The following is a 57671-nucleotide window of genomic DNA, read 5'->3' on the forward strand; positions in this document are numbered from 1 at the left end:
GCCAAATTCGAACCATATACACCGACGTTTTTACCGCTAGCTGCGCCAGAAATCGTTACCAAATCATTTGTCAGAATTGCTGGCGATGCTACTGCAGGACCCTGGGTCTGAACTTGACCGTTGTAAGTCAGTGCAGCAGTGGTTGGCGCAGTAATCGTTACAGCCAACGGAGTAACGGTCAGATTACCGCTGGTGATCGCAGATCCAGAGGTCAATCCAGAGCTGGCAGATACCAAATTACTTGCAGCGTAGGCATAGCTACCCACAACAATGTTTCCGGAGGTGCTGGTGGTTGTGCCGCTTGGTGTGAGATTAAAGCTCACTAAAGCGCTAGTCGCATCACGATATACATAACTTGTGACATTACCAACTGTAGCTGCACTAACAAATGTTAACGCACTGATATTAGAGCCACCAGTGCTGTATGAGGCAACCGGTTGTGCGGGGGTAATGATGTTGCCTGATGTGCTTGTACCGTATGGTGTAGTGGCACCAGCAGTTGTGATCATCAAAGCACCTGGGGCAACAATCGTATACGTTGCAGGAATATAGGTAATTGCGTAGTTGCCGATGCCGCTACCAGTTGCTGCGCTAATTGCAATTGGATAGGTACCAGCGGAAGCATTAACCCCAGTAGTTGATGCCGTAGTGCTAATCGTTGCGCCTGTAACTGTATCGCTACCTAAGAGCCCTACTGCTGGGGCTTGAGTTAAGGTAGCAAGAGCCTGGCTGTAGAAAGAAGACTTATTGACTGCGGTAATTGTTAGAGGGGCTGGAGTGATATTAGCTGGTGCAGTAATTGCAGTTGAGCCAATTGAGTAATTAGCAGCGCTTGCACCAGACAGGGTTGGCGTGTTGAATGTCACGGTAATTCCGTTAGCCACATTTGGGCTAGCAAAAGTAGCAGTCGCGTAGCTAACCGCTACTGAATCGCCCGGGAATAAATTGACCATCGACAATGCGCCGTTTGCAGTATTAGTAGAGGTATAGACCTTGCTATCTGCTACTGCGGTGATGTTCGGGCCTGTGCCGCTACCGAAATTAATGATGTATGGCGTGATGTTGGCAGTAATTGGGGACGCTGTACCAGTGACATAGTAGTTCGACGCAGCGCTACCTGAGAGTGTTACACCACTCATCGCGTTATAGGTGCCACCTGCAATCACTGTCGGGGTGGTATTTGGTGTCACGGTAATGCCGTTAGCCACATTTTTACTAGCAAAGGTAGCGTTGTACGGACCGGATGAGCTTACAGCCACGTTATTTAAGTCCGCCGCCAATACACCCGCTAACGTTTGAGAGGCCGAGCTGATGGTAGCTGCAGTTGTGCCGTCGTACGCCTTATTGTTTGCAGTTAAGCCAGCGTTAATGGTCAAAGGTGCCGGTGTAATGTTAGCCACTAATGTCTGAGGCCCTACTCCCGCCACGTAGTAGTTATTTGCTGCTGCGCCTGTCAAGGTTACGCCGGTCATGGTTGTTACGCCATTCACAACAGAAGTCGCCGGCGTCACTGTCAAACCTGAGCCTACGTTGGACTGGCTAAATGTTGCACCCGTGTATGGGCCGGTAGAACTTACTGATACCACGTCTGTACCCAGCACCCCAGCTAAAGATTGCGTACCCGTTACGGCAATCGTAGCGGCATTGGTTGTGTCGTAGACCTTGTTATTAGCAGTCAAGCCAGCGCTAATGGTTAATGGCGCAGGAGTGATATTGGCTGTTGCAGTAGGCACACTTGCAACTGAATAGTTAGCAGCTGCAGCGCCCGATAAGGTAACCCCACTAAAGCTTACTGTTAGGCCGTTAGCCACGTTAGGGCTTGCGAAAGCTGCGCTTGTATAGGCAACCGATACAGAATCACCAGCAAACAAGTTCGTCATCGCCAGTGCGCCAGAGGCAACAGTCGTAGTGTCATAGACCTTATTGTTCGCGGTAGCTGCGATGCTTGGACCGCCACTACCACTAGAGCCGATGATGAATGGCGTAATGGTTAGATTGTTATTAACATAAGTAAAAGCATAGTTACCCGCATCCGCACCAGTAGTCGACAAATTCGATACATAGACGCCTACATTCTTGCCAGAAGCAATGCCACCAATATTGACTACGTCATTAGTCAAGATGGCGGGGGAAGTCGTTGCCGCTGATTGATTCTGGGTACTACCGTTATACATGCTTGTTGTCGGTGTAGCGGTAACCGTTACAGCCAATGGCGTTACTGTGAAATTACCCGATGGAATAGCTGAAGTTAAGCCGGTAGCAACTGCAGATAGGTTGGAAGCTGCGTAAGCGTAGCTACCAACATTAATATTGTTTGATGTGCTGGTAGTTGTATTGGATGGCGTTAGGTTAAATGTAACCGTGTTTAGCGCGGCATCACGGAATACATAGCTCGTTACATCACCAGTAGTTGATGAGCTTACATAAGTTAAAGAGCTGATATTAGTGCCGCCAGTGGTATATGTGGCTGTTGGCAATGCAGGTGCAAGGATATTTCCCGATGTACCCGTGCCATATGGTGTGGTAACACCAGCAGTGGTAATCACTAAGGCGCCAGGCCCTACGATTGTGTAATTTGCAGGCACATAGTTAATGCTGTAGTTCGATAAACCAGAACCGGTTGCAGCGCTAATCGTAATTGGGTATGTGCCAACAGCAGCATTTGCACCTGTAGAAGTTGCAGTAGTCGTAATCGTTGCGCCAGTTACCGTATCGCTACCTAAGAGCCCTATTGCTGGCGCTTGGGTTAATGTTGCCAAGCCTTGGCTATAGAAAGAGGACTTATCCACCGCAGTAATGGTCAGCAATGCAGGAGTAATGTTTGCAGTCGCTGTTACTGGTGTGGAGCCAATGCTGTAGTTAGCTGCAGATGCACCCGATAAAGTGACGCCATTAAAGGTAACGGTAGCGCCAGTAGCTACATTCGGACTTGCAAATGCAGCGCTGGTGTAACTTACTGATACTGAATCCGTACCAAACAGGTTCACCATACTCAAGCTACCGTTTGCTGCAGTAGTCGAGGTGTAAACCTTGTTATTTGCCACAGCAGCAATATTAGGACCCGAACCACTGCCGAAATTAATGACGTATGGCGTAATGTTGGCAGTAATTGGTGTGCTTAAGCCAGCAACATAGTAGTTGCCTTGCGCGCTACCAGATAGGGTTACGCCAGTCATCGCGTTATAAGTACCGCCAGCAATCGTAGTTGGCGTCGTACTTGCGCTTACTGCTAAGCCTGTACCGACGTTTGATTGGCTAAACGCACCAGTGTATGGGCCAGATGAACTAATAGCGACATTACCAACATCAGATGCCAATACGCCTGCCAAGGTTTGGGTAGCTGAACTAATAGTAGCTGCAGTAGTGCCGTCATAAGCCTTATTGTTAGCAGTTAAGCCAGAGCTAATTGTTAATGGTGCCGGTGTAATGTTCGCTGTTAAGGTTTGTGGCCCTACTCCAGTTACGTAGTAGTTACCTGCTGCAGCACCGCCCAAGGTAACACCAGCCATCGTTGTGTAGCTAGCGCCATTGATAACTGATGAAGTAGTTGCTGGAGTAACTGTTAAGCCAGATCCAACATTAGATTGGGTAAACGTAGCGCCAGTGTATGGGCCAGTTGATGACACAGTAACCGCATCTGTACCGAGCACGCCGGCTAGAGTTTGATTACCAGTCACCCCAATAGTTGCAGCATTGGTAGTGTCATACACCTTATTGTTAGCAGTTAAACCGCCGCTAATAGTCAAAGGCGCTGGTGTAATAGTCAAAGTACCATTTGTAATAGCGCCAACGGTGTAATCACTTGACGTATTGAGAACGAGGTTACTGGTGTAGGTACCAACATTAGTACCAGTAGCCGTACCAGAGGCTGCAGTTGCCGTGTCAGTACCTTTGAGGCCTGTCACCACAAAACCAGTAGTTTGTGAGGCAGCGTTGTACATCACGGTTGCAGTATTGACCGCAGCAGTAATCACGATTGGCGTAATTTGCAAGCTGCCTTGTACATAAGTTACGACGTAGTCAGACGGACTAGACACGGTGGCCACTAATACATCAGGAACAATGCCTTGGGCTACGTGCGTAGCAGTTGCATAACCAGCAACAGTTGCTGTGTCAGACCCTTTGAGGCCGCTGACAGATGCGCCAGTATTGGTTTGTAATGCACCGTTATAGGCGTATTGATTATTGGTACCAGTAACTAACAATGCCGCTGGATTAATAGTCAATGCTCCATTGTTATAGGTAATGCTGTAGTTGCTAGCAGCAGCGCCAGTCGCTACTAACGCGTCTGCTGTCGTACCAGCATGGGTACCAGTTGCATAACCAGCAATAGTTAAGGTATCACTACCCTGCAATCCTGCAATAGTTGCAGCTGCATTAGTTTGTAATGCGCCATTGTAGGTAAGGTTTGTCAATGCACCATTCACTACCAACGGAGCGGTATTAACAGTCAGCGCACCTGGAACAACAGTCACTGCATAGTTTGAGAATCCACTACCTACTGAACCATTGATTGCATATGGTGTTGAGCTCGCATTAATAGCGCCAACTGCTGGGCCGCTATACACAACACCACCTAAGCCTGCAATAGTTTGACTATTCATCAAAGCGCCGCCAGTAACAGTTACACCGGTAGTCACACCGCCAGTGAGGCTACCCGCTGTAATTTGGGCCGCAGTTACGGCATTGGCGTTGTAGGTTTTGGATACATCAGCAACTGTCAGCGTCAATGGTGCCGGAGTAATCGTCAATGTATTGGTAATTGTGGATACGCCGGAGAACGGGCTGCCTGACTGTGTGTAGTTATTAGTATTGCTTACAGCATTGGTATACGAACCTACATTCCAAGTGGTGCTAGCGCCACTAACTACCGGGGTAACACCAACACTAGTAATGCTTGGTGTAATTGTGATGGAGTAGCTGCCATCGGTCCAAATATTGCCGGAGGAGTTGGTCAGGGTAGTCACCGTTACTGGACCACTACCCGCTGGCGTGGCGTACTGGACCGTTGCGGTTGTTGGTGTTGCTGCTGTGCCATAGGTTGTTGTAGCAGCATTCATCGTAATTACCAGAACACCTGTCGGTGAAATAGTAAATACACCTGGCACATAGCTGATGTTGTAGTTGTTATTACTGCTTACTCCAGCTGCTGTAATAGCGTATGGACCTACTGCTGTTCCAGGTGCACGAGTTACCGTATAAGTTGGCGCAGTATCGCTACCCTGCAATCCTGCAACTGATGCAGTTAGGGCTGGATCAACCTGACCGTAGAACGAACTCGCATTGTTTGCAGTTATCACTAAAGACGCTTTATTAATTGTGAGCGTTGGGGTATTCGAAGTTACGGTGTAGTTACCAGCATCAGTGCCGCTAGCAGCATAACTAGTGCTATAAGTCCCTGCATTTGTGCCAGTACCGCCAGTTGTAGCTACAACCACGTTATCGCCTGCAATTACACCTACAACGGTTGGTGATGTTAACGATTGTGCTGCACCGTTATAGGTCGTTGTTAAATTGCTGCCAGTAATTGTTAATGGTGCCGGCGTGATGTTGGCGGTAGTCGTCGTGTTAGCACCACCAGATAATTGGTAGTTCGCTGATGAACTGCCACCAAGTACTACCCCACTAATATTGACAGTTTTAGCTGTTCCAACATTCTTGTCTACGAAAGTGCCGGATAAGTTAGAGGTGTTTACTGAAACGGTATCACCAGCAAATACACCGCTGTAGGTAATCGTTCCAATGTTCAAGGTGGCTGCAGTTGTGGCGTTATAGACCTTGTTGTTAGCGGTAATGCCGCTGATCGTAATGGTTGCTGGAGTTATAGTAATCGATCCATTGGTTACACCGATTGTGTAGTCACTTGAATTGCTAAGGCCAACAGTTAAGGCATCAGCATAAGTACCTACATTTTTACCGGCGCCATAAGAACCACCAATAGTGGCTGTATCGCTAGCTTTTAGTCCAGTAACAGTTGCTACAGAATTCGTTTGAGTAGTCGCGTTATAGACCTGGGTGGTATTAGCGCCAACAACAGAGAGTGCTACTGGAGTAATCGTGATTGAGCCAGGCGCGTAAGTGAAGGCATAGTTTCCTGCTGCACTACCCGATACCGAGAATACGTCTGGCACTGTACCTTGGGATACGTGGGTCGCAGCAGCGCTTCCTGCAATAGTTACATTGGCGGTATCACCACTCAAAATACCGGTGGTTGTGTAGGTATTGGTTTGTAGAAGCCCGGTATATGGATTAACCGTAGTTGCGCCGGTAATGGAAGCGGCCAATTTACCGATAATGAGTGAACCATTGGTTTTGGTCAGGGTGTAGTTGCTAAGTTGAGTGATCCCTTTTGCGCTCACAGCCAATGTATCTGCATATGTAGCGGCATTGGTACCAGATGCAACACCTGTCACATTAATGCCATTGCTCGTTAAGAGGTCTTGTCCCACTAAGCCCACCACTGCTGGTGCAGTATTGGCTTGTAGTGAGCCGTTATAGCTTACGTTTGTTGTTACGCCCGTTACGCTCAATGGCGCTGGGGTAATCGTGAGTGAGCCTTGTGCTGAAACACTAATGTTGTAGTTACTAAGTGACCCGCCGTTCGTTACGCCTGTAACGGTTGGATTGCTTCCTGAGGTAGTAATCGTATTAGCATAAGTTCCAACATTTAATCCAGATGCCAGGCCATTAGTGCTAAATACTAGGGCTTGGCTATTCTGCATACCAGTTACGGTAAATCCAGTAGATGGATTGAATGTTTGAGCTGCCCCGTTGTACATCACGGTCTGACCGGATGCGGAAACGTTCGCTGGTGTAATCACTACGTTAGCAGGGGTAACGGTGAGATTTCCTGGGCTGTAAGTGATGGCATAGTTAGTTGCGCCAAAGCCGCCAGTACCTGTTGCACTGCTTGCAACGATTCCACCGGTATAAGTAAGCGCATTAGTAGTGCCAGGAACAGTTGCGGAGCTGTTGTACTGCAATGTCACCCCAGAAATTGTGTCGCCATTCGGCAAGCTTGACAGGCTGCTGGTGTAAGCCGTTGTTCCTAATGCTAGCGCTGTTCCATATACAGTGCTTTGGGAATTGGCAGTAAGGGATACAGCCAATTTATTAACCACCAAGTTGGCTGGCGTATAGGTAATGTTGTAGTTGGTAGAGTTAAAGCCGCCGGTACCAGTCGCTGCGCTTGTAGTAATCGCAGCGTTATAAGTAGCTGCCCCAGTGGAACCGGGTACGGTTGTGGAATTCGTAGTGCCATTGTAGTAATTGACGGCGACGCTTGTTAATGTGTCGCTTGCACCCAAACCAGAGCCGCCTATTGTGTAGCCTGTTGTTTGATTTTGTGAAACTGTAACCGGCGTGCCATATGTGGTGGTGATACCAACGGCAGCAATCGTAATTGGCCGAGGTTGAACTGTCATTAGCGCAGAAACATAGTTCAGCGTGTAAGCAACAGTGCCGGTAATCACTGCTGCAGATGGGGTGATTTGGTAACTACTACCTACTGGCGCTGTTGCTATTCCACCCAAGCTAGTTAAAGACAGTCCAGTTAAAGCATCTCCATTGGGTAAGCCAGCGATGGAATAGCTTGTTCCGCCAATAGTTACCACTCCCAAGCCATTACTGTTATAGGTTACGCCGTTAGTAGTTGTACTATTACCGTAAATTTTGGTGTCAGCAAGTGCGGTGATGGTGACGATTGCATTTACAGAAGATGTAAGGGTTCCGCCCACATAAGTAATTGCATAATTCGCAGCACCACGTGATCCAGAAACCGGGGCAAATACCGCAGCGCTTGGGGTGATGCTATTGACGTTTGGAGGAGCATAAACTCCAGACGCCAAGGTTGTCGGAACCGTGGTTAAACCATTGGATGTTAAGGTTGAACTCGTAATGGAATCCCCTAAAGTTACTCCATCAACTGTAGTTATGAGACCGGTGCTAGTGAAAGCGGTGGTTCCCAAAGGCAAGGCTGTTCCTGCCTGCACAGCCTGATTCGATGCGGTAATAGTCAGAGGTGCAGGTGTAATAACCAGGCCAACATTGCCAAAACTTTGGCTATTGATAGTCACGCCAGAACTTACGCTAATGCCGTGTGTGCTTGTGATGTTGTAGGTGTAGCTTGTGCTATCGGTATTAACCTGCTCACCCGCAAGCGTGCCATAACTTGTGCGTGGAGTTGGGGGCAATGCCTGCAAAGAGTTAACAAAAGCGTCCAATGGAACGACAAAGTTCACGCTATTAACAGTGATCAGCGCACATCCATCTGTACTTGCACAGGTAATCGCCGAAGAACCTGTTCCTACTACCGTACCATTAGACACCCAGCCTGAATTATTAGTCGTTTTTGTATAAAGGGCCTGTAATTGATAGTCAAGACTGCCTGGAGTAGTAAGGTTACCCGCAGTAGCTAATGGGTCGTTTGTTCCATAAACCTTAGTCACGTTGCCTGATAACGTGGCTGTGTAACTTGGTGAAATACGGAACTGAATTACTGGGCCAGTATTTGTAGAAGTAATTGCACCAGTATTCCAGCTAGTACCGCCTGTACCACCTGCTACGTTTGCAGTATTAATGCCGCCTAATGTAAAGATAGGCAATGATGTAGCTGCAACGTTACCAGCGGCATAAGCCTGGCTAAACAATGTATTGCTGAATGTGAAATCACCCAAGCTAGGAGAAAGCAATCCTAAGGAGGCTTGTGTGGAAGTTGTTCCGGCGGTAACTCCAGGCGAACCGGCATACAAATAGACGTTACCGTTTGGCGACGTGATGTTGTTTCCACTTAAGGCTGTTATTTGACCGCAATCAGCCGCACTGCAAACCGATGAAACAGTGCCGACTGGCAAATAAGCACCCGCCTCAATGACTACTGGTCCTGTTCCATTGTTAATAATCTTTGGTGGCGTGACGTTACCGTTATTGGACGTAGCGATGAATACGCCAGCATTAGAATTTTGGGTATACAGGGTTCCAGCAACAGTTACGATATCGGCTGTGGTTCCAATTGCACTTAATTCCAACGCTCCCGCTGTTGATGCATTCGTGATTGTGACTGCATCGCTATAACGACCTTGGTAGGCAACAATATTAGTATTACCACCGGTTGAATTATTGGTAATTGTTACAGCACCTGAAATACCGATGGCATTGCCCTTCACAGCACTCGTTGGCGTAGCATTAGTAGTCACTACAAATTGTGGCGTAATGCCCACAATGTTTATCGCATCAGTTCCAGCCGCAAAGGTTCCGCTTGATGTAATTGCGAGAGGTGCTACGGCGTTAATCGAAACAGCATCAAACGTCTGATTAGCCGAGGATGATGAAGCACCCACTACACCTCGAAGATAGATACCGTAATTAGCGGTTAAGCTTCCGCAAGCTACTGTGGTTGCGCAGGTGATAGCAATACCGTTTGCTGCAGTCGTGCCATATTGCCATGCATTTGAGGCATTAATGCCGCCCTGCACTCCTGCAAGGTAGGTATTGTCAAAAGTAATTGAGCCAGGAACATTAAGCGCACTATTCACAATTATTGGAGCACCGCTAGCGATGTTGTTGTAATTGATGTGGCTTGTTGAAGTGCCTAGGAAGGTTACTGCACCTGCATTAATAGTGGATAACTTATTGCCATTGGTGGTGTTATAGCTAATGACGGAATCGATACCGCTAGTATTTTGAGCAATCGAAATGTTTCCAGCCTGGCTGATCTGATTGTTCGAGATGAAATAGATACTGCCGCCATTGGCATTATCAGTAATAGCACCAGTTTGGGTAATGCCAGTGTTTCCACCCGCTGCAGTGTCATTTCCTGTAATGGTGATATCTCCAGCGGCATTGGTAATCGTGCCAGTAAGATTGACAACAGTTGTAGCAGTTGTACCAGTACCTCTAATGATTACTCCATTTGCAGATGAAATGGCTGCAGTCACTGTCATTGGTGCGCCAGTGGTTGAAGTGCCAACCAAAGTCACTGAACCTGCCGTAGAGGTAATCGGGGACGACATATAGTTGGCTGTTCCGCTATTGGGAGTATTTCCAGTAATAGAAATATTACCAACGGCCGTGATTGAGCCATTAGTTGCGAGGCCACTGTAGTCGACTCCGTATGAACCAGCAACTAAGGATGTTCCGGCTATTGAAATCGTTGTTGTGGAATTTAGCGTAACAGCCGGTAGCAATGTCACACCAGTGGCAGCGGCTAAATTGGAAATGCCATTTAAGGTGATACCTGTAGCTCCGCCAAAGGAACCGCTAGCTAAACTACCAGTAACCTTAACACCGTTTCCAGTTGATGTTGCGTAAGTTGTTCCATTTGCAGCGGTAATGAATCCGCTCGCAGGAGTACAACTAGCCCCTGTGCAGCCATAGGTATTGTCTAACAAAATATAACCAGGAACTGTTGTTGCGCCAATTGTTAATGCAGAGCCGCTTGATTTTTCTATGTAATTAATTGCAGAGCTGCTAGTTCCAGCGCCAATGGTTAAGGCACCAGTTGAAATCGTAGATAGTTGATTTCCGCTGGTAGTGTTGTAAGTAATATAGCTAGCGGTACCGCTGGTATTGGGAGCTACCGTTACCGCACCACTTTGACTAATCGCATTGTTAGAGGTGAAAGTGATATTTCCACCGCTAGCATTATCAGTAATAGCACCGGTTTGAGTAATGCCTGTATTTCCACCAGCAGCAGTATCGTTGCCAGTCACAGAAATATTATTGGAGTTACACGCAACCCCTGCCGAACAGGCATTAATTGTCATTGCACCCAAGGAAACCACGGTTGCTGCTGTAGTACCGGTACCTGTAACAGTAATAGAGTTACCAGTAATGAGTGCGGTATCCGATACAGCCATAGCAGTAGTTGAAATTCCGGTGATACTTACAGGTCCAGCTGCAGAGGTAATGGTTGCCGTATCTGATACACCCCCACCAGTTGCAGCGCCATTAGGCCCGCCAAAAATAGTGACGCCTGCGTAACCGTTGATAACTCCAGTAATTGATGCCCCATAGTTAGCAGCGCTTGAGGTAGTTCCCGTGACTGAAACGGTTCCATTGTTAGAAGTAATGGCTGCAGATAAATTAAGTGCTGCAGCAAGACCTGCATCAGTTTTAGACGTGCTAATTACCACGTTGGCATCTGCAGTAATAGTGCCAGCAATATATGCAGCGCTATAACCAAGTGCAAACCCTTGAGCGTAAATATTAATATTGCCACCAACACCACCAACAGTAGTTGCCCTCAATGTATTGAAGGATGATGTGTAGCCATTGATACCTAAAGCACCTTTAATAGGGGTGGCTGATGTGCCGAAGTTAATGTTACTACCATAAGCATTGGCTGATACTTCTGCAGATACAGCATTATTCATAAAAAATCCGCTACAGCACGACGCGCTAGTAACAGCTAACACATTAATGTCGCCACCTACCAAAGTAGGACCAGTACCGGAATTAATGGTGACATTACCCATAAAAGCTAAACCATGTCCTACGCCATTACTAAATCCACTAATATTGATTTGGTTGCCTGCGCTTACCTGCGAGCCAGAAATAGTGATAGCAGCCAGAGTAACCGCACCACTATTCATACCTGAAATTTGACTCGCGCTTGCTCCATTAATCGTAATGGAACTTCCCGCACTCAACGAACCAGTCACATAGACACCAGTTGAAGCATTTGATGTACTAATGGTAGACATGTTTAAATATCCGCTCGCTGGAGTACAACTAGCCCCTGTGCAGCCATAGGTATTGTCAGCCGTTATTGATCCCGAAACAGTTGTAGCACTAACAGTTATATACCCACCACTTGCTAAAGCACTGAAATTGACTGGATTGCTTGCAGGAGAAGAGCTAGCTGTGTATGTGAGAACTCCAGCTACGATAGAAGCATTCTGATTCCCTGATGTTACGTCATATGTTACTGCCTGAGCATGGCCGGTATTATTCGCGGCCAGAGTAACGGCCCCAGACTGAGATACATCTCCATTGGATTTAAATAAGATATCTCCGCCGCTTGATTGGACTGCAAGCGCACCTGTTGAAGTAATTCCAGGATTACCGATATTGGCCGTGTTTTTATTTCCGATTACTGAAATTGCATTGACCCCAGCCGTTGGAAATGAGGCAGCACTAGTAACGGTTAAACCATTTGCGCCTAATGCAACGGCAGCATTAGAGGCGCTGGCATTAATGCCGTTGATAGTAATGCCCCGCCCTGATGTCTGCGCACCTGTTAAGGAAATACCAATAGATGCAGTGGTATTAACTGTTGTAGCAGATGAAGCGGTTAGTGGTGTTGAACAGGTATAACTTGCATTTGATGCGCAAGTATTGTCCAGCAAGATTGTTCCAGACACGGTTACAGCTGGGATAGTTAATGCAGAACCATTAGACAGAATCTGATAGTTGACCGGACTTATGGCGCCGGTCGCGTTAAAGGTAAATATGCCAGCTGTAATCTGACTATTTAAATTACCAGTACGAGTGTCATAAGTTAAGGTTTGTACGTGATTTGTAGTGTTTGCTGTTGCAAAGCTGACCGCAGATGTTGCTGTAATGTCACCATTGGTCTTAAATGTGACATCACCACCATTAGAGTTATTAGTGATGGCACCACCAGTCACCACAATGCCACCCGCAAGACCGGTTGTAGCAACTGTTGAGGTGATATTTAACGCATCACCAACCGTAGCGTAAGTTCCCGCAGTAATTGTCACACCGCCAGTAACGCTAACACCCTTACCTGTTGCATTTGTATTGCTTGCGGTAATGTCAACCTGAGGAGCGGTTACGGACCCAGTAAGATTTACCGCAAAGAATCCAGCCTCATTGTCAGTACTATTAATGGTAATAGCACCACTAGTTGTTGAAATTGCTGCAGTGGAATAAACACCCGTTCCATTAAGGTTGTTGTTGTTTATGGTAATACCAGTCGCCGCAGCAATTGGAGCAAGTATCTGAAGTCCGCTTCCACTGCCGGTACTGTTGTTGCTTATATTTACGCTACCGGTATATGAAGTTAAAGTTGTACCAGCGCTAAGGTAAATACCACCCACGGCTAGTCCTGTAGAAGAACTAGTATTGGTTATATTGATATTGCCAGCCGCATTAATTGGTCCAGCCCCGTAAGCGGAAATTACATAACTGTACTGATTGGTACCTGCAGATTTTGCTTGAATATTAACGAAGCCGCCAATATTTAAGGTGGCGCCACTACTCTCATAGGCACCATTGATTCCTCCGGATACGGCAGCGTAACCGGCACCAATAAAGTTGCCACCTGTTGAAGTAGCGCTTACTACTCCAGCATTTGTGGTGGTGTTGATGTTTGCTTGGACATAAATGTTTTGTAGATAGCCAACATTGACTGTGCCCATTGTGATGGTTTGATTAACTAAATTAATAGTACCGCCCGTACCGTCCATGATGACATATCCACCCATCGTCGTTATGGGGGCAGTATTTAAAACGGTACCTTGATATTGAAGATTGGTAGTGTTAGTCGTCCAATAAGATTGCATGACCACATTTATTGGGCCGCTGCTTGCTGTGATTGCACCACTAACGAGTGATTGACCGCCAGCCAGGAATTGCAAATTAACCGTACCTGCGCCTGAAGAAGTAATTCCGCCTGAAGAGGTAATGCTTGACCCTTGAGTTAAATGGTTATCCAAAATCAAGGTATCTGTGATGCCTGTAGCTGGCGCAAACGCCCAAGCGCCAGTCTGAGTAATTGCGCCTGTTGCTAGTACCGTAACGTTAACTGGCTCGCTGATTGAGGCGACCTGAGAAGTAATGGCTCCAATCGTTATTTGACTATTTAAATTGCCTGATGTGGTGTCATAGGTAATTGTCTGTGCATGGTTCGTTGTATTGGCAGTAGCAAAGCTGACCGCAGATGTTGCTGTAATGTCACCATTGGTCTTAAATGTGACATCACCACCATTAGAGTTATTAGTGATGGCACCACCAGTCACCACAATGCCACCCGCAAGACCGGTTGTAGCAACTGTTGAGGTGATATTTAACGCATCACCAACCGTAGCGTAAGTTCCCGCAGTAATTGTCACACCGCCAGTAACGCTAACACCCTTACCTGTTGCATTTGTATTGCTTGCGGTAATGTCAACCTGAGGAGCGGTTACGGACCCAGTAAGATTTACCGCAAAGAATCCAGCCTCATTGTCAGTACTATTAATGGTAATAGCACCACTAGTTGTTGAAATTGCTGCAGTGGAATAAACACCCGTTCCATTAAGGTTGTTGTTGTTTATGGTAATACCAGTCGCCGCAGCAATTGGAGCAAGTATCTGAAGTCCGCTTCCACTGCCGGTACTGTTGTTGCTTATATTTACGCTACCGGTATATGAAGTTAAAGTTGTACCAGCGCTAAGGTAAATACCACCCACGGCTAGTCCTGTAGAAGAACTAGTATTGGTTATATTGATATTGCCAGCCGCATTAATTGGTCCAGCCCCGTAAGCGGAAATTACATAACTGTACTGATTGGTACCTGCAGATTTTGCTTGAATATTAACGAAGCCGCCAATATTTAAGGTGGCGGCATTACTCTCATAGGCACCAATGCCTCCTCCGGATACGGCACTGTAACCGGCACCAATAAAGTTGCCACCTGTTGAAGTAGCGCTTACTACTCCAGCATTTGTGGTGGTGTTGATGCTTGCTTGGGGATAAATGTCTTGTAGATAGCCAACATTGACTGTGCCCATTGTGATGGTTTGATTAACTAAATTAATAGTACCGCCCGTACCGTCCATGATGACATATCCACCCCTCGTCGTTATGGGGGCAGTATTTAAAACGGTAGCTCCTGAGGCCACATTGCTAGTGTTAGTCTTCCAATAAGATTGCATGACCACATTTATTGGGCCGCTGCTTGCTGTAATTGCACCACTAACGAGTGATTGACCGCCAGCAAGGAATTGCAAATTAACCGTACCTGCCCCTGAAGAAGTAATTCCGCCTGAAGAGGTAATGCTTGACCCTTGAGTTAAATGGTTATCCAAAATCAAGGTGCCTGTGATGCCTGTAGCTGGCGCAAATGCTAAAGCACCAGTCTGAGTAATTGCGCCTGTTGCTACTACGTTGACCGTATTGCCGGCATTAATGGCCGCAACAATATCCGCCGTGCTGATATTTGACGTACCAGTGGCTGCAAGTGCGTTAGCCAGTGTGCCGCCCGTTGAAGCAGTAGCGGTAATAGTGACGGTGGTTGGGTCAAGCAGCCACTCATTTGATACAACCGCTGTATTTTGAGTGCCCAACAAATCACCAGAGGTCTCTACGCGGTTTGCGGTCAATGTGGAGTTAGAAATTGCAACTAAGCTAGCTACTGCGCCTTGACTATAGCTTGGACGGCCAATAGCAATGTCGCCATTGATGGCTGCTAGAGATGAATTGTTGATTTGGATCTGGTCACCGAAGACGACGATAGTGCCGTTTGGTGCATTGATGCCAGTTTGGCTATCAAGATTGATGTTGCTGCTAGTGATACTGTTGTTTGAATCTACTGCCGCTGCTACTGCTGTGTTCACGAAATTTGTGAGTGCTGGAGGTGCAGTTGCTGGTGGCGCAAGGATAGTGCCATTACCCAAATTATTTACTTGGCCCAAATTGATGACGCCACCCTGGCTTAATCCTTCTGAACTAATTAATGCACCAATTAAATCTGTTTGGGTTTTACCAACAATGGCGATATTGCCGCCGTTAGTTACTTTACCGATTGAATCGACAATACCGTTAATCGTTGTTGTGCCGGCTGTTGAAACAATCGTGACTGCTCCCCCATTAATACCATTTGCTGAGATATAACTATTGCTGCCGATATTGATATCACCAGTTGCCAGAATATTAATTAAACCGCCGTTACTTGTATAAGTATTGCTATCTGCATTTAAACCATTTTGACCATTGCGACGATTATTCGCAGTAGTCGTATTTGCAGAATTTAAATTGCTTGAATTTGTATTATTCGAATTATTACTATTACTGCCATTGGAATTAATATTACCGAGAATATTAATAATGGCACCAGCTAAATAAATATTGGAATTATTTCCACCGTTAGTATTAATAGAACCATTTACATTAATAGCCTGGGCTACTGCATATACTTGTCCAGCAGTAATGTTGCTATTAATGTCAATCTGGCCGCCAGTTGCGATCAAGTTCAATGAGGTTGCTGTATTGCTTGAATAGATATCGGCACCAGCCATGATACGAATCAACGCGGATTGACTGGCCGTGCATGATCCAAACGCGCAGGCGTTACCCGTTGCATCCAATGTCACGCTGGTGCTATTCAAGGCATTGCTGATAGCGGATGCTGCTGCGCTATCAATAATTAAGGCTTGCGGATCTATTGTCCACATGCCAGTTTTGCCATTTGGGGCAGATGTATCTATGATTGAGCTTGCTGCAATGGAGACGTTGCCCTTAGAGCTAGTCTCGATGAAGCCACCATTACCGCCTTGTGCCCCACCCTTTGCGAAGAGGTTTCCAGCAATTAAGGTCTTGATTTGAGACCAAATATTGATGGTTCCACCGTTACCGTTTTGGGTAGCAGATGCATCTACAGTTGCGTTAGTTTGTACGGAAACTGTGTTTGCTAAGGAATTGTTTTGTATAGCGTCTTGAACTGATTGATTGTTTGCGTTGTTTACGCCAACATTAATAGTTCCGCCGGCTGCTGCACCAGTGGCAGTGGTTTTTGAACCGCTTGCTAAAGTAATGTTATTACCTTTAAGGCTAATATTGCCACCCGTTGCTTGTGCAGAATTGGCTTCAATCACACCACTTTGCTCGATTGTGTCGGCAGTTAATGAGATTTTTCCACCAGAAGTATTAATATCGGATGCAGAAATAGTGCCGGTATTTTTAATGAGTGAGCCCATTAAATTCTGTGCAGCATTTGCGCCAATAATTACTTGACCACTACCTGCATTAATTAATAATTTATTTGAAATTAATGCATTTACTACTGAAGCATCAACTGAAACACTGACAAATTGACTGCCAGAAAATTTCAAAGTCACTTTTTGACCAGCAACTAATGCAATCGCATTATTACCACTCATTGTTGCAGTAATAACGCCGGTATTAACTACTTGTGGCGCCATTAATGCAATATAACTATTAATATTATTGCCAGTAATATGGCCTTTATTAATAATTTTGCCAGTAGTGCCACCCTCATATACCTGGGTATTATTTCCTGACATAAATTCTGTTGCAGAGATGTTCATGGTGGTTGCCACCATGCCACCCACATTCACCTCAGCACCCTTACCGAACACCACGCCATTGTTATTTACAAAAATCACCTGACCGTTGGCATTGACTGCGCCATTGATCATCGATTTTGAAGCACTATTGACGTAATTGAGGGTTGATGCAGAGGAATTGGGTTGATTGAAGTTCACCGTTGCTTGTGAACCTACATCAAAACTATTCCAATTAATCACAGCACGTTGACTGGATTGATTGATATTCATAGTGTTACCCGCCTGGGAGATGGCTGCTGTACCAGCAACAACTTTCCCGCCTGTTGGCAACGCATTAGCGGCGGGAGGGGCAGCTAGCGCCTGTCCAGCCAGACCAGCAATAGCTAAAGCCGCTAATAACTTAGCGGCTTTGAACTGTGATTCACAGCTCTTTCTATGCGATGGTTGCGTAATTTTAGGTATCAAACTTGGTATTTCACTTAAGTGCTAGAGAATTTAACGAAATTTCTCTAATAAAAAAATCCCTCGATCGTGGGAGTTTGTAAATATTTTTGCAATTTCTTATACATTCTTAAAAAAAGATTGTGCCCTTGATCCAACCTTGTACCGATCTGTACATGTTGTCTGTATTTAACTGTTGGCCACTTTGTGTATAGAGCGGATTGTTGCCTACGCGCCATGCCAATGAACCAGAAAGTTGAACTTTTTCGTACTGATACTTTGCTGACAAACCTGTTGCGTATAAAGAATAGGTATTGTTAGCGTTGGTCTGCCCTTGCCAGTTGTTATAAGTGCTTACATATTGCTGAACTAGTCCAGCATCAAAAAAAACACCAACTTGCAAGTCTTGAATCAAGTTATGGTTAATTTCTACAGAAGCAATTGCTCCTTGTGCACCACCTCCCTGGGCTACAGGGTAAGCACGTACACCATAAGGGCCACCCATATAGATCTGCTCGGCACTATTGAGGTTCTTATTAGCCAATTGACCGTAGATAGAAGCCACTAAATTGGTTTTATCAATCGGCAGTGGCTGTGTAATCGAGCCATTAAAGCCCAGCTTTGCAAAAGTACCTTTTGTTGCGGCACCCTGTGCGTCGTTATTAGCTTGATTGGAGTTATTAATACTTAAAGAGCCCAAGGTAGCTGTAGCGCCCCAGCTTGCATAAGCTTGACCAATAAAGTTAGTGCCGTTGATGCCAAGACTTAAATCATTGAGCTGATAGTTACTGCTCTCGATACCGTTAGTTTGGTTGTTGTAGTTCTTATTTTCAAAGTTGATGATCACATTCTTAGTGGAACTTGCAGTGCGCTCTAGCGCATAGATTGAGTAAATTCCGTAGGTTTGTGCTGTACCTTGTGAAATCGTTGTTGAGTAACTTGATAAGCTTTTGTAATCCAAGGCGCTAACGCCTGCAGATACTCTCCAGCCATCATAACCCACTGGCAAACCGTATCTAAGCTGCCCATAGACAGAGCCTTGTGAGCCAATCACATCTAAAGTGGCTTGGTCGCCATTACCACTAGGGTTGTTCAAGCTTAAGCTAGCCGTTGCTTGTGCAGGCCCTGTATTGGCTGCGCCATAGTTTGATAGATCTACCCTACCTGCAAATAAACCCGTATCTTTGGCATTGACCAAGATATTCGTTGTCTCTTCCTCGTCACCCTCCGCTAACTCTCCGCTAACTTCATTACCTGGCGTTTCATTGAGGATGGCTAAACTTCGCTCCAAACCCTTCAGGTCAATAAGGTTGCCAGGCTCGTTGCTGTTGGTAATGAACTTTTGAATAACTTCAGACTTGAGGCGACTTGGTGATTCTTTATTGAGTTCAATAATGACATTGCCTACCTTGCCTTCAATAATCTTGATGGTGATAACGCCATTAACAACGTCTTGAGGTGGGATGACGGCTTGGGCCATTCTTCCCATCTGAGCGTAAAGATTAGTTAATGCATCTCCAGCCTCTTTGATTTGATCCAAAGTTAACTGGCGATTAGTAAAAGGCTTGAGAGCTTCCTGTGCTTGCTCTTGCGTAATCAGCGTAATACCAACCACCTTAAAGGAGCTCACCTCAATTGTTTTGTCACCTGATTTTGGCCTACTTGGTTTTGTGGGCTTCTTAATGAGGTTATCCGGCGCAACATTTTGGCGATCGCGGTCAACTTCACGTTGTAATTGTTGCTGTAATGCACCAGCATCAGGGCCAACTTGTGAATATGCCGAACCACTCAAGACCAAAAAACCTGCCGCTAATGCAATTGCACGACGTGCAGAAGCAGGGGCGCTAAATGGTGAATGCTTTACGGCAGTGCCAGATTGAATGGAATGGCGAATGTGAGGGTGCATCTTGTTATCTCTAATAATTGAGCAGACATTAAAACGCTAAATCTAGAAGCTGAAAATCCCTCGAACGAGAGTTAGCCTTACGGCTAACTGACCGACTTATTTAGCTCGTTTTTTGAAAGCAATGAGCTGGGCTAGCGAGCGCAAGTGCAGTTTACGCTTGACCTGCGCCTTGTACTGCTTGGCTGTGTACAGTGAAATCTGTAGTTTTTCTTGAATTTCTGCATTACTAAACCCTAAAGCAAGCAATTCAAGCACCTCAAGCTCCCGTGGAGCCAAGGCCTTAACGTGCTCCTCAAAAGCTTTTTGCTCAACATAGCTGCGCATATTGTTAGCATCTATATCTAAAGCCTTGATTACCGCATCCAAAAGGGCGTCTCGCTCAAATGGTTTGACTAAAAATTCAATAGCGCCCTGCTTCATTGCTGTAATCGATTGTGCAACAGTGCTTTCGGCGCTAATAAAGATAATTGGCACCTCACGACCACGCTTTATCAACTCCGCCTGTAGTTCTACCCCAGTCATATCCGGCATGCGCATATCAGTAATAACTACTGCTGGCGAAACGTGAAGTGGAATCTTTAAAAACTCTATAGCAGAAGCAAAGGGGTAAACCCGGTATCCAAGAAACTCCAAAAGACTCGTTAAAGTAGCTCGCATCGAAGCATCGTCCTCTATTAAGAAGACATGTTTCAAAACATCATGGATTGCAGCTTTACCGGTCATTGTTACTTGTTGCCCAAAAATTACTCTCTCGGATTATGACAAACATACTGCCCATCAATATCCCTCGATCGCGGGATACGCTAAATCCTCAAATCATCGACTGGGATTGGGGGGGGGAAGACGAGGCTAAAAGTTGCGCCAGCATTTGACCCGCGCTTATAAAAAATATCTCCGCCATGTCTAGTCATGATGTGTTTGCACAACCAAAGGCCCAAGCCCATGCCCGATTCTTTCTGTGAGTCTAGTAACTCAAATAATGAATGCTCTCTTTCAATAGGAACACCCGGACCGTTATCGCTAATATTGATTGTGACTTGTTCGCCCTGAAGATTGATGGCAATAAGGATATGTTTTTTCTCTATATTGTTCTTACTTTTCAGGGACTCAATAGCGTTATTTAAAACATTGAGAATGGCCTGATGAATCTCAATCGAATTAGCATTGATGTAGCACCGCTCTGGCATCTCAATTAATAATTCAATATTCGAGCCTCTGCACTCTGGCTCTACCAATTGGGCTATTGAATAGACGAGCCCAATCAAATCAATTCTCGCTAACGTAATCGCATCACCGGAGAACAGTGCGCGCAGTGAGCGAATGATTTGTCCCGCTTTTCTTGTATCAGCCTCAATAGAATTGACGATATCCTTTTCTAGATCGAGTTTAACTACATTTCTGTCCATTAGGGATTTAAGATGCTGCGCATTTAAAAGAGATGCGCCAAGTGGTTGACTTAACTCGTGCGCTAATGATGCAGCTAAAGCGCCGGTGCTAGCAGTCTTGTTGGACTTCAGTAGATAAGAGACTAATTTTTCGCGCTCAACTAAAAGCTCTTGTATTCTCGTCCGCTCTTTTGATTCGATGTCATACTTATAGGTTGATTCACGCTCTTTTTTCCACAGTCTGCGGTAAAGGTAAGCGTTGATCAATATATAAACTATCACGTTAATCCCATTTGATGTCCATGACATCATGCTGGACAATAGATCAGCGTTTACGATATTTTGTATATTTAAGTGAGGGCTCCGATTAACCGTAATTATTCCGAATGAGTAGGCGGTAACTTGTAAAGCCAAGAAGAAAATTAATATGCCAACAACGTAATCTCTTTTTTTCCGTAGGCAGTATGCAATGGAAAAAAACTCCCAAATCATCAATGGAATTTGTGTGCCTGCCACCGTATTTACGCGAGCAACAAAGCTATTCTCCTTTAGAAAAAAATGAAGGAACACAAAGCAAAATATTACATAGCCAATAGCTAGGATATACATCACCGACCTCTTAATAGGAGCATTCCAACTGCTTAAGAAGAGAGCAAGCAACACAACAGATGCCATGTATAAATAGTTTGCAGGAAGTAAACAAACGGAACCAAAAAACGGAACCAAAAACCAAAAAAAATAAGCAATGCTTCTCAGCAAAACTGTATATCGCCAGAATAGAGAGGATTCTAAGGAGTTATGGAGTTGATTATCAACTTGCACGGTCAAGAATATTCCAAATAGGATTAGTCCGAATATTCCAAACAGCAGTTGATTCATTAATTCCATGGTTACTCTCTATTCATTTTCGGTTTGGATTATTTATGATTATCATCAACATTCTAGATCATCAAATTTACGCCTAGATTCTTTGGGCGTCTCCAGTCGAGGTCTCTGACGGCAAGGTTTAGGTGCGCTTTAAACGCAAAACTAATTGGCGAGAAGACGATTGGCGGCTTAATTGTAAATAACTTGAGTCTCTTAACTGTCAAATAGACCCAACTGATCCCCAATAGATTCAGTGCTCTTCTTGGTTAAAAAGGCGCTAGGATTTTTTGGTTGCAACTCTCCGCCCAAGCTTTGTGCCTGATGAATCATCCACTGAACTCTGCGACTAATTTGGATGCGGTAGGCATTGGGAACATTGATGGCAGATAAGGTTTCCCTAAGTCGAATTGCACTGATGTGCAGCACATAAGCAAGCTCGGTTAACTCAAGATTAGTAGTCAGTAGATTGCGTTTTTTAGTACGTTTATTTGGCATTTTTATCCTTAATTTAGTTGATTTACACCCTTTTTCCATTCTTTTTGGGGTTAGTTTTGTTGGTGCCTTAACTTTGTTTGATTAAGACAACCGCAGAGCCAGCATCAAAACAAGAACATTGCTTTCTCTGCGGTGTGCCTACTTGCGAACAATCGATCCAAGCCCCCAAAAACTAGGGTCAAGATAGACCTTAGGCCCTCGCGCGCGTAACGTTAGTGAAGCATCCTGTCATCGCTCAATAAATCATCAGGTATGTGTTGCTCGACCTCCACTACGTTTTCAAATAAGCAATCGAGTGCCCCATAGGGCTGCATGGCCATTTCCAAGAACTCACGATGAGTCATGTCGTAATCCCAGTGATGTCGCAATACATCATCCGTACTCATCTCTACACATTCAACCAGCTCAAAAAATAATTCATGCTTAATGTCATCTTCATAGGCAAGAAAGGTGGGTTCGCCATAGCTGCGCCAGACTTGTCGCCGAACCAGCTCCAATGCATCCAAGTATCTTCTTCGCATCGACTCATGGCTGTCGCCGTAGTCAAATAGCATTTCAATGATCACCGAGTAATTCTCTTCTGATCCGTAGATGTCTACATCTTCATAACTGCTTACTACTGTTGTCTTTTTGTTCATGTTCTTTACTTTCATATTTGTAAAGGTTTGACCGGTATTTAGGGTTTGTTTGATACTCATAACTTATTCATTAAAAATATTGTTTGAGTAATAAACAAACCGTTTAAACCGTTTAAACCGTATTTTTAGGATTGATTGTTTTTTCTAGGCCGGCGTCCCATTGCTGCTGGTCTAGGTATCCGTAGACAAACAGCGGGATAGGCTGGTCTTCCAAGAGGTTTGCCAACGTCGAAACCACCATCCACAACTGCTTTCTAGATAAGCGTGCCTGGTGTGCGCAGAGCCTGACCCACACGAAGTTATCGCGCTGCTCTTGAACACGATTGCGTATACGCGCCCACAACTCTTTAAGCTGTTGCGTTTCTGCTCGACTTAATTCAATCATTGGATTATTTTTATGATTCATACAATCTCCTTTTTAGTAATTCGCCATGATTTGGCGTTATCCCCATTTGAGCCATGGCACTCAAGCTTCATAGCGGCCACTAGTCTTCCGTTGCGTTTTTTAAGTGCCTTACCCAGCGATTTAGGTGAGGACCAGTTCGGGCCAACTAACTGCTGTAACGCCTCGCGTAAATCCTTTGCCTCAGAATCGGACCAGTCGTTTGTTACTTTGGCGACTACCTGCTTTGCTGTTACCCAATCTGAACCAAAAGCTTTGACCCATCCCTGATAGAGTTGCAGTAGCATTTCCATTTCCGGATCTTCGGCTTGATTTAGTTCAATGGATTTGGCAATGTCTACGTACTGGTTGGGGGCAATCGTTTTTCCAATGTGCATCACCGTTTGCCTCACAAACGTGTCCCACTCTGAAAATGAACCGGTGTCCCCTACCTTCTTGGCGCCACTGTTAAGGTAAAAGCGAATGAGTGTGAGCGCTGCGGAGACCATACGCTGCCGATCAAAGATGCACACGTCCTTTGGATTGAGGTCAAAACTTCTAGCCTGAGGCCTTTCAGTCTGCGGGTCGATGCGGCAAATTAAGACCCGTCGACTCATGTCATTTACCGGCGAGAAATTATTGCCAGTAAAGATCATTAACGTCTTGTTTGGGACCTCAAGCACGGTTTGCGTGTTAAACAAACGCTCCTTGATCATCTGTGAGGTCATCATTCCAGCCAAAGCTGCAGAATCAAATTCACCTACTACGTTATCCCAGATGACCGTTCTGTCGCCGCTGCGTATAGCGGTAAATCCACGCTTTCTGACCTCGTCAACATTCCTGACGTCTACATCTGGCCAAATCGTTGGCTCGCGCCCACTGCCCAAAACCTCAACGCACCCAGCCAGCAAGCTCTTGCCGCTACCCTGCACCGGAGCGTCATATGCAAACCCTGGCGAGGTTGGCAGGCACGGGCGAACCACGACCGTTAGAAGCGCAGCTAGGTGCACCGACCTCGCTAATTCATCCACAAAAGGGAATTGATTGAATGGCTCCATCAACAGGTTAAGGGCCTTGATGGCCTGCATTTCTGTTGGACACTCTGGCACTGGAACTAACGCATCCTGGGTACTCAGTAGCAGCCCCGTGCGCTCGTCGTAGCCCTTGGTTGCCAGAACCGTGCCGTCGGGACGTAACGTTGGCGCCGACACCACTGCTTTCAACGCCTTTAGGTGCCGACCAATTTCTACGATGCTCTTACATAAGGTTGGTGGCGGGTTCTTAAGCTTGTGATCATGCTCAAATTGAATCAGCTTGCCTAGAATGTAGCGAAGGTTCGCCTCCTTGATTGACTTGATCTTCATGTCATCGGTCACCTCAACCAGGACATCACCAAAGTCAAATAGGTTTGGCGCCTTGCGCATCACCTCTAAAGTTGAATCAATCACCTCCGCCTCTTTACCGTCCAAAATCTCAATACGGATAGGTCGGCTAAACAATCTAAAGTTAACGCCGCCATGAGCAAATGAATGAAGATTTGGAAAGGCGCTGCCCAAGAAGAGCTTGCCAACAAAACGCCTGCCATCGTAATTAGGCTCTAGCGGATCTAGGGTCACACAGCCGTTAAAATCCTCTGGACTCTCCAGCAGCTGGGCCACGGTTAGCTCCTGCTCGCCGCTCTTAGTCTTGACCACAACGCGCCAGTCGCCCTGCAGCTCTTTCTGGTCAATTGCCCTATAGACCATATTGTGTATCTGGGCATCCCCAAACTGTGGGTTATTAGTGCGGTAGTCGTGTAGTCGCTTAGACACCCAGGCAGATTTCTTACTGTCGGCAAAGTCCAGCACGGCGTTTCGAGCGCGAGACTTATTTATCTGCAACTGTGACATCAAGGCTGCCGATAAATCCTTAAGGCTTGAGGAGTCTAGCGAATGCTTATGGCCTGAGATAATTTTTGGAGTGCCCCTGCGCTGTTCGATTCCGCCCTGACACTTTGCGCCAGCACAAAAATCAATCCGGTTAGTCTGCCAAACAGACTGATCAAACAGTGGACGCTCCAAAAGCGAACCCGACTCGCTGACCTCGTACCTTCCAACACCTGATAGCCAAAGACGTGCGTTGATAATCTCACCCACACGCTCAATATCTTGAGCATCGTCTACGAGAATATAAAAGCGTATGCCCTTAACCCCTACAAGCTCTTGGTCCTTGTAGTAAAGACAGCTTGAGGTGCTCGGTATCATCAAAATTTGTACGTCAGCTAACTCTGGAACTGCGCCAATAAGCTGAGCAATAATTTCACTCGCACTGTGAGCACGCGCTCCATCCTTGGGCGCGTCATAGTCGAGCATTAAGATGCCTCCGCCATCTGGCCACCCAAATAGTTCTTTTGCCCTGGGGGATTGATGGGCTGGCCTACCACCCTCCTCCCAGGCCTTGGTAGTGACAATCTCAGTAACCTTCTGTGGCGCAGTACCGTAAACCAAGCACTGGTTGTGGAGCAAAGAGTCAAGTAGATCGCCAAACTGCGTAAGGTTCTCCACAGACCTAAGCTCACACTTAGCCTGAACAATATTTGCTGATGTTGATTTTTTGAGATTTGCCTGCTCGTCTAAGGAAAAGACTTTAGATACAACAGACGGTTTTGCGCTGCTCAGCAGCGTGAATGTGTAATGCATTATGAAAACTCCAAAGCGTATTCCAGCCTTAGTGGCTGGGATGTTGTGTCGCGAGCTTATGGATACGTTTTTTGCACACTCTCACCCAAGTTCTTGGGCCGCATGCTTACATTCTGATTGGCCTTATTCCACGGACCGTTCACGGTGTCACACCTAGGCTTACTGCAAAGCCGCAACTTAATAATGCAGTTGGTGGGCGCCCCTGCCCTCTCTCTTAGCCACCGCGCTTATCTCGGTGACCTTGAGCCGTTTTATGTGGAATCTCACCACAAAGCACTGCCTGCTTGCTGGCCCATCTGCACTGAGCCGCCACAACAAAACTGCTTTTTACCTCTTCATACTTTCCACTACATATTGCTGACGTCAATCCGCCCCAAATATGAATATTTATTTTTAGTCGTAGTCCAGATCATCATCGGAGCCGCTGTAAAGGCGATTTTCGTTACCCAGGACGTGGACAGGCAGCTTGCGCTTGTAGCCGTCCTTCGACTGCTTGGCGTTTCCGGCGGCGTTGCCACCCGCCTCGTCCTTGCTCGAGAGGATGCGTTTTTGGACCGACTCGTAGGCCGTAAAGCAAAACAGGCGCGCCTCTTCCTTGTTTTCTTCCGTATCTTCGCACTCATCGATTTTTAGGACATTATTACCAATCCATTCCAAGATTTGATGCTTTGGGGTATTTTTTAAGCGCACCTTAGAGGCGTGGTCAAAGGCGGTCTTGGCAATCCTCAATGCAGGGCTAGCCTTACCACGCTCTCGCAAGTAGTCTGCCCGCTCTTTGATGCTAAGCGCGCTCATCTCACTCTGATTCATTAACCAACACCGTAGTGAGCGCCTTTTGTAATGCTGCGTATTTTCTGGCCAAGGAGTGTCCGTCACCGTAGCCGCGGCTGATGGATGGCTTACCCCAGCCACCAATCGATTCAGCCAGATACTCTGGTGTACCTGCCTGATCGAGCAATGTCTTAACGGTGTGGCGTGCCGAGTAGAGGGTCTTGCTAATGCCCAACGATGCAATGTAACGATTAGTTGCCCCGCTCACGTTATCGCCTAAGACCTCATTGCCGTCACAGTACCGGGGAAAGACCACGCTATCAGTATGGGTCTCTAAATACTGCGCCAGAACTTTGGCTGCAGCAGGAATGAGTGGGACCTTGCGCACACTGTTCTTGGTCTTGAGGGTTCGGCCGCCATACTCCACCACATCAAAGTGAGGGTACTCTTCATCTAGGTAAAGGTCTTCACGACGCAAGCCAGCAGCCTCGGCGGGCCGAACGCCCGTCAAGCAGCAGACCAGAATCAAGACTCTAATCTCGTCACCCTTGCTAATACAGCTAGCGATGAGCTTGCGATATTCGTCTTGGCTAAAGGGTTTACGGGCTACGCTGTCCTTGCCCTTTTTCGGGATGGTGAGGCGCTCAAAATCATTACTAAGATTTAACGACTTCTCCTTAATCACGCTGTTAATGACAGCGCGTATAGTCTTTAGCTCACGCTCAACGGTCGTCGTCTTGACGGTAGTTAGTCGGTGCTTGATGTAGCGACGCGCCATCTCTCGGGTCACATCAGCTAGCGCAATGTCTCCACCGGTGACATCGTAGATATTCTTCCAGCGCTTGAGGGTGTTCTTCTTGAACTTTTCTGATGTGCCGTGCTCGTGATTCTCAAAGTAGACGTCGGTCGCCTGAGACAGGAGGATCGGCATGGGCTTGCTAAGCAGCAGCTGGGCGAGCTCGTCGACCTTGGTCATGGTTCCTGCCTGCTTCTTATCGCGCAGGTAATCCTCAATGTAGTCTAGGTGCGGGTATTCATACATTCCCTCCGGCACCCTAGCTGGCGTGTTTGCCGCGCCCGGTAGTACGCCATGGCTGGCAAGGAGTGCAACCGCCTGCTCTTGAATTTGGGATGGCGTACCGCCCTGGCCGCTCTTGAGCGCCTTAAAGTGCTGGTCGTAGTGATGCGCCAGTCGATTCATCTCCAAAAGCATTTGCGAGTGAATAGATGGCAGCTTGTGGCGCACGATCTTCTTATCACCGTAAAAGCGCTGTAGCGCCCTAGGGATAGAGCGCTGGAAGTAGTGCTGCCCGTTGTTGTTAAAGTAGTATTTGAGTTTCACAGTGATATTCTGCGTGGAAATTAATAGCATGCCAACCTCTACATAAAACTACATAAATTCCGCAGAGAAATGGCTGTTAAACTCTTGATTTATATGGCTACTTGGGAAGTGTCACGTACCCTTCCTGGGCACCAAATACACCTACAAAGACCTATATGGGAACCAAAGCCCTTTTTACAATAGGCAAGCACTCTAAGCGCCCAAAGAAAAACCGCCCTAAGGCGGCTCATTCTTCAATTAGCTAAAACTCTGATCACCAAGTCTGTTTCTTGCCATCAATCCAAGTTTCTTTAACTTTGATATTACGGATTTCATCTACAGCAATTGCGCGAGGATTCTTCTCCAGAATAACTAAATCAGCCTGCTTACCCACTTCCAGACTGCCAATCTTGTCATCGGAGAACATTTCATAAGCCGGATTAATGGTGACTGCACGAATAGCCTGATCCACACTGACACGTTGATTAGGCCCAAGCACCTGACGAGCAGGCTTTTGCCATAAACGACCCGCACCTTCAGAGATGTAATTGAGAGGACCTACGTTAGAAACTGGAGAATCGCTGTGATATGCATAGCGTGCTCCAAGCTTTTGGAAGCTCGCCGATGGATCAATTCGATTAGCTCGCTCTGGCCCAATCAAATGATTATGGAAAGCCTCCCCCCAATAGTCGACATGCCCAATCGTAAATCCTGGGATAGCGCCAATTTTTACCGCCCTGCTTACCTCATCTGGAGTATTCACCGTAAAGTGCTCGATACGCAGACGGCGCTCTTTTGGATTGGGGTTGCCGGCTAATAATCTCTCATAGTTAGATAAGGTTTGATCAATTGCGCGGTCGCCATTAGCATGCACGGCCAATTGCCAGCCTTGATCAAAGTAGATTTTCATTTGCTGATAAAGGTCTTCAGTCTGATAATCCAAATTACCGCGGTTAGCAGTATTTTTTGGATAGACATATGGATCGTTTAAAGCCGCAGTTAAGCCTTGAGTAGATCCATCAGAAATAAACTTGACACCAATAAAGCGTAAACGATCATTACCCTCGTTTGGCTTTAAGCCAGTATATCCAGCGGGGATCGCTGGGCCATATAAATAACCACGTACCCGAATTGGCATGGCGTCATTTGCGAATAAAGATTGGTACAGTTTTACTTCCTGATCTAGCCCCAAGTCAAAACCAACAGTAATCTCTGCAGAGGTAGTCACACCGCTAGATGCAATGTTGTTAACAGTTTTCTTGATAGCATTTACCAAGTCTGCGATAGGTGGCTTAGGCATCTTTGCCATAAACGGCGCATAAGTTGGCGGCTCAATTAGCACACCAGTCAACTTTCCTGCTGCATCTTTGACATATACTCCGCCGCCGCCAGGATTGGGCGTGCTTTCTGTAACGCCAGCCAATTCCAATGCTTTATGGTTTACATAACCAATATGCCCTGATTGATTAATGATAAAAATCGGCACTGTAGTGGATACCTTATCCAAAACATCCGCGTTCAACTCAGTCATAAACGGATCGGTGCGCGATGGATCAACACCAAAACCAAAAAGCCACCCTCCCGGAGGAATGCTACTCAACGCAGCTTTCATCTTTGCGCTCAATGTGCCCAATGAGTCATACGGCAAATTAAAATTGGAGAGGTTTAAGCCCAATACCTCAGTCATGGCTGTGCCAATGATATGAACATGAGGCTCAACAAAACCTGGCATCAAGGTTTGACCCTGAAGATCCACAACCTTAGTTGAGCTAGATTGCCATTCTTTTGTAACGACATCTTTTTTTCCTACAGCAACAATTTTTCCGTTCTGCACTGCCAATGCTTGAGCCTGCTCATTTTTTGGGTTTACCGTAAGAATGGGGCCACCATAAAATATAGTATCTGCATTTCCACCCGCAATAACTGATTGCGCAACTAGGCACATTGCTGCGAGAGCGATTCGATTGATATATCGCATTTTTTACCTTCAGAAAAGTTGGTTTAAGATGATTCTAACAGCGCAAAGTTGACCCTTAGCCACGGACTTCGCAACCCCAAATGATCTTGCCGTAAGTTGGCTTAAATTTACTGTAAGCTTTAATATAGAGGCTATAAACAGAAACCTGCGCCCCTTGATAAACCCATCCAAACCTGCCCTTCTAAAAAGTACCACCCTCAAAGGGAAGAGCATTAGTCTTTTTTCTGCTACTGCCCTCGGTATTGGTGGAATGATGGGTGCCGGGCTGTTCTCTCTGCTGGGTACCGCTAGTGCTCATGCTGGAACGCATATTCCCCTCGCCTTTTTGTTGGGGGCGATTGCCGCTTCTTTTTCGGTCTACTCTTATGCCAAATTAGGCGCCACTTTTCCCAGTAGTGGAGGGGCTGCCACATTCACTGTGATGAGCTTTGGTCCTGGGGTCATTTCTGGCGGCCTGAATATATTCCAATACCTTGCCTATCTCATTGCAGCCGCTCTTTACGCTGCTGGGTTCTCGGAATACGCAAACACTATACTGGGCGGAAATCTAACTTCACTAGAGGTAAAAATAGTTGGCGCCGTTATTGTCATTCTTTGTACCGGCATTAACTTATTGGGCACCAACATAGTTGGCAAGGCAGAAATGTTGGCGATTGGCTTTGTCACACTTGCCCTGCTACTGTTTTCTGTTGAAGGCATTCATGCAGCCGATATTGGCGCATATCAGTTTTCTGGCTGGTCTCTCAATGGCATTGCGATTGCTACCGGTATCTTGTATATCAACTACCAAGGTTTCGGCGTAGTTACCAACTCCTCCAATGCCATGCGAGAACCCCAAAAAGAGCTACCTCTTGCCATGTTCTCAGCGCTGATTTTAGTAACGATTGCTTATGTACTAGTTAGTACCGCAGTGATACTGCTACTTTCACCCGCTCAAATGGCAACTTACAACGGCCACGTATTGGCCGATGCAGCTCAAATCGTATCTGGGAAAGCAGGCTTTGTTGTGATTGGTGCCTCCGCCCTTCTGGCCTGCGCAGCAGCACTCAACGCCACCATCTTTGCAGCTTCGAATATTGCAGCCGATATGGCGCAAAAGAATTCGGTCTCAGAGGCCTTGGGTGACGAAGTCTTAAAAACAGAGCTTCGCGCATTAACTATTTCAGCGCTGCTAGTAATTGCTTTGGTACTAGCATTTCCATTAGACGTTGTTGGAAAAATGGCAAGCCTTGCCTTTTTATTGGTCTACGCTGCCATTACTTATGGGCATATTCGCGTACGCAATCAAACAGGCGCCAAGCTTTGGCCACTCTGGGCGGCAATCATCATTAACTTGAGTTTGTTTGCCACCCTGTTTATCAATGTAATCGAGACTGCGTCAAATAGTGCAATTGCTTTAGTGGCTGCCCTGGTTGGATCTTTTGCGATTGAGGCAACATCTCGCAAATTCCTCCGAAAGAAATTAAAGCCCCATTGAACGGTGCAAAATTTTAGACTTCATCTCCGCCCACAGGCTTTCAAAATCTTCAGTCTTGTCTTCTGAAAGTTGTACGGGATCAAAGAGGCCGCCAAAAATAATCGAGCCCTTCTTAACCAATGTCTTATCAAACTCGCCTAAGGATATAGGCTTATCGTCCATATCCCTAGTGAGCTGGGCTGAGCAGACAATCGCCTCCACATCATCCCGATCAATGACTGCAAACTCAATAAATTGTTGATTCTTTTCAACAATGACCAAGGTCCCGCGGGCATAGCAAACGGCCTCATGTGCTTGGACAATATACGAAAGAAATTGATTCTGCTCATCGTCACTCTTCACGGGGAGGTCATCAATAAAGAATAGGTATTGATCTCCCTCACTATTTACCAAAGTAAATACCTTTGGAACAACACCATGCCCCAAAGCTAAATTACGGTAATAGGAAGAAATTTCTACGGCGAGATTTTCAGAAAATAAGTGCATATTGATTCAGGAAAATATTACTCTTTACGAGTTTTAATAGATTCGATAATTTTATAGAAAGAGTCGGGCTGTACTGAATTCTGACCCTTAAACGGCTGATCGGTTATCACCAACAAAGATATCAGCGCACCCATGGTGATAGGCAAGATCTTCAATCCCAAGAAGAATGAATCTGAGGGCAAGAAGAGAGTATTAATGCCCATCAAGGCAAACATACAGATCAAAATGACTATCCAAAATAAGTCCGGTAAACGGATATTGGCACGTTCGATACGCGCCTCCCTGCTCTCAGCAACCTCTTCAGATTTTTTAATGATATCTGTATACATTGCTGTTTGACGATTGGTTTGGGGTTCAATTGACATCAATTGTCTAGAAATTCCGCGCCACAACATGTGCGTCTTAGAGCTGCCCTCACCCTTTTGCAATAGAGCCCACTCGTCATTCACAATCGAGTTCATATAGTCAAATAGCTCAACACGTATAGGCGCTATAGATGGATCACCAAATCGCGTGAGTAGACGATCTAAGTTATTTATACGTCCAGCCTCTTGAGACACCAGTGTTTGCACCTCGCGAAAATTGCTTTGTGCTTGATTGAGTAAAAAACCAATCAATAATCCGCTAAGCGTGATGATGGATCCAAAAAGACCCAAACCCAATCGGGTGCTATCTTGTGTGGGCGCAAAGATCGGGATGTGTTGCAATGCACGCGGCATCACATCGAGCAAAGTAACAAAAAAGATAATCAGCAATATCAGAATTTGGATATTACTTCTTCTGTATATCCAGTTAAAGAATAGACTTTCTTTGGAAGGAGTATTCATAAGGCCTAGCTACTAATATTTTTTTGTAGAAAATGAAGCGTACGCTCCCAGGCCTGCTGCGCTGCTTCTGCGTTGTACTTTAGTGGAGCCAATCCACGTCCATCAGATTTAGGGTTTGCAAAGGCATGTTTAGTGTCGTAGCGGTGAAATTCATAATCCACGCCCGCTTGTTTTAGCTTTTGCTCTAGCTTGTCGACACCAGCAATTGGAAAGAACTCATCATGCATAGCCCAGTGGCCTAACATCGGCTTGCTAATAGCATCCGCATTGACATACTCCAAAGGAGGATTGCCGTACCAAACTATAGAAGCATCGAGCTCCGGCACATTGCAAGCAGCTAAAATGGTCAGCGCACCGCCCATACAAAATCCTGTTACTGCTACCTTTGCGCTACCAGTAGCTTTTAAGTACTGAACTGCACCCCGAATATCTTGACCAGCCGCATCACCAAAGTTCAGGTCGCCCATTAGGTGCTCAGCTTCATTAGCCTCAATCGCCAACTTGCCACGATATAAATCCGGAACTAATGCACGATACCCTGCTTTAGCAAGGCGATCAGCAACCGCTTTTACCTCATCATCAAGACCCCACCACTCCTGAATAACGACCACGCCAGGAGCAGTTGCTTTATCAACTGGCTCAGCCAAGTAACCCTTTACCGCCTGTCCATCGGGTCTTTTAAATTCAATCATGAGGTCTCCTTATGTTCTTTAGTTCTTACGCTTTTTTCGCATCAGCATGAATATATCCCACAACCCAAAAAGTGAGCAAGCCACAAATGGCAGCCCCATAACCAACTAGGTTGTAATGCTCCATCCTGCCATTAGTTGTAATTGTGACCACTAGGCCCGCTACTACTGACGCTATGCCGGAAGCTAACATCTGAACTGAGCCAATTAAGCTCATAAAGGTTCCCCGAATTTTTGGCTCTACCATTTGGCTCACAATAGCCATGGCCGGAATCATTCGACCAGAAATCAAGACAAAGAAGGCGGTCTGATTAACAAGTACCACCCATAAAGGAACCGGTATTAAATTGGTTGTTACTAAGATCGGTATCAAACTAATGATGGCTAGTATGCGAAATACTTTGACCTTGCCATATTTATCCGCCATGTGTCCAATAAATCTAGAGCTCATCAAAGTCGCCAAACCACCACAAAGATAGATCAGGGAAATGTAGGAATTTTCGATCCCAACGTTAGCGGTGAGATAGAGGGCAATATAAGGAATGACAGTAAAGCCAGTCAACATAATTAGACCCACAAACAGAAAGGCGCGTAGATGACGATGAGCAACAAAGACGTCGTAGATTTGCTGGAAGCGACTACCTTCATGAACGTGATGCAAGTGGCCAGAAATTTTCGGGATATTGCGATATGCCAGATAAAGAATCAGGGTAGATATCAGACCAATAAACATAAATGGCGCACGCCAACCCAGTGAGGTGATATGGTTTGCCAAAAATAAACTTAATGGAACACCTGCAACAGTTGAAACCGAGAAAGCGGCCATGACCGTTCCCAAAGCTTTGCCTCTCCGCTCGAACGGAATGGCATCCGCCACAATAGTTTGCACTAATGATCCCAAGATTCCGCCAAAGGCACCAGCGCATGCGCGAGCAATAAATAACGCATGATAATTTGGCGCAAAGCCACACACCACGGTGGCAATAATGAAGCAGACATACAAACCCAATAACAGCTGTCTGCGCTCAAAGCGATCTATATAGTAGGTTGCAAATACGCCAGCAATTGCTGCAGCAAAAGTATAGGAGGACAGCAACAATCCAAATTGATGCGTATTAATGGAGAGCGCTGTAATGAACTGAGGCCCAAGCGGCATCATGATCATAAAATCGAGGATATGCGTGAATTGAATACCAGCCAAGGCAAGCAAAAAGAATCTCTCTTGCTGAGGGGTGCGAACTAAACTCAAAGTAGACTCAACAGTGCAAATTAGGGGACAAGAGAGCATTATCCTCTCTAGCGCACGGATCTGCTTTGGGGTAGGATGATGGCTATATCGCCAACCAACCTATTCCAGAATGGAAATTATGGCCTTGCCAGTTTTACCAGCCACTACAACAGCCGTCTCGCTTACCTTTGTTTTTATGGACCTCTTTGTTGGGGTAACAGGCTTAATACTGATATTGATATTCCATGGCAGCGGCTTGAATCACATGGTCATGCGTTTTGAGCGCATTACTAAGGCAAATCTAGATCGCAATCAATATGATCGGATCTTTTTTCACTTCTACGTAGCCTTCATTATTATTGCCTTGATTCATATTTGCGAGATCTTCATTTGGGCTGCCATGCTCTTTTGGTTGGATCTAATCCCTAGCGGGGTAAATGCCATTCTGTTTGCTGGCAGCTGCTATACGACTGTGGGCTTTATATCCGACATTCTTCCTTATGGCTGGAAAACGATGGCCTTCTTTATTGCCTTTTCGGGCCTTTTTTCAATTGCCTGGACCACCTCTACAATGATTGGAATGACAGGCATCTACAGACAGGCTTGGAATCTAAAGTATTTAAGACGTTATAAATAACTTTAAATAAAAACCCGAAAAACAGTCATTTTTAGGGTTAATTTATGCTCTTTAAGCGCAAAATTCGCATTTTTCAGAAGTTAAGAAACCACCTTAAGGCTTGATATAGTAACCATAAACACATCGATTTCCACCTCTTGAGGGGTCATGCGTATCGTAAATTATCCCATTCACCACAGCAGTCAGATGCTTTGAGACCTTCACAATTAAGACCCCTGCAGGAAGCTCGCCTAACCTTAGGTGAACCTTGCAGCCAGCACCTATTTCCATCGTAGGCACCCATCGAAAACCCAGACTAATAATGTAGTCATGAAAGACATTGCGATGATTCCCGTTCCTAGGAGATGAACCTTTGACATTAAGCCTTTTAGCAAGGCGGTCATTTTTCAGCTGGGCGTAACTCTCATTTGCCAGTCTTAAATCCTCATAGACCTGCATATAAGGCAGGCTTGCGGCAATCGCAATGGATCTCACAACGCAATCTCCTGCGCCGCCTTTAAAGCCAGCCGCCTCCCTGCCACCATCATTCAATTGAAATGGAAACTGGGAAGATCTAGAGAAGGGGTTTAGAAATCCAAACATTTGACTGTACCCAATAAAAAATGGATTTGCTTTATGGGCAAATCCATTTTGACTTAAAGCGTCGGCTAAATTACTTAGCGTGTGCCTTCTTTACCTCTAGGCGCCATGCATGCAACAAAGGTTCTGTGTAGCCATTAGGCTGCTCAAGTCCTTTGAAAATCAGGTCACTCGCCGCTTTATAGGCATATGAATCTTGGTAGTTAGGCATCATTGGCTGATACAAAGAATCACCAGCATTTTGACCATCAACCACTTTAGCCATACGTTGCAAGCTCTCGTTGACCTGATCAGCAGTCACAATACCATTGAGCAACCAGTTAGCGATGTGCTGGCTAGAGATACGTAAGGTAGCACGATCTTCCATCAAGCCTACGTTATGAATATCAGGAACCTTAGAGCAACCAACACCTTGATCAATCCAGCGAACCACATAACCCAAGATACCTTGGCAGTTGTTATCTAATTCTTGCTGAATCTCTTCCTTAGACCAGTTAGCATTCTCAACCACTGGAATAGTCAACAAGTCGTTAATTAACGCTTCAGCTTCAGCCGCTGTATCGAGCTTTTCCATTTCTTTTTGGAGTTCAGCTACGTTTACTTGATGATAGTGAAGCGCATGTAAGGTTGCTGCCGTTGGTGATGGTACCCAAGCGGTATTTGCACCCGCTTTAGGGTGAACAATCTTCTGCTCAACCATGGCCTTCATCATGTCTGGCATTGCCCACATACCTTTACCAATTTGAGCACGGCCACGCAAGCCACAATCTAATCCTGCAAATACGTTACGACGCTCGTAAGCGGATAACCACTTGCTGGTTTTCATATCACCTTTGCGCATCATTGGACCCGCATACATTGCTGTGTGCATTTCATCACCAGTACGATCTAGAAAGCCAGTATTGATGAAGGCTACGCGCGCACCGGCAGCAGCAATAGCTGCTTTGATATTCGCACTCATACGACGCTCTTCATCCATGATGCCCAGTTTCACCGTATCTGCTGGTAAGCCGAGTAATTTCTCAACACGCCCAAAGAGCTCGCCTGCAAAAGCCACTTCTTCTGGGCTGTGCATTTTTGGCTTGACGATATAAACAGAACCCTTACGAGTATTACCAATGGCTTGGCTTGCTGGACGATTGATGTCGTATAGAGCAATCAATACAGTCACTACTGCATCTAAGATACCTTCGTAGATTTCTTTTCCTTCACCAGTAATGATGGCTGGGTTTGTCATTAAATGACCAACGTTACGAAGGAACAAGAGTGAACGGCCATGCAAAGTTACCACGCCATCTTTTGCATCAACAGCACCGATACCGGCCTTGTACTTACGATCTGGGTTTAGTGAGCGAGTAATCGTCTTGTCGCCCTTCTTCACCTCTTCAACCAAAGTGCCTTTTAAGATACCTAGCCAGTTTTCATAAGCAAGAACCTTGTCGTCACCGTCAACGGCAGCAATCGAGTCTTCCAAATCCAAAATAGTAGAGAGTGCAGCCTCAAGCACAACATCATTAATGCCAGCAGGATCGCTAGCACCAATCGTTTTGGTCTTATTGATTTCAATATCAATATGAACACCGTTATTACGCAACAAGATAGAGCTTGGAGCTGCTGCCTCACCTTGGTAACCAACAAATTGCTTCTCGTCCGCTAAACCTGTTGTAGTGCCGTCTTTTAATTTAACGGACAGCTTATTGCCATCAACAGAGTAAGCAACTGAATCACGGTGTGAGCCTTTAGCCAAAGGCGCAGCCTGATCCAAGAAATTGCGAGCGTATGCAACTACTTTTGCGCCACGAATTGGGTTGTAAGCGCCAGCCTTAGTGGCGCCATCTTCTTCTGAGAGAACATCGGTACCGTAGAGGGCATCGTACAAAGAGCCCCAACGTGCATTAGCAGCATTCAAGGCATAACGCGCATTGAGTACTGGAACGACTAATTGAGGACCCGCTTGCAGAGCCAACTCATCATCTACATTCTTGGTGGTTGCAGTAATTTTTCCTGGCACATCAACTAAGTAGTCGATCTCTTTCAAAAACTTGCGGTACGCAGGCATATCCTTGATTGGGCCTGGATTGGCTTGGTGCCATTTGTCCAAATCCAACTGAATGCGGTCGCGCTTTGCGAGCAAGGCATCATTTTTTGGTGTGAGGTCTTTAACGATCTCATCAAAACCTTTCCAAAAATCGGCACTCTTAATACCGGTACCTGGAAGCACTTTGTCTTCGATGAATCGATATAAGGGAGTTGCCACCTGGAGGCTATTGCAAGTAGTGCGCGCAGTCATGTTGTGAACCTTTGTCTCTAAAGCGAAAGTTAATAAATATGGTTAATTAAATATTTTCCATTAATCCTGGAAAGGATGCTGGAGGAGAATGGTTTCGTCACGCTCTGGGCCTGTAGATACCATTGCAATCGGCTTACCAGCCACTTCCTCGATACGACGGAGGAACTTCTGGGCTTCGGCGGGCAACTTATCCCACTCGCGAATACCGAAAGTTGTACCCTTCCAGCCCGAGAAATCCTCATAAATTGGCTCGCAACGGGCAACTGATTCTGCACCACGCGGCAACACATCCAACTTCTTGCCATCAAGGTTATACCCAACGCACAAGCGAATGGTTTCAAAGCTATCAAGGACATCTAACTTAGTAATACAAAGACCAGATAGGCCGTTGATCTGAATCGAGCGCTTCAATGCAGCAGCATCTAGCCAACCGGTACGGCGTGGGCGGCCAGTGACGGAACCAAACTCTTTACCCACTTCAGCCAAACGCACGCCAATCGGATCTTGTCTTGCTGGATTGTCATGGTCATACAGTTCACTCGGGAATGGGCCAGCGCCAACGCGTGTGCAGTAAGCCTTCGTAATACCTAAAATGTATTGCAAGGAGTCTGGGCCAACGCCTGAACCAGCAGCAGCATTACCTGCTACACAGTTACTGGAGGTTACATAGGGATAGGTGCCGTGATCGATATCGAGCAATGTGCCCTGGGCACCTTCGAACAATAGGTTTTGGCCAGATTGCTCGGCAGCATACAAAGCGCTGGATACATCCACCACCATTGGCTTGAGACGCTCTGCATAAGACATCGCTTCAGCTAAAGTCTTCTCATAGCTGACTGGCTCAGCACCATAGTAATTCGTGAGCATGAAATTGTGATATTCCAAGTTCTCACGCAACTGCTCAGCAAATTTTTCTGGGTAGAACAAGTCTTGCACACGCAAAGCACGGCGAGCTACTTTATCTTCATACGCAGGTCCGATGCCACGACCAGTTGTGCCAATCTTTGCCTCACCGCGCTTTTTCTCGCGAGCATGGTCAATAGCTACGTGATAAGGCAGAATTAAAGTGGTTGCTTCAGAAATTTTGAGACGGGACTGAACATCTAAACCAGCAGCCTCGAGCTCACCGATCTCTTTAAAAAGCGCCTCTGGTGAAAGCACCACGCCATTACCGATATAGCAAATCACATTTTTATGCATGATTCCGGAAGGAATCAAACGCAGAATGGTCTTCTTGTCGCCGATGATTAAGGTATGGCCAGCGTTGTGTCCACCTTGAAAGCGAACCACTGCTTGTGCATGGTCAGTCAACCAATCCACTACCTTACCCTTGCCTTCATCACCCCACTGAGTGCCAATGACAACTACGTTACGACCTTTGGTTTGCTGCTTTGAAGACATAATGAAATCCAAAAAGATAATTACAAAATAAGTTAATTGTTTACTGCTTTATTTGTTCGATGCTTTATTAATTCGCTGCATTAATTCAATTTTTTACTACTTCTTCTTTACTTCCCAAGAGCTGCCTTGCTTCACAAGCTCGCGGTCACATTCATATTCGGCAGATTCTAATTTCAAACCTGTTGGAGCCTGGATAACCACTTCACCAGACTCGCGCAATGTTGCGATGGCTTGACTCAGGGCAGCATCCTCTATCCAAGGAGCAATAATTGCCGTCTTACGCACATTCAATGGTGACAAGTTTGCTAGAGTCAATAGATCTAATGAGAACCCGGTTGCAGGACGAGGACGACCAAAGGCCTGGCCTACATGATCGTAACGACCACCTCTGGCAATGGGCTGAGGCAATTGATCAACATAAGCCGCGAACATCACACCACTGTGATATTGATAGCCACGAAGATCCGCCAAATCAATGCTGAGCTCTAAGTTGACAGATAACTTCGCTGCAGCTAAAACCAAACGCTCCAGGTCTGCCAAAGCTTGGTCAATTGCTACGTGCTTAGGCAAGTCTTTCTTAGCCTTTGCCAATACTTCAGCGCAAGGGCCATTTAACTCGGTCAAGGCCATCAGCGCTTTAGCAACATGCGCAGGTAAACACGCCGCCCACTGACTTAAGCGTGGGCGATCTTTACTTTGCAACAATCCATATAAGGTCTCAATGGTTTCTTTATCTAAGTTCTGGCCATCCAAAATGCCCGTCAGAATGCCGGCGTGCGACAAATCGAGATAGACTTTGTTTAAACCCGCAACTGAAAGCGTTTTGAGCAATAAGGTAATAGCTTCTAGATCAGCTTCCCAAGTCGCACAACCATAAATTTCGGCGCCCAACTGCAACTCTTCACGTGCTGAGCTACCAACTGGGGTGCGAGCGTGCGCAACAGAGCCGGCATAGCAAAGACGAGTAACGCCATCACGATTTAATAGGTGCGCATCAATGCGGGCTACTTGCGGCGTTATATCAGCACGTAGGCCTAAAGTACGGCCAGAGAGTTGATCCACTAATTTAAAGGTCTGCAGATTAAGATCGGAACCAGTACCGGTCAATAGAGAGTCTAAAAACTCCAAAATAGGAGGGACAACTAACTCATAACCATACGATTGATACAGATCCAAAATAGCACGACGCAATGACTCAACTTTGCGAGCCTGCGCAGGCAAAACGTCTGCAATATCTTCAGGAAGTAACCAGCGATTCATGATGTGGACTATTCGCTTTCTTATTTTTTGTGCAGGAACTTAAAGAACTCACCATTCGGCTCAACCACCATAATGTCCTTCTTGTCCTTAAAAGAGCTTCTATAGGCTTCTAGGCTTTGATAGAACTGAGCAAACTGGGGGTCGCGCCCAAACGCCTCTGCATAGAGTGCAGTCGCTTTAGCGTCCCCTGCCCCTTTAATCTTTTGGGCATCGCGATAAGCTTCCGCCAGGATAGTGTCACGTTGACGCTCTGCATTCGCACGAATCTTGTCGGATTCTGCAGCACCCGTGGAGCGGAGCTCATTAGCCACACGCTTACGCTCTGCTTCCATACGGCGATATACAGAATCACTGATTTCTGCCAAGAGGTCAACACGCTTTAAGCGCACATCAACAATCTCTACGCCGATATCAGCAGCATCATCAGCGACTTTTTTACGAATACCCTGCATCACCTCTTCACGCTGATCAGAAATCAATTCACGCACAGTGCGTTTGGTGAACTCTTCATTTAGTGCCGATCGAACCAACTGGGTTAAGCGGTCTTCAGCCAGACGCTCATCACCCTTAAAACTAATAAAGAACTTCCGTGGATCAACAATGCGCCACTTCACATAAGAATCTACTAATAAGTTTTTCTTCTCGGCAGTAATAAAACGCTCTGCTTCTGGATTATCGATTGTCAAAATGCGGCGATCGAAGAAGCGCACGTTTTCAAATGGCGCTGGGAACTTTATTTGTATGCCCGGCCTCTCAATCACACGAACAATCTGTCCAAATGAGAACACCACAGCGAACTGACGTTGATCAACGACAAAAATACTAGAGGACAGAACATAAATCAGCGCAATAAAGCCAATACCTGCAGCGATTAAACGATTGGCATTCATTATCTGGACTCCCGATCACGACTACGGAGACCATCACGTTTATCGGTAGAGTTATTCACAGCTGACGCTGGGGTTGCAGGAGTGGCACTGGAAGTTGGGGCTGGTGTATTTACTCCAGTGGCACCACCAACCGTCACGCTACCAGTTGGAGTGTTGGTACCAGACTGATTTGCCTGTGTATTTGCCGCTTGAGCACTTTCAGCACTCACCTGTGCAACGATCTTATCAAGCGGGAGATATAAAAGACTATTGCTCTTGGTGGTATCAACCAAGATTTTGGTCACGTTGCTATACATCTCACGCATGCTATCGATATACATGCGATCACGCGTTACTTGTGGCGCCTTTGCGTACTCCACCAAAATTTGCTTAAAGCGCGTGGCATCACCCTCTGCAGTAGCAACTACACGAGCCTTGTAGCCCTCAGCCTCCTGAATCAGACGGGCTGCAGTACCTTTGGCGCGCGGAATAATGTCATTAGCGTAAGCCTGGCCTTCACTCTTCAAGCGCTCCTGGTCTTGACCCGCTTTGACTGCATCATCAAACGCTGCTTGAACTTGTTCTGGTGGCTGAACGTTTTGGACGGTTACGCTAGTCACGTAAATGCCCGTTTTGTAGCTATCCAAAATCTTCTGAATTGAGCTGGCTAAATCAATACCAATCTTTTCGCGCCCCTCATACAACACGGTATCCATTTTGCTGCGGGCAACAATCTCACGCACTGCAGTTTCTGCCGCTTGCACAACTGCAGTATCAGGATCACGATTATTAAATAAATAATCCGTAGGATCCTTGAGGCGATATTGCACAGCAAAACGCACATCGATGATGTTTTCATCTTCTGTGAGCATGGAGGAATCTTTTTGATTGGTGGCCTTGATCAACACAGGGCGACCGACCTCTACCGAGCGAACGCCCGAGAGATTGACAGTCTCCTCAGATTGAATCGGCCAAGGCATGTGCCAATTAATACCCGGTTTTGCGGTGTAATCATATTTACCAAAAGTCAGAATAACGCCAGCCTGCCCCTCTTGAATGATGAAAAAGCTACTGCAGACCCATATGAAGAAGACAAGGGCGCCCGCAATGAGGATGCTCGCCTTCGATCCAAATGGATTACTGAAATTAAAGTTAGGTGTATTGATACCGCCATTACCACCTCCGTTGCCGCCATTTCCGCGTTGTGAAGGCGGGGGAATATCAGTACTGTTTGGTTTATTCGTTGGCTTACTAGCAGGGCTGCCCGTTGTACCTGGTGTTTTCTTGCCACCAAAGATGCCGGCAATTCTGTCGTTGAAGTCGCGCCATAGCTCGTCCAAGTCTGGCGGGCCATCTGGCTTAGTTGGCTGATTCGTTGGCTGAGTTTCTACCGGTTTATTGGCTTCTGGATCCGCTTTGGGAGCTTGTTCATTTCCCTGCCCATCTTTGGCATCTTTGGATCCACCGGGATTGTGGCTATTGCCCCAACCTGGATCATTGACCGAAAACAGGTCGAGAAATTTACGCATCATTTGAAAAATAGCTTCGCTTGGCAATCGGATTAAATTCAGAAGTTTCTGGTCGTTCGGGTAAAGGCTCTAAAAACTCATCCGGGGCCAATTGCTTCTTGGCACGGTTGTGCTCGACCCTTATTCTATCAGTCATTTGGGAGCATTCGGCCAAGGCTGAACGGAGTAAATCAAGGCCCAAGCCCGTCTTGGCCGACAGGAAAACCTGGCTCGGAATACCCTCCCCATCCCGCTCTAAAACAGCCCCACGGGTGAAGGTTTGAGGCATCTGGTCGATCTTATTCATAACCTCGATACGAGGGATGTCGTCAGCCCCGATTTCCTCCAAAACCGCCTCAACTTCCGCTTTTTGCTCCCTGGCTACAGGGCTACAAGCATCAATAACATGCAAAATCAGGTCGGCATGGATGGTTTCATCCAAAGTAGCCCTAAAAGCCTCCACTAACTGGTGAGGCAAATCCCGGATAAATCCAACCGTGTCAGAGACAACAATGGAACCAACCCCCTCCAAATGGACCCTTCTAGAGGTGGTATCCAGGGTGGCAAATAACTGGTCAGCAGCATAAGTTCCAGCTTTGGTTAAGGCATTAAATAAGGTCGATTTACCTGCATTGGTATACCCAACCAAGGAGACTGAAAACACATCCCGACGGTTTCGGGAACGTCTTTGGGTTCTTTGCTGACGCTGCAGTTTTTCAAGCTCATTTTCCAAGCGCTTCGCTTTAGTGGCCAATATCCGTCGATCTAACTCCATCTGCGTCTCACCAGGGCCGCCACGCACACCAATACCACCACGTTGACGCTCTAAGTGACTCCAAGCTCTCACTAAGCGTGACATGCGATAGCGAACTTGTGCAAGCTCAACTTGAGTCTTACCAATATGACTTTGCGCTCTTTGACTAAAGATATCCAAAATCAAGCCCGTGCGATCCATCACATGAAAGCCAATGTGACGCTCTAAATTACGTTGCTGAGTTGGGGATAGCGGGTGATTAAAGATGGCAAGCTCTGCGCCTTGCTCCTCCATCACCCTCTTGAGTTCGTTAGCTTTGCCCGAACCGATAAACAAGGCAGGGTCGGTCTTGCCTTTACGTGCAATAACACTGGCTGCAGGGATAGAGCCGGCGCTGTCAGCCAAAAGACTGAGCTCAGCCATGCTATCCGCAAAATCCTCGCGTCCTGTATCCACTCCAACCAGAACGGCGCGTGCCGCATCTACTCCAGTTTTATACAGGGCTAGCTTCTTCCAAACGGAAATCAATCGCACGAGCAGGAACGATCGTGGAGATTGCATGTTTGTAAACCATCTGTGTCACGGTATTGCGCAAGAGGACAACATATTGATCAAAAGATTCAATATTGCCCTGTAACTTAATACCGTTTACAAGATAGATCGAAACAGGAACATGCTCTTTGCGCAAAGCATTGAGAAAAGGATCCTGAAGTAATTGAATTTTGTTGGGGTTGCTATTACTCATACTGCTCCTTAATTATTTTTTGCTTAATTACTTTTTTTGGGAGTCTTGCTTTTTTATTAAATACCAATTCACTACAAACCTTCACTACAAATCATTTATTACAAACTACTCAATCAGCCCTCTATATTGGGCTGATTTTGGAAAAAATCAAGCCCATTTCGAATGATGGATAAAACTCAGCTCAAATTAACGCTTTTTGCCTTTTTTACCCTTATCCGCTTCTACGTAGGGGTTTTTAGCGGTATTCATCTGAATACGCAGAGGCGTACCGCGTAATTTAAAGACATCCCTAAAGCGACCTTCTAAGTATCGCTTGTAGCTATCAGTCACCCCACTCAAGGATGTGCCATGAATGACCACAATTGGAGGATTCATGCCCCCTTGGTGGGCATAACGCAATTTAGGACGGCCCATACCAACGCGTTTAGGCTGTTGATGCTCAATTGCCTCTTGCAAAATACGGGTTAAGCGTGGGGTTGGTAGTTTTGCCATTGCAGCTGCATAAGCAGAATCCACATCCTTAAAGAGCTCCTTAAGGCCTGTACCCTTTTTAGCGGAGATTGGGTGCACATTTGCAAAATCGAGGAAGCGGAGCTTTTGTGCAATCTCTAATCGAGCACGCTCTTTTACATACGCATCCAAGCCATCCCACTTATTCACTGCAACCACTAAGGCGCGACCAGCTTCCACAATAAATCCAGCGATGTGCGCATCTTGTTCAGAAATATCTTGCTGAGCATCTAACATCAAGATCACCACATTACAGTCAGCAATCGCTTGCAATGTTTTAACAACAGAAAACTTTTCAATCGCTTCAAAAACTTTGCCACGGCGACGCAAACCTGCAGTGTCAACCAAGATGTAAGGCTTGCCATTGCGCTCAAACGGAACTTCGATCGCATCACGAGTGGTACCTGGCATATCAAATGCAATGACGCGCTCTTCACCGATTAATTTGTTAATCAATGTTGACTTGCCAACGTTAGGGCGCCCTACTACGGCGATCTTCATTGGACGATTTGGATCGTTAGCCAATTCATCTTCATCTGGCTCTGCAATGCCAAGGGAATCTAATGCGTCATCGATCAAGCCGCGCACACCATCACCATGCGCTGAAGAAATTGGGAACGGCTCGCCTAAACCAAGCTCATGGAAGTCGGCTGTGACAACGCCAGCCTGCATGCCTTCTGTTTTATTAACCGCGAGGATGACTGGTCGGCCAGTCTTACGTAAGAAATCAGCGATGACGCGATCTTGTGGCGCCATACCGAGACGACCGTCAACCAAGAAAATCACAATGTCAGATTCAGCAACAGCTTGCTTAGTTTGCTTTGCCATCTCAGCAACAATGCCGGTCTTAGCCACTGGCTCAAAACCACCGGTATCTACGCAAATAAAAGCACGCTCACCAATACGACCTTTGCCGTAGTGTCGATCTCTGGTTAAGCCAGAAAAGTCTGCCACCAATGCATCACGTGAACGCGTTAAGCGATTAAAGAGAGTCGACTTTCCCACATTGGGACGGCCGACGATAGTGATGACTGGATTCATTTTGGACTGTACGCCGCTATTTTTCCACCTTGAGATTGAACCAAGATGAGGCCACCTACCGCAATGGGGGCAGCCGAGATTGGACTACTGTCGTGACGAATACGCGCAACCATCTCGCCATTCGCCTGTGAAAATGCATGGATATAACCTTGAGCATCACCCATGAGCAGCACTCTGCCCACCGCAAGCGACTCACCAACATCACGGAATGTCAGCTGGGTGTTTTCCCAAACTTGAGTGCCATCTTTCGTTGCAAAGGCGGTGACGTAAGACTTTTCGTTTGCTGAGAAAACCATGTCGGTGCTTTGTGAGGTACCGGTATAACTTGAATAGTCTTTGAACCACAAAAGGTTGCCTGTACGAGCCTGCCCGCAACCAATACGTCCTTGATAAGAGACTGCGCAGAGGATATCGCCTTCCATACTTGGTTTAGCGGTGACATCATTCAAGCGCTCAATCTCTGAGAAGCCCTTAGGAAAAGAAACGGGCGTCTCCCAAACTAAGCCGCCATTAGCAATAGCAATCATGCCAAAGCGCCCACCAGTGAAACCAGTAACAATGACTTCGTTGCCAATAGCCAGCATTCCATAGCCAACACGCAATGACAATGCAGCTTGTTGACGCTGATAAGTCCATTTTTTAGCGCCCGTTAGCGCATCCAGCCCAATGAAGCGATTGTCTAGCGCACGAACTACGACAACGCCACCGGCTACCACCGGCTCACTTAATACCTCGCTACCAACGCTGACATTCCACATCGGCTTACCAGTATCGTCATAGGCGTAGACCACTCCCTTGGTAGTAACGGCAACAGTAGTACGGCCATCAGATCCGGGGCCAACCGACAAATTCTCAGGAACGGATACTGACCAGACCTTATTGCCGGTTGCTAAATCAATCTTTACCAAGTTCCCACCATGAGAGGCTGCATACACCGCATCGCCAGCAACAATAGGATGAAAGTTAAAGGATTCAGATGAACCAATGCTAGTTGACCATACAGGCTGCAAATCAAATTGATTGGTAACGGTCACTAATTCAGCGGGTTTCCTTACTCTGGAGCTACCAGAGCATGCGGCTAAAGCAATTACCACGGCACCCAATACCAAGGCGGCGCCTAAGCGCATCGGTAAACGCTTCATTTCTTTAGTCATCACTGAGCAACTCCTCCAACAGCATCTAATTTAACCTTGAGAAGGCGACGCGCCTCTTCAGGAAATTCTTTTGCTTGGTCTAATTTTTTCCAGGCTTCTTGATAGCTTACTTTAGCTTGCTCATTTTTCTTTTGCGCCAAATACCAATCACCACGACGCTCAAGCCATAAAGATTCAAAACCAGCAATCGGCTTCTCATTCAAGATTTGATCGGCCTCTGCAAAATCTTTTTCACTGCCCTGCTCAATCAATAGAGTTACTAGGCGTAATTTCGCCAATCCAAGATAACCATCATTGGATGCATTTTTTGCCGCCCAACGCAAATACTCCAAAGCTTTTGCGCTATCGCCTCCATCCGATGCAATTCGTGCAGCGATCAAACTAGACATTGCTGCGTAAGGTGTACGGCCAAAATCTTTTTGCAAGTCGTCTGTTGCGCGCAGAGTCTGGTCTTTATCGCCTTTAGCAATGGCACCTACCATCGTTTCATAAAGCTTAGACGCTTCGAGCGCCTGACTATTGCGCCACCATTGATAGCCACTGTAAGCAGCATAAGCAAACAACGCAACTGCAACGACCCCAGTAATAAGGTTACGGTACTTTTGCCAAAACGCTTTGAATTGGTCTAATTGTTCTTGTTCTTCTAGATCTAAAGGCATGTCAATCCAAACTCATTTAATAGGTAATTAGTGTGTATTAGCTTAATTCTATTCGGAGGCGCCTACCAGGGCATCAATTGCAGCCCCTAAGACATCATCCAAGGGTGCAGACTTCTGCTCGCCCGTACCGCGCAAGTCCTTGAGTTGCGCCTCATTCTTGGCTAATTCATCAGGTCCAATAATGACTGCAAAGGCAGCCCCACTAGCATCAGCCCTCTTCATTTGGGACTTAAAGCTGGCTGATTGACCGTCAGGAGGGCAGAACAGGATGGTATCGATTCCAGCGCTCCGCAAGCGTTCAGCGATGATCATGGCAGCAGTCAAAGTCTCGCCGCCTTGATGCAATACAAAAATATCGCATTGAGCCTGAGCTTCTGGCAATGATCCAGAAACCTTCATTAATTCCAGAACCCGCTCCATACCCATAGCCCAACCACAAGCTGGTGCAGCCTTGCCACCCATACGCTCAATTAATGGGTCATAGCGTCCACCGCCAGCAATAGTGCCTTGTGCACCTAATTCATCAGTCACCCACTCGAATACAGTGAGGTTGTAGTAATCGAGGCCACGAACTAAACGAGGATTAATTTTGCAGGGGATGTTATTTGCTTTAATTAATGCCTGCACCGCATTGAAATGCTTCAGCGACTCTTCGCCCAAAAAATCCAATAATTTTGGTGCGCCCTCAATCAATGCCTGCATCTCTGGATTTTTAGAGTCCAAAATACGCAAAGGATTGGTAATCAGGCGACGCTGTGAATCTTCATCGAGCTGCGATTGATTTTTCTCAAAGTAAGTTACCAATGCAGCGCGGTGCTCGGCACGCTCAGGAGCCTGCCCTAGGGAGTTCATCTCTAAACGAACGCCCTTCAAACCCAACTCATCCCATAAGCGCTGACCCATGAGAATGATTTCAGCGTCAATATCGGGGCCAGCAAAGCCTAAGGCCTCAATACCAAACTGGTGGAACTGACGATAGCGGCCACGCTGTGGGCGTTCATGACGGAACATGGGGCCGGTATACCAAAGACGCTTAGGTCCTTCGTATAGCAAGTTATTTTCAATTACAGAACGTACTAAAGCGGCAGTACCTTCAGGACGTAAGGTGAGTTGCTCGCCGTTTAAGCGATCCTCGAACGAATACATTTCTTTTTCAACAATATCGGTAACCTCACCGATACCACGCTGAAATACTGCAGTTGCCTCAACAATGGGTGTTCGCAAAAACTCATAGCCGTAAGCACGAGTCAAATCACGTAATACATGCTCAAGATGAGCCCACTGCGCAGCATCTGCCGGTAGTAAATCATTCATACCGCGCACGCCATTTATCTTTTGCGTTTTCTGGACTTTGGTTTGCTTGTTCTCGTCAGTCATTTTTATTATTCTTCTTGTTAAAGCTTGGCAGCGTAGTTTTGTTTGACATAGTCATCTACGATCACCTGAAACTCTTCGGCAATTTTCTCACCACGCAGGGTTTTGACCTTAATTCCGTCGACAAACACTGGGGCTGCAGGGGTTTCACCCGTTCCAGGCAATGAAATACCAATATTGGCATGCTTACTCTCGCCTGGGCCATTCACGATACAGCCCATCACGGCGACATTCATATTCTCTACGCCAGGATGGGTTTTCTTCCAAATAGGCATTTGTTGACGCAAATAAGACTGGATATTCGCTGCCAACTCTTGGAAGGTGGTGCTAGTTGTTCTTCCGCAACCTGGACATGCAATTACCATCGGTGTGAAATTACGCAAGCCCATGGTTTGCAATATTTCCTGGGCAACGATGACTTCATTTTCACGAGGAGCGCCTGGATCAGGCGTCAATGAAACACGAATGGTATCGCCAATACCTTCTTGCAACAAAATACCCATTGCTGCAGTAGAGGAAACAATGCCTTTGCTACCCATGCCTGCTTCAGTTAGACCTAAGTGCAGCGGATAGTCGGAGCGACGTGACAGATCACGATACACAGCAACTAAATCTTGAACATTACTGACTTTGCAAGAAAGCAAAATTTGATCGGGATCCATGCCAAACTCAACCGCTTTTTCTGCTGACTGCAAAGCCGACTGAATCAAAGCCTCAATCATCACTTCTTGCGCAGTCTTTGGATTTGCCAGAGCTGCATTGCTATCCATAATCGAAGCTAGTAGCTCTTGATCCAAGCTACCCCAATTCACACCAATTCGAATAGGCTTGTTGTATTTGCAAGCGGCTTCAATCATTTGTGCAAATTGTGGATCGCGCTTAGCGCCCTTACCCACATTGCCTGGGTTGATGCGGTACTTCGAGAGCGCTTTAGCGCACTCCGGAAAATCGTTTAATAAAGTATGGCCGTTGTAATGGAAGTCGCCAATCAATGGCACCAAAACATCCATCTTGTCTAACTGCTCACGAATATAAGGAACTGCGGCAGCCGCCTCTGGAGTATTGACAGTGATACGCACCATCTCTGAACCAGCGCGAGCTAATTCCTTTACCTGAATTGCAGTACCTACTGCATCCGCAGTATCGGTATTCGTCATTGACTGCACACGCACGGGTGCATCTCCACCAACGGTAATGATGTTGGTCTTCCAGGCAACGGTTGCTTGACGCGTTGCACGCTTAGGGGATGGGCCTAGCGGAAGTGGTGGCAATGATTGATTAGAGCTCATTAGGATCTATGGGTTGGGTTCTAATTTTTACTTAAGCTTTTTGAGCCACTCAATGGGATGCTCGTTTGGTCCCAGATTGGTATCTTGATCAAACTCTTCGTCCGGCTCAACCTCGGCGAGTTCAATCTCAGCATTGTGAACAGCGCGTTCGCGCACACGGGTGCGATCCACAACATCTCCTGCCAACTGACCGCAGGCGGCTGCAATGTCATCACCGCGGGTCTTACGCACAGTAGCTACCATGCCCGCATCTAAAAGGATGCCGGCAAAAGCATTGACGCGTTGGGCTGATGAGCGCTTGAGACCGGACTCTGGGAAAGGATTAAATGGGATGAGATTAATTTTGCACTTAATGTTTCTAAGTAAGCGTATTAATTCTTTTGCCTGGATGTCGGAGTCATTCACGCCATCGAGCATGCAATATTCAAAGGTCAAGAAATCCCTTGGCGCAAATGGTAAGTAACGTTCGCACGCATCAAGCAATTCACGTAGAGGATATTTTTGATTGAGTGGCACCAATTGATCGCGTAATGCGTCATTAGGCGCATGTAATGAAACTGCCAATGCTACAGGGCAATCTTGTGCGAGACGATCAATCATCGGCACTACACCCGATGTAGAAACTGTCACACGACGGCGTGATAAACCGTACGCCCTGTCATCCAGCATCAAGCGCAATGCAGAAACCACATTGTCATAGTTGAGCAAGGGCTCGCCCATGCCCATCATTACCACATTAGAAATCACACGACCAGTGTGTTCCCAACCTGGCGTTGGAAACTTCTCAATTCTACGAATAGCCTCGGGGTCATTACGCAAAAGATGTTCAGCAAACCAGAGTTGGCCAATGATTTCACCGGAAGTGAGATTGCGTGAAAAACCTTGGTGCCCAGTTGAGCAAAAACGGCAATTGACTGCGCAGCCCGCCTGAGAAGAGATACACAAGGTGCCTCGATCATCCTCAGGAATAAATACAGACTCTACCGCATTGCCAGCGCCCACATCCAATAGCCACTTGCGTGTGCCGTCATTGGCATGCTCATCTTTGATAACGGGGAGGGAAAGTACTTCAGCTTTATCTAGCAAAGTTGCTCTAAAGCTTTTTGCTAAATCACTCATATCATTAATGTCAGCTACACCGCGTTGGTGTATCCACTGCATGAGTTGCTTTGCCCTAAAGGGCTTTTCATTCAACCCCGCGACATACGCTGCCATTTGGTCAGCGTCAAAATCTAAGAGATTTACGCGCGGGGAGGTCAATGCGCCTACTTATATATTAAATAGGTTGTTCGTTAGCAATCGTGGATTAACGATTGAAAACATTCATGCCAGGGAAGAAGAATGCAACTTCCACAGCAGCTGTTTCAGGAGCATCAGAACCGTGAACCGCATTTGCATCAATGCTGTCAGCAAAGTCAGCACGGATTGTGCCTTTTTCTGCCTTCTTCGGATCAGTCGCGCCCATCAAGTCACGATTCTTAGCAATAGCGCCTTCGCCTTGCAATACTTGAATCATCACAGGACCAGAAATCATGAAGCTCACCAAATCTTTGAAGAAAGGACGGTCTTTATGAACGCCATAGAACTGCTCAGCTTCATTTTGTGACAAATGCGCCATTCTGGAAGCAATGATCTTCAAACCAGCGGATTCAAAACGGTCATAGATTTTGCCGATGACGTTTTTAGCGACAGCATCAGGTTTGATAATAGAAAGGGTGCGTTCAATTGCCATGCAAGACTCCAATAGTGATTTCAAAGGTATTTGCCAGGTGAGGTCAATAAGCCACCCCACTCCAGCGACCCCCGAATTATACATTGCCTAACCGTATTTACCCCTATGTCCGTAGGGCTAAGCCCTTGAATTTACAGGGCATAAGCCTTTAATTTGTAGGTCTTTTCAATAGCGGCTTGAAATTAGGGTGTTTTGTCTATACTTAAGCTCAACAGCCCTTCATGGGCTCTTGTATTCACTATGAAAAAGAAGGGGTCAATATGAGTGATCTGAACTCTTACGGCTTTGGCCAAACCGGCTCAATTAGCAATGTCCAGGTGCGCAACCGCGTTCTCCGTAATACTTATGCCCTCTTGGCGCTCTCTATGATTCCAACTGTAATTGGCGCCTGGCTTGGAGTTGCTATGGGTCTAAGCCTGTTCTCGGGCAGTCCATTTATTGGCTTCATCGTCTTTATGGCTGTTGCCTTTGGTTTCTTCTGGGCAATTGAGAAGAACAAAGATTCCGGCGTTGGTGTTCTCTTGCTTCTGGGCTTCACCTTCTTTATGGGCATCATGATGTCCCGTTTGATTGGCTTCACCCTAAACAGCTATAGCAATGGTGCGACATTAATCATGTTGTCATTTGGCGGCACGGCTGCCATCTTCGCCACGATGGCGACTATTGCAACAGTGAGCAAGAGTGATTTCTCAGGCCTAGGCAAATTCTTGATGGTTGGCGTGCTTCTCTTGATTGTTGCCTCATTGGCAAATATCTGGTTGCAATTGCCAGCTTTGATGTTGACTGTGATGGTGTTAGCCATCGCCATCTTCTCAGCCTTTATCTTGGTTGATGTACAACGCGTCATCAATGGTGGCGAGACAAATTACATCATGGCTACTTTGGCTATTTATTTAGATGTGTATAACGTCTTCACCAACTTACTAGCCCTCTTGGGCATTGTTGGTGGCAATCGAGATTAAGGGAGATTAAGACACGCTAAAACTCTAGTGTGCTGCTCTCATTAGGCGCCTGCGGGCGCCTTTTTTATTGCTGCTATTTAGTCTGTTTGTTTAGCTAAATAATTAAGTCGCTACAAACATGCTCACAGCATAGGATAGCGCAACCAAAATCAATAAGATCGCAAAACTATCTGAGGCTTTCATGACGCGCTCCCGAAGGTAAAAAGGGTTGGCAGTGATACGCCACTGCACAAGTTCAATCTACTCTTCTGTAAGACAGTGGTTTTGAGAATGCCGCACCATCAATAGGCTTGATGCACTAATTTAGCGCCCTTTTGGTGCAATTATTAAGCATCAGGAACACTCGAGAATGAAAGTTTAGAAGCGCCAACCCAAAGAAACGCCATAGGAATTGATATTAACCTTATCGGTTGAGCCATCGTTCCATTGAATGGTTTTATAGTTTTGTTGCGATACCTCTACTCTAGTAAAGAGATGCTTGGTGAGCAGGTATTCGGCACCAATTCCGTAACTAGGTCCATTCAACCATTGATAGTAACCGGGTGATGAGTACTTCGACCAAGACCATCCAAGCTTGATATAGCCCAATAAATTTTCAGTAAACGCATAAGCTACTTTTCCGCCTGCTTCGATGGGGTGCTGTGCATCAGGATCAGAGCCCGCAGTATCCGTTGTAGCCAAATCATAACTACCATAGGCGCCAACTAGCCATTGATTATTTATAGCCTTGTATGCGTCAGCAGTAATGCTGGGAATTCCGCTTCGACTAGTTTCTGATCCGCCTGGTGTTGATACGTCAGTAATAGAATTTAATGCGTAGTCCACAGACAAACCAAAACCTTCAAAGTTTTGCGATTGACCATAAGCAATAGGCGCAGAAAGAGCCCATAGCAAAATTGCTATTTTTTTCATGCAACTACCCCCTTGATACTTATTTTTATATATTACTGGCTACTATATCAAAAGGCTAGGCTTTATCAAAAACAGCCATAGACTCCACGTGGGAGGTGTGGGGGAACATATTAATAATGCCCGCACTACTTAATGTGTAGCCTGCCTGATGGCACAAGATCTCTACATCCCTCGCCAAAGTTTTGGGATTACAGGATACGTAAACAATCCGTTGTGGCAATAATTCACTTTGCGCAATATGCAACTCTGCAAGCGCTTTACAAATCTCCATCGCACCCTCGCGCGGCGGATCCATTAACCAACGCTCTGCTTTGCCCCACGATGCAATTGTTTCTGTTGTAACTTGGAATAAATCGCTTTGCATAAAGCTAACCTTATCAACGAGTCCGTTATGCTCTGCATTGGCTTTAGCTCGAGTCGTCAAACTCTCTAAACCCTCGATCCCTAGGACCTGTTTTGCTTTTCTAGCAAGCGGCAATGTGAAGTTGCCAATACCGCAAAACAAATCCAATACTCGATCTGTTTCTTTGACTTCAAGCAATCGAATCGCCCTACTGACTAAGGCACGATTCATCATATGATTTACCTGTGTGAAATCTGCAGGCTTAAATGGCATCTCGACCTCAAACTCAGGCAGCCGATAACAAAGCTTGCCGGTCTCAGGATAAAACGGCGCCACAGTCTCAATCCCCTTAGGCTGGAGCCATATCCAAACCTGGTGCTGATCTGCAAACTGTCGGAGAAGTTGCTCATCTTCAGCCGTTAAGGGCTTGAGATTCCGAAACACTAAAGCAGTAACTGGTTTTGATTTCTTAGGATCATCCGAGAAGACATCTTCCGGCTCACCAACCGCAATCTCAATCTGCGGCATACGGTCAACGATCGATAATCCCATCACTAACTTGCGCATCTGCGGCAATAAGTCTGATACGTGCTTAGGCAAAATTTCACAAGCTAGCATGTCAGCTACATAGCCGCTCTTACCCTCATGAAAACCAATCAGTACCGTACCCTTTTTAATGGAGCGATTGACAGCGCTTAGACGTGCTCTGTGACGATATTCCCAAGTAGGTCCACCCATCGGGCGGAGAATTTCTTCAGGCTTTACCTTGGCAATATGTTGCAAATCATCTTCAAGCACGCGCTGCTTTATAGCCACCTGCGCTCGTATATCTAGATGCTGCATGGTGCAGCCGCCACACACACCAAAGGCTTTGCACTTGGGTTCCGCCCTAAACACGGCGGGTTTCAGAATGTCGCGTACTTTCGCCTTGCTAAAGCGCGCTTTATCACTAGTGATCGTGTAAGTCACCAACTCTGTTGGCAGCGCACCTTTAATAAAGATCACCTTACCGCTTTGACCTTGGGAGAGCTCCTCCTCATTGGGGGCTAGGCGTGCAATCCCCTGAGCATCCAAATCCAGCGCTTCGACTTTAATTGGCTCAGTCACCTCTATATTGACTGGCTTATCCCCTCTACGCATCCGCAGAAAAACCTTGCAGATATTCTTGCCATTGACTGCCATTAGGCTCTTTAGATTCTTTTTCTAAATAAGCCTTAACAAACTCAATTTCTTCTTGATATTCAGCGTGAGAAAAGCCACCACGCAGCAATTGAAAACGACAGTACATGAGATAAGTATTAACCACGTCAGTCTCGCAGTAACGGCGGATGTCATGAATCTTGCCATCCTGATAGGCAGGCCATACCTGACTGCCATCCATACCCATCTTGCCCGGGAAACCGCAGAGCTTAGCCAAACCATCTAATGGGGCATTGGCACGGCCATTGAATTTTGCTAAGAGATCCATCATGTCGAGATGACGCATGTGGTAACGACTGATGTAGTTATTCCACTTAAATTCTCGGCTATCAGAATCCTGGCTTTCACCCATCTCCCAGTAGCGCGGAGCTTGCACATGATTGGCTAAGGCGCGATAGTGCAGCACTGGCAAATCAAACCCGCTGCCATTCCAAGAAACCAATTGAGGGGTATATTTTTCGATGAGATCAAAGAAGGCTTGTATTAACACCTTCTCATCATCCTGCGGAGTGCCTAGAGTGCCCACTTTAATTTGTGGCAAACCTTCTTTAGTAGTCCTGCGGATCACACAAGAGATAGCAACAATCTTTTGCAGAAACAAGGGTAGAAATTCACTACCGGTCTTCTCTGCGCGCTCAGCCATCACTTTGCTAGCAACCTCGGCATCGCTCATGGAGTCTGGAAAATCCTCCAGACGACGCAATCCAGTGACATCTGGAATGGTTTCAATATCGAATACAAGAACGGTCGCCATGGCGCCTACCCTAGACCAACAACATTACTGCAAGTACGGCGTTGGATTAACTGGTTTGCCGTTAACGCGTAACTCGAAATGCAGCTTAGCTGCAGTAGTGTCTGTATCGCCCATCTCAGCGATCTTCTGACCCTTACGAACAGTATCACCCTCTTTTACCAAGAGCTTACTGTTGTGGGCATAAGCAGTGAGATAGGTGTTGTCGTGCTTAATAATCACGAGATTGCCATAGCCACGCAAACTATTCCCTGCGTAAACCACTTTGCCATCAGAGGCGGCAAGAACTGGCTCGCCGACCTTACCAGCAATATCGATCCCCTTATTTGTCTCACTGAACTCACCGGTGACCTTACCTTTTGCAGGCCAAGATAAACGTATGCCCGGCTCAGCAACTACATCGTTTTTCGCTGGCTCAGGAGTGGAGGCTGCTGAATCTGATTTTTCAGGCGATGGTTTTTTCTCAGCCACTTTTGTAGGTTTAGCTCCTGCTGGTGCTTTAACCATGATCAAGTCGCCGACTTCAATCACGTTGGGATTAAAGCTAGGATTAGCTGCCTTATTCCACTGCACCACATCACGTGGTGCCTGACCATGGTCCAAAGCAATGCGCGCCAAGGTGTCCCCTTTTTTAACGCGATAGTAACCAGGGGGAGTCGGCTCGCTTGAGCCACCACTGCGATCAGTCACGCTAGCAGGCTTAGTGCGAGGTGTAGAACATCCAACCATCAACATCAAGGATGAGGACATGAGCGCAACAAGGATAAGTTTCAATAAAGTGGATGGCATCAAATTGGGTTCTGAATTGGTGAATTCATCATAAATCTCATACTACCCCTGATTGTAAGGGTACAAAAAAGACCCCGTCCAGTACAGTTCTTTG

At 46.3% G+C, this 57671-nt stretch carries 37 protein-coding genes and 1 pseudogene (1 of these 38 running past the window's edge); 3 read left to right on the top strand and 35 right to left on the bottom strand.

Going from position 1 to position 57671, the window contains the following annotated elements; translation table 11 throughout:
• The 11 genes from VC182_RS00005 to VC182_RS00055 form a co-directional block, all read right to left on the bottom strand.
• A partial coding sequence (locus tag VC182_RS00005; RefSeq protein ID WP_323484121.1) for a YDG domain-containing protein occupies positions 1-17714 on the bottom strand: 17714 nt, incomplete at its 3' end.
• A 106-nt stretch (positions 17715-17820) separates the two neighbouring features.
• Positions 17821-19596: a ShlB/FhaC/HecB family hemolysin secretion/activation protein gene (locus tag VC182_RS00010; RefSeq protein WP_323484122.1), complete on the bottom strand. Its 1776-nt coding sequence runs from the start codon at positions 19594-19596 to the stop codon at positions 17821-17823.
• Between the two features lie 96 nt (positions 19597-19692).
• Entirely contained in the window at positions 19693-20319 is a 627-nt protein-coding gene (locus VC182_RS00015) for a response regulator transcription factor (RefSeq protein WP_280742936.1), read from the bottom strand.
• A gap of 80 nt (positions 20320-20399) precedes the next feature.
• Positions 20400-21656 carry a HAMP domain-containing sensor histidine kinase gene (locus VC182_RS00020; RefSeq protein ID WP_323484123.1) on the bottom strand — a complete coding sequence of 419 codons (1257 nt, stop codon included), beginning with the start codon at positions 21654-21656 and terminating at the stop codon, positions 20400-20402.
• Between the two features lie 405 nt (positions 21657-22061).
• The gene (locus VC182_RS00025) at positions 22062-22343 is read right to left on the bottom strand and encodes a hypothetical protein (RefSeq protein ID WP_216228474.1); all 282 of its coding nucleotides are present in this window, start codon (positions 22341-22343) and stop codon (positions 22062-22064) included.
• A gap of 212 nt (positions 22344-22555) precedes the next feature.
• Positions 22556-23041: a hypothetical protein gene (locus tag VC182_RS00030; protein ID WP_280742934.1), complete on the bottom strand. Its 486-nt coding sequence runs from the start codon at positions 23039-23041 to the stop codon at positions 22556-22558.
• Positions 23042-23093: 52 nt separating this feature from the next.
• Complete coding sequence (locus VC182_RS00035) at positions 23094-23387, bottom strand: hypothetical protein (protein ID WP_280742933.1); 294 nt, start codon at positions 23385-23387, stop codon at positions 23094-23096.
• Positions 23384-26041: a hypothetical protein gene (locus VC182_RS00040; protein WP_323484124.1), complete on the bottom strand. Its 2658-nt coding sequence runs from the start codon at positions 26039-26041 to the stop codon at positions 23384-23386. Before VC182_RS00040 ends, VC182_RS00035 begins: the two co-directional genes overlap by 4 nt.
• A 393-nt stretch (positions 26042-26434) precedes the next feature.
• Positions 26435-26836, bottom strand: coding sequence for a hypothetical protein (locus tag VC182_RS00045; RefSeq protein ID WP_280742931.1), 402 nt, complete (start codon positions 26834-26836; stop codon positions 26435-26437).
• A gap of 1 nt (position 26837) precedes the next feature.
• Positions 26838-28154 (bottom strand): tyrosine-type recombinase/integrase, encoded by a 1317-nt coding sequence (locus tag VC182_RS00050; RefSeq protein ID WP_323484125.1) that lies wholly within the window; start codon positions 28152-28154, stop codon positions 26838-26840.
• 253 nt (positions 28155-28407) lie between these two features.
• Entirely contained in the window at positions 28408-30111 is a 1704-nt protein-coding gene (locus tag VC182_RS00055) for an amidohydrolase (protein ID WP_323484126.1), read from the bottom strand.
• A 154-nt stretch (positions 30112-30265) separates the two neighbouring features.
• Here VC182_RS00055 and VC182_RS00060 point away from each other — a divergent pair, with 154 nt between their 5' ends.
• Positions 30266-31588, top strand: a complete 1323-nt coding sequence (locus VC182_RS00060; protein WP_323484127.1) for an APC family permease — start codon at positions 30266-30268, stop codon at positions 31586-31588.
• Here the strand turns inward: VC182_RS00060 and VC182_RS00065 are convergent.
• Genes VC182_RS00065 through VC182_RS00080 form a run of 4 tightly spaced genes read right to left on the bottom strand, consistent with a single transcriptional unit; the run spans position 31574 to position 34839 of the window.
• Entirely contained in the window at positions 31574-32074 is a 501-nt protein-coding gene (locus VC182_RS00065) for a hypothetical protein (RefSeq protein ID WP_323484128.1), read from the bottom strand. The genes VC182_RS00060 and VC182_RS00065 overlap by 15 nt on opposite strands.
• 17 nt (positions 32075-32091) lie before the next feature.
• Positions 32092-32901, bottom strand: a complete 810-nt coding sequence (locus VC182_RS00070) for a DUF4239 domain-containing protein (RefSeq protein ID WP_072582183.1) — start codon at positions 32899-32901, stop codon at positions 32092-32094.
• A gap of 5 nt (positions 32902-32906) precedes the next feature.
• On the bottom strand, positions 32907-33593 hold the full coding sequence (locus VC182_RS00075) for a dienelactone hydrolase family protein (protein ID WP_323484129.1): 687 nt from the start codon (positions 33591-33593) through the stop codon (positions 32907-32909).
• A 25-nt stretch (positions 33594-33618) separates the two neighbouring features.
• On the bottom strand, positions 33619-34839 hold the full coding sequence (locus tag VC182_RS00080) for an MFS transporter (protein ID WP_323484130.1): 1221 nt from the start codon (positions 34837-34839) through the stop codon (positions 33619-33621).
• 118 nt (positions 34840-34957) lie between these two features.
• Between VC182_RS00080 and VC182_RS00085 the strand changes: the two genes are divergently transcribed.
• Complete coding sequence (locus VC182_RS00085; protein WP_237767708.1) at positions 34958-35455, top strand: hypothetical protein; 498 nt, start codon at positions 34958-34960, stop codon at positions 35453-35455.
• Between the two features lie 93 nt (positions 35456-35548).
• On the opposite strand, the gene VC182_RS00090 is transcribed toward VC182_RS00085, so the two are convergent.
• The 15 genes from VC182_RS00090 to ndk form a co-directional block, all read right to left on the bottom strand.
• A complete protein-coding gene (locus tag VC182_RS00090; protein ID WP_072582180.1) occupies positions 35549-36037 on the bottom strand; it encodes a hypothetical protein in 489 nt (162 codons plus the stop codon).
• Positions 36038-36107: 70 nt separating this feature from the next.
• Positions 36108-38324, bottom strand: coding sequence for a malate synthase G (locus VC182_RS00095; RefSeq protein ID WP_323484131.1), 2217 nt, complete (start codon positions 38322-38324; stop codon positions 36108-36110).
• Positions 38325-38384: 60 nt separating this feature from the next.
• Entirely contained in the window at positions 38385-39725 is a 1341-nt protein-coding gene (locus tag VC182_RS00100) for an adenylosuccinate synthase (protein WP_323484132.1), read from the bottom strand.
• A gap of 96 nt (positions 39726-39821) precedes the next feature.
• Positions 39822-40985 carry an ATP phosphoribosyltransferase regulatory subunit gene (locus VC182_RS00105; RefSeq protein WP_323484133.1) on the bottom strand — a complete coding sequence of 388 codons (1164 nt, stop codon included), beginning with the start codon at positions 40983-40985 and terminating at the stop codon, positions 39822-39824.
• 20 nt (positions 40986-41005) lie between these two features.
• Entirely contained in the window at positions 41006-41875 is an 870-nt protein-coding gene (hflC, locus tag VC182_RS00110) for a protease modulator HflC (RefSeq protein ID WP_323484134.1), read from the bottom strand.
• Complete coding sequence (hflK, locus tag VC182_RS00115; protein ID WP_323484135.1) at positions 41875-43386, bottom strand: FtsH protease activity modulator HflK; 1512 nt, start codon at positions 43384-43386, stop codon at positions 41875-41877. Before hflK ends, hflC begins: the two co-directional genes overlap by 1 nt.
• The gene (hflX, locus tag VC182_RS00120) at positions 43376-44650 is read right to left on the bottom strand and encodes a GTPase HflX (protein ID WP_323484136.1); all 1275 of its coding nucleotides are present in this window, start codon (positions 44648-44650) and stop codon (positions 43376-43378) included. The genes hflK and hflX overlap by 11 nt, the downstream gene beginning before the upstream one ends.
• On the bottom strand, positions 44610-44861 hold the full coding sequence (hfq, locus tag VC182_RS00125) for an RNA chaperone Hfq (protein WP_072582173.1): 252 nt from the start codon (positions 44859-44861) through the stop codon (positions 44610-44612). Before hfq ends, hflX begins: the two co-directional genes overlap by 41 nt.
• Before the next feature lie 186 nt (positions 44862-45047).
• Positions 45048-46412, bottom strand: coding sequence for a ribosome biogenesis GTPase Der (der, locus tag VC182_RS00130; RefSeq protein WP_072582172.1), 1365 nt, complete (start codon positions 46410-46412; stop codon positions 45048-45050).
• On the bottom strand, positions 46409-47566 hold the full coding sequence (gene bamB / locus VC182_RS00135; RefSeq protein ID WP_323484137.1) for an outer membrane protein assembly factor BamB: 1158 nt from the start codon (positions 47564-47566) through the stop codon (positions 46409-46411). Before bamB ends, der begins: the two co-directional genes overlap by 4 nt.
• The gene (locus VC182_RS00140) at positions 47566-48225 is read right to left on the bottom strand and encodes a tetratricopeptide repeat protein (RefSeq protein ID WP_323484138.1); all 660 of its coding nucleotides are present in this window, start codon (positions 48223-48225) and stop codon (positions 47566-47568) included. The genes bamB and VC182_RS00140 overlap by 1 nt, the downstream gene beginning before the upstream one ends.
• A gap of 48 nt (positions 48226-48273) precedes the next feature.
• Positions 48274-49602 carry a histidine--tRNA ligase gene (gene hisS / locus VC182_RS00145; RefSeq protein ID WP_323484139.1) on the bottom strand — a complete coding sequence of 443 codons (1329 nt, stop codon included), beginning with the start codon at positions 49600-49602 and terminating at the stop codon, positions 48274-48276.
• Between the two features lie 17 nt (positions 49603-49619).
• Positions 49620-50888, bottom strand: coding sequence for a flavodoxin-dependent (E)-4-hydroxy-3-methylbut-2-enyl-diphosphate synthase (ispG, locus tag VC182_RS00150; RefSeq protein ID WP_323484140.1), 1269 nt, complete (start codon positions 50886-50888; stop codon positions 49620-49622).
• Between the two features lie 27 nt (positions 50889-50915).
• On the bottom strand, positions 50916-52148 hold the full coding sequence (rlmN, locus tag VC182_RS00155) for a 23S rRNA (adenine(2503)-C(2))-methyltransferase RlmN (RefSeq protein WP_216121936.1): 1233 nt from the start codon (positions 52146-52148) through the stop codon (positions 50916-50918).
• 46 nt (positions 52149-52194) lie between these two features.
• Entirely contained in the window at positions 52195-52620 is a 426-nt protein-coding gene (gene ndk, locus VC182_RS00160; RefSeq protein WP_071465494.1) for a nucleoside-diphosphate kinase, read from the bottom strand.
• 260 nt (positions 52621-52880) lie between these two features.
• Here ndk and VC182_RS00165 point away from each other — a divergent pair, with 260 nt between their 5' ends.
• Positions 52881-53582: a Bax inhibitor-1 family protein gene (locus VC182_RS00165; protein ID WP_323484141.1), complete on the top strand. Its 702-nt coding sequence runs from the start codon at positions 52881-52883 to the stop codon at positions 53580-53582.
• A gap of 357 nt (positions 53583-53939) precedes the next feature.
• Here VC182_RS00165 and VC182_RS00170 read toward each other — a convergent pair whose 3' ends face one another.
• The 5 genes and pseudogenes from VC182_RS00170 to VC182_RS00190 form a co-directional block, all read right to left on the bottom strand.
• A complete protein-coding gene (locus tag VC182_RS00170; RefSeq protein WP_323484142.1) occupies positions 53940-54494 on the bottom strand; it encodes an outer membrane protein in 555 nt (184 codons plus the stop codon).
• 55 nt (positions 54495-54549) lie between these two features.
• Positions 54550-55977 (bottom strand): 23S rRNA (uracil(1939)-C(5))-methyltransferase RlmD, encoded by a 1428-nt coding sequence (gene rlmD, locus VC182_RS00175; RefSeq protein ID WP_323484366.1) that lies wholly within the window; start codon positions 55975-55977, stop codon positions 54550-54552.
• Complete coding sequence (locus VC182_RS00180; protein ID WP_323484143.1) at positions 55970-56791, bottom strand: 3'-5' exonuclease; 822 nt, start codon at positions 56789-56791, stop codon at positions 55970-55972. Before VC182_RS00180 ends, rlmD begins: the two co-directional genes overlap by 8 nt.
• Positions 56792-56815: 24 nt before the next feature.
• Entirely contained in the window at positions 56816-57538 is a 723-nt protein-coding gene (locus VC182_RS00185) for a peptidoglycan DD-metalloendopeptidase family protein (protein WP_323484144.1), read from the bottom strand.
• Between the two features lie 76 nt (positions 57539-57614).
• Positions 57615-57671, bottom strand: a pseudogene (locus VC182_RS00190) (protein-L-isoaspartate(D-aspartate) O-methyltransferase); its annotated part runs 567 nt beyond the window's last position; the annotation flags it as partial.

The sequence above is a fragment of the Polynucleobacter sp. AP-Nickl1-40-C4 genome, assembly GCF_035012665.1.
In the GTDB taxonomy this organism is placed as follows: Bacteria; Pseudomonadota; Gammaproteobacteria; order Burkholderiales; family Burkholderiaceae; genus Polynucleobacter.

Excerpts from the sequence above, each read along its gene's own strand:
- VC182_RS00010 (WP_323484122.1), bottom strand. The coding sequence starts at position 19,596 with ATGCACCCTCACATTCGCCATTCCATTCAATCTGGCACTGCCGTAAAG.
- VC182_RS00015 (WP_280742936.1), bottom strand. The coding sequence starts at position 20,319 with ATGACCGGTAAAGCTGCAATCCATGATGTTTTGAAACATGTCTTCTTA.
- VC182_RS00020 (WP_323484123.1), bottom strand. The coding sequence starts at position 21,656 with ATGGCATCTGTTGTGTTGCTTGCTCTCTTCTTAAGCAGTTGGAATGCT.
- VC182_RS00025 (WP_216228474.1), bottom strand. The coding sequence starts at position 22,343 with ATGCCAAATAAACGTACTAAAAAACGCAATCTACTGACTACTAATCTT.
- VC182_RS00030 (WP_280742934.1), bottom strand. The coding sequence starts at position 23,041 with ATGAGTATCAAACAAACCCTAAATACCGGTCAAACCTTTACAAATATG.
- VC182_RS00035 (WP_280742933.1), bottom strand. The coding sequence starts at position 23,387 with ATGAATCATAAAAATAATCCAATGATTGAATTAAGTCGAGCAGAAACG.
- VC182_RS00040 (WP_323484124.1), bottom strand. The coding sequence starts at position 26,041 with ATGCATTACACATTCACGCTGCTGAGCAGCGCAAAACCGTCTGTTGTA.
- VC182_RS00045 (WP_280742931.1), bottom strand. The coding sequence starts at position 26,836 with ATGAGCGCGCTTAGCATCAAAGAGCGGGCAGACTACTTGCGAGAGCGT.
- VC182_RS00055 (WP_323484126.1), bottom strand. The coding sequence starts at position 30,111 with ATGCGATATATCAATCGAATCGCTCTCGCAGCAATGTGCCTAGTTGCG.
- VC182_RS00065 (WP_323484128.1), bottom strand. The coding sequence starts at position 32,074 with ATGCACTTATTTTCTGAAAATCTCGCCGTAGAAATTTCTTCCTATTAC.
- VC182_RS00070 (WP_072582183.1), bottom strand. The coding sequence starts at position 32,901 with ATGAATACTCCTTCCAAAGAAAGTCTATTCTTTAACTGGATATACAGA.
- VC182_RS00075 (WP_323484129.1), bottom strand. The coding sequence starts at position 33,593 with ATGATTGAATTTAAAAGACCCGATGGACAGGCGGTAAAGGGTTACTTG.
- VC182_RS00085 (WP_237767708.1), top strand. The coding sequence starts at position 34,958 with ATGGCCTTGCCAGTTTTACCAGCCACTACAACAGCCGTCTCGCTTACC.
- VC182_RS00090 (WP_072582180.1), bottom strand. The coding sequence starts at position 36,037 with ATGTTTGGATTTCTAAACCCCTTCTCTAGATCTTCCCAGTTTCCATTT.
- VC182_RS00095 (WP_323484131.1), bottom strand. The coding sequence starts at position 38,324 with ATGACTGCGCGCACTACTTGCAATAGCCTCCAGGTGGCAACTCCCTTA.
- VC182_RS00100 (WP_323484132.1), bottom strand. The coding sequence starts at position 39,725 with ATGTCTTCAAAGCAGCAAACCAAAGGTCGTAACGTAGTTGTCATTGGC.
- VC182_RS00105 (WP_323484133.1), bottom strand. The coding sequence starts at position 40,985 with ATGAATCGCTGGTTACTTCCTGAAGATATTGCAGACGTTTTGCCTGCG.
- hflC (WP_323484134.1), bottom strand. The coding sequence starts at position 41,875 with ATGAATGCCAATCGTTTAATCGCTGCAGGTATTGGCTTTATTGCGCTG.
- hflK (WP_323484135.1), bottom strand. The coding sequence starts at position 43,386 with ATGATGCGTAAATTTCTCGACCTGTTTTCGGTCAATGATCCAGGTTGG.
- hfq (WP_072582173.1), bottom strand. The coding sequence starts at position 44,861 with ATGAGTAATAGCAACCCCAACAAAATTCAATTACTTCAGGATCCTTTT.
- der (WP_072582172.1), bottom strand. The coding sequence starts at position 46,412 with ATGAATCCAGTCATCACTATCGTCGGCCGTCCCAATGTGGGAAAGTCG.
- bamB (WP_323484137.1), bottom strand. The coding sequence starts at position 47,566 with ATGACTAAAGAAATGAAGCGTTTACCGATGCGCTTAGGCGCCGCCTTG.
- VC182_RS00140 (WP_323484138.1), bottom strand. The coding sequence starts at position 48,225 with ATGCCTTTAGATCTAGAAGAACAAGAACAATTAGACCAATTCAAAGCG.
- hisS (WP_323484139.1), bottom strand. The coding sequence starts at position 49,602 with ATGACTGACGAGAACAAGCAAACCAAAGTCCAGAAAACGCAAAAGATA.
- ispG (WP_323484140.1), bottom strand. The coding sequence starts at position 50,888 with ATGAGCTCTAATCAATCATTGCCACCACTTCCGCTAGGCCCATCCCCT.
- ndk (WP_071465494.1), bottom strand. The coding sequence starts at position 52,620 with ATGGCAATTGAACGCACCCTTTCTATTATCAAACCTGATGCTGTCGCT.
- VC182_RS00165 (WP_323484141.1), top strand. The coding sequence starts at position 52,881 with ATGAGTGATCTGAACTCTTACGGCTTTGGCCAAACCGGCTCAATTAGC.
- VC182_RS00170 (WP_323484142.1), bottom strand. The coding sequence starts at position 54,494 with ATGAAAAAAATAGCAATTTTGCTATGGGCTCTTTCTGCGCCTATTGCT.
- rlmD (WP_323484366.1), bottom strand. The coding sequence starts at position 55,977 with ATGCGTAGAGGGGATAAGCCAGTCAATATAGAGGTGACTGAGCCAATT.
- VC182_RS00180 (WP_323484143.1), bottom strand. The coding sequence starts at position 56,791 with ATGGCGACCGTTCTTGTATTCGATATTGAAACCATTCCAGATGTCACT.
- VC182_RS00185 (WP_323484144.1), bottom strand. The coding sequence starts at position 57,538 with ATGTCCTCATCCTTGATGTTGATGGTTGGATGTTCTACACCTCGCACT.